This window comes from Pedobacter nutrimenti (assembly GCF_032678445.1).
GTDB classification, from domain to species: domain Bacteria; phylum Bacteroidota; class Bacteroidia; order Sphingobacteriales; family Sphingobacteriaceae; genus Pedobacter; species Pedobacter nutrimenti_A.
This window is the reverse complement of record NZ_JAVTSQ010000014.1, coordinates 1-57,671: the sequence shown is the minus strand read 5'-3', so window position 1 is coordinate 57,671 and position 57,671 is coordinate 1. Positions and strand designations below refer to the sequence as shown.

At 42.8% G+C, this 57,671-nt stretch carries 52 protein-coding genes and 1 riboswitch (1 of these 53 running past the window's edge); of the genes, 20 read left to right on the top strand and 32 right to left on the bottom strand.

Annotated features, from left to right (window positions below; all coding sequences use genetic code 11):
- Both carB and R2S08_RS23575 read right to left on the bottom strand, forming a co-directional pair.
- Window positions 1-741: the start of a carbamoyl-phosphate synthase large subunit gene (gene carB / locus R2S08_RS23580; RefSeq protein ID WP_316837449.1), read on the bottom strand. The gene continues 2,076 nt to the left of window position 1, outside the view; the window shows 741 of its 2,817 coding nt (coding positions 1-741); the start codon lies at window positions 739-741; its stop codon lies off the left edge, out of view.
- Window positions 742-888: 147 nt separating this feature from the next.
- Complete coding sequence (locus R2S08_RS23575) at window positions 889-1,209, bottom strand: carboxypeptidase regulatory-like domain-containing protein (RefSeq protein ID WP_316837448.1); 321 nt, start codon at window positions 1,207-1,209, stop codon at window positions 889-891.
- A gap of 305 nt (window positions 1,210-1,514) precedes the next feature.
- Here R2S08_RS23575 and pnuC point away from each other — a divergent pair, with 305 nt between their 5' ends.
- The 5 genes from pnuC to R2S08_RS23550 all read left to right on the top strand — a co-directional run bounded on the left by pnuC (window position 1,515) and on the right by R2S08_RS23550 (window position 7,330).
- On the top strand, window positions 1,515-2,132 hold the full coding sequence (gene pnuC / locus R2S08_RS23570) for a nicotinamide riboside transporter PnuC (protein ID WP_316837447.1): 618 nt from the start codon (window positions 1,515-1,517) through the stop codon (window positions 2,130-2,132).
- Window positions 2,116-2,643, top strand: a complete 528-nt coding sequence (locus R2S08_RS23565; RefSeq protein ID WP_316837446.1) for an ATP-binding protein — start codon at window positions 2,116-2,118, stop codon at window positions 2,641-2,643. Before pnuC ends, R2S08_RS23565 begins: the two co-directional genes overlap by 17 nt.
- A 14-nt stretch (window positions 2,644-2,657) precedes the next feature.
- Window positions 2,658-2,803, top strand: a riboswitch (TPP riboswitch).
- A 58-nt stretch (window positions 2,804-2,861) separates the two neighbouring features.
- Window positions 2,862-5,321 (top strand): TonB-dependent receptor, encoded by a 2,460-nt coding sequence (locus tag R2S08_RS23560; RefSeq protein ID WP_316837445.1) that lies wholly within the window; start codon window positions 2,862-2,864, stop codon window positions 5,319-5,321.
- 17 nt (window positions 5,322-5,338) lie between these two features.
- Window positions 5,339-5,971, top strand: coding sequence for a thiamine phosphate synthase (locus R2S08_RS23555; RefSeq protein WP_316837444.1), 633 nt, complete (start codon window positions 5,339-5,341; stop codon window positions 5,969-5,971).
- A gap of 69 nt (window positions 5,972-6,040) precedes the next feature.
- The gene (locus tag R2S08_RS23550) at window positions 6,041-7,330 is read left to right on the top strand and encodes an MFS transporter (RefSeq protein WP_316837443.1); all 1,290 of its coding nucleotides are present in this window, start codon (window positions 6,041-6,043) and stop codon (window positions 7,328-7,330) included.
- Here the strand turns inward: R2S08_RS23550 and R2S08_RS23545 are convergent.
- From R2S08_RS23545 to rplM, 8 genes are all read right to left on the bottom strand, one after another.
- Window positions 7,327-9,078, bottom strand: a complete 1,752-nt coding sequence (locus tag R2S08_RS23545; RefSeq protein ID WP_316837442.1) for an ABC transporter ATP-binding protein — start codon at window positions 9,076-9,078, stop codon at window positions 7,327-7,329. The two genes, R2S08_RS23550 and R2S08_RS23545, sit on opposite strands and share 4 nt — an antisense overlap.
- Window positions 9,079-9,202: 124 nt before the next feature.
- A complete protein-coding gene (frr, locus tag R2S08_RS23540) occupies window positions 9,203-9,766 on the bottom strand; it encodes a ribosome recycling factor (protein WP_316837441.1) in 564 nt (187 codons plus the stop codon).
- Between the two features lie 40 nt (window positions 9,767-9,806).
- A complete protein-coding gene (pyrH, locus tag R2S08_RS23535; protein WP_108552462.1) occupies window positions 9,807-10,514 on the bottom strand; it encodes a UMP kinase in 708 nt (235 codons plus the stop codon).
- Between the two features lie 23 nt (window positions 10,515-10,537).
- Entirely contained in the window at window positions 10,538-11,659 is a 1,122-nt protein-coding gene (gene nagA, locus R2S08_RS23530) for an N-acetylglucosamine-6-phosphate deacetylase (protein WP_316837440.1), read from the bottom strand.
- A gap of 89 nt (window positions 11,660-11,748) precedes the next feature.
- Window positions 11,749-12,585, bottom strand: a complete 837-nt coding sequence (gene tsf, locus R2S08_RS23525; protein ID WP_108552454.1) for a translation elongation factor Ts — start codon at window positions 12,583-12,585, stop codon at window positions 11,749-11,751.
- A 102-nt stretch (window positions 12,586-12,687) separates the two neighbouring features.
- Window positions 12,688-13,509, bottom strand: a complete 822-nt coding sequence (gene rpsB / locus R2S08_RS23520; protein WP_108552452.1) for a 30S ribosomal protein S2 — start codon at window positions 13,507-13,509, stop codon at window positions 12,688-12,690.
- A gap of 18 nt (window positions 13,510-13,527) precedes the next feature.
- Window positions 13,528-13,914 (bottom strand): 30S ribosomal protein S9, encoded by a 387-nt coding sequence (gene rpsI / locus R2S08_RS23515; RefSeq protein ID WP_108552450.1) that lies wholly within the window; start codon window positions 13,912-13,914, stop codon window positions 13,528-13,530.
- A 16-nt stretch (window positions 13,915-13,930) separates the two neighbouring features.
- A complete protein-coding gene (gene rplM, locus R2S08_RS23510; RefSeq protein ID WP_108552448.1) occupies window positions 13,931-14,374 on the bottom strand; it encodes a 50S ribosomal protein L13 in 444 nt (147 codons plus the stop codon).
- A 209-nt stretch (window positions 14,375-14,583) separates the two neighbouring features.
- Between rplM and R2S08_RS23505 the strand changes: the two genes are divergently transcribed.
- From R2S08_RS23505 to R2S08_RS23490, 4 genes are all read left to right on the top strand, one after another.
- Entirely contained in the window at window positions 14,584-15,033 is a 450-nt protein-coding gene (locus R2S08_RS23505; RefSeq protein WP_316837439.1) for a DUF6434 domain-containing protein, read from the top strand.
- Window positions 15,034-15,309: 276 nt separating this feature from the next.
- Window positions 15,310-15,516, top strand: coding sequence for a YtxH domain-containing protein (locus R2S08_RS23500; RefSeq protein WP_133783849.1), 207 nt, complete (start codon window positions 15,310-15,312; stop codon window positions 15,514-15,516).
- Between the two features lie 9 nt (window positions 15,517-15,525).
- Window positions 15,526-16,923: an MBL fold metallo-hydrolase gene (locus tag R2S08_RS23495; RefSeq protein WP_316837438.1), complete on the top strand. Its 1,398-nt coding sequence runs from the start codon at window positions 15,526-15,528 to the stop codon at window positions 16,921-16,923.
- A 38-nt stretch (window positions 16,924-16,961) separates the two neighbouring features.
- Window positions 16,962-17,654 carry a class I SAM-dependent methyltransferase gene (locus R2S08_RS23490; protein ID WP_316837437.1) on the top strand — a complete coding sequence of 231 codons (693 nt, stop codon included), beginning with the start codon at window positions 16,962-16,964 and terminating at the stop codon, window positions 17,652-17,654.
- A gap of 70 nt (window positions 17,655-17,724) precedes the next feature.
- Here R2S08_RS23490 and pepT read toward each other — a convergent pair whose 3' ends face one another.
- Window positions 17,725-18,978 (bottom strand): peptidase T, encoded by a 1,254-nt coding sequence (gene pepT / locus R2S08_RS23485; protein WP_316837436.1) that lies wholly within the window; start codon window positions 18,976-18,978, stop codon window positions 17,725-17,727.
- Window positions 18,979-19,067: 89 nt separating this feature from the next.
- Between pepT and R2S08_RS23480 the strand changes: the two genes are divergently transcribed.
- From R2S08_RS23480 to R2S08_RS23470, 3 genes are read left to right on the top strand one after another with little or no spacing between them, the layout of a single operon-like run.
- Window positions 19,068-19,790 (top strand): outer membrane beta-barrel protein, encoded by a 723-nt coding sequence (locus R2S08_RS23480; RefSeq protein ID WP_316837435.1) that lies wholly within the window; start codon window positions 19,068-19,070, stop codon window positions 19,788-19,790.
- Between the two features lie 36 nt (window positions 19,791-19,826).
- The gene (locus tag R2S08_RS23475; protein ID WP_316837434.1) at window positions 19,827-21,530 is read left to right on the top strand and encodes a M14 family metallopeptidase; all 1,704 of its coding nucleotides are present in this window, start codon (window positions 19,827-19,829) and stop codon (window positions 21,528-21,530) included.
- Between the two features lies 1 nt (window position 21,531).
- Window positions 21,532-22,161, top strand: coding sequence for a rhomboid family intramembrane serine protease (locus R2S08_RS23470; protein ID WP_316837433.1), 630 nt, complete (start codon window positions 21,532-21,534; stop codon window positions 22,159-22,161).
- Here the strand turns inward: R2S08_RS23470 and R2S08_RS23465 are convergent.
- Window positions 22,158-23,123, bottom strand: a complete 966-nt coding sequence (locus R2S08_RS23465; RefSeq protein ID WP_316837432.1) for a hypothetical protein — start codon at window positions 23,121-23,123, stop codon at window positions 22,158-22,160. The genes R2S08_RS23470 and R2S08_RS23465 overlap by 4 nt on opposite strands.
- Before the next feature lie 89 nt (window positions 23,124-23,212).
- Between R2S08_RS23465 and R2S08_RS23460 the strand changes: the two genes are divergently transcribed.
- Complete coding sequence (locus R2S08_RS23460) at window positions 23,213-24,247, top strand: dipeptide epimerase (protein WP_316837431.1); 1,035 nt, start codon at window positions 23,213-23,215, stop codon at window positions 24,245-24,247.
- Here the strand turns inward: R2S08_RS23460 and R2S08_RS23455 are convergent.
- Both R2S08_RS23455 and R2S08_RS23450 read right to left on the bottom strand, forming a co-directional pair.
- Window positions 24,222-24,422, bottom strand: coding sequence for a DUF6358 family protein (locus R2S08_RS23455; protein ID WP_316837430.1), 201 nt, complete (start codon window positions 24,420-24,422; stop codon window positions 24,222-24,224). The genes R2S08_RS23460 and R2S08_RS23455 overlap by 26 nt on opposite strands.
- Before the next feature lies 1 nt (window position 24,423).
- Complete coding sequence (locus R2S08_RS23450) at window positions 24,424-24,741, bottom strand: rhodanese-like domain-containing protein (protein ID WP_108552096.1); 318 nt, start codon at window positions 24,739-24,741, stop codon at window positions 24,424-24,426.
- Between the two features lie 152 nt (window positions 24,742-24,893).
- On the opposite strand from R2S08_RS23450, the gene R2S08_RS23445 reads away from it, so the two are divergent.
- Together R2S08_RS23445 and R2S08_RS23440 are read left to right on the top strand one after the other, a co-directional pair.
- The gene (locus R2S08_RS23445) at window positions 24,894-25,982 is read left to right on the top strand and encodes a DUF4407 domain-containing protein (protein WP_316837429.1); all 1,089 of its coding nucleotides are present in this window, start codon (window positions 24,894-24,896) and stop codon (window positions 25,980-25,982) included.
- Between the two features lie 8 nt (window positions 25,983-25,990).
- The gene (locus R2S08_RS23440; RefSeq protein ID WP_316837428.1) at window positions 25,991-27,304 is read left to right on the top strand and encodes a M20/M25/M40 family metallo-hydrolase; all 1,314 of its coding nucleotides are present in this window, start codon (window positions 25,991-25,993) and stop codon (window positions 27,302-27,304) included.
- Window positions 27,305-27,308: 4 nt separating this feature from the next.
- Here the strand turns inward: R2S08_RS23440 and R2S08_RS23435 are convergent, their stop codons facing one another.
- The 7 genes from R2S08_RS23435 to R2S08_RS23405 form a co-directional block, all read right to left on the bottom strand.
- A complete protein-coding gene (locus tag R2S08_RS23435; protein ID WP_133783874.1) occupies window positions 27,309-27,806 on the bottom strand; it encodes a GNAT family N-acetyltransferase in 498 nt (165 codons plus the stop codon).
- Window positions 27,803-28,366 (bottom strand): thiamine pyrophosphokinase, encoded by a 564-nt coding sequence (locus tag R2S08_RS23430; protein WP_316837427.1) that lies wholly within the window; start codon window positions 28,364-28,366, stop codon window positions 27,803-27,805. Before R2S08_RS23430 ends, R2S08_RS23435 begins: the two co-directional genes overlap by 4 nt.
- Window positions 28,367-28,440: 74 nt before the next feature.
- A complete protein-coding gene (locus R2S08_RS23425) occupies window positions 28,441-31,707 on the bottom strand; it encodes a carboxypeptidase regulatory-like domain-containing protein (protein WP_316837426.1) in 3,267 nt (1,088 codons plus the stop codon).
- A 160-nt stretch (window positions 31,708-31,867) separates the two neighbouring features.
- Window positions 31,868-32,716 carry a polysaccharide deacetylase family protein gene (locus R2S08_RS23420; protein ID WP_316837425.1) on the bottom strand — a complete coding sequence of 283 codons (849 nt, stop codon included), beginning with the start codon at window positions 32,714-32,716 and terminating at the stop codon, window positions 31,868-31,870.
- A gap of 44 nt (window positions 32,717-32,760) precedes the next feature.
- Complete coding sequence (locus tag R2S08_RS23415) at window positions 32,761-34,917, bottom strand: peptidase domain-containing ABC transporter (protein ID WP_316837424.1); 2,157 nt, start codon at window positions 34,915-34,917, stop codon at window positions 32,761-32,763.
- A 4-nt stretch (window positions 34,918-34,921) separates the two neighbouring features.
- Entirely contained in the window at window positions 34,922-36,094 is a 1,173-nt protein-coding gene (locus R2S08_RS23410; RefSeq protein WP_316837423.1) for an HlyD family secretion protein, read from the bottom strand.
- 61 nt (window positions 36,095-36,155) lie between these two features.
- Complete coding sequence (locus R2S08_RS23405) at window positions 36,156-36,362, bottom strand: hypothetical protein (RefSeq protein WP_133783901.1); 207 nt, start codon at window positions 36,360-36,362, stop codon at window positions 36,156-36,158.
- A gap of 451 nt (window positions 36,363-36,813) precedes the next feature.
- On the opposite strand from R2S08_RS23405, the gene R2S08_RS23400 reads away from it, so the two are divergent.
- Together R2S08_RS23400 and R2S08_RS23395 are read left to right on the top strand one after the other, a co-directional pair.
- Window positions 36,814-37,854 carry an NAD(P)-dependent alcohol dehydrogenase gene (locus R2S08_RS23400; protein ID WP_316837422.1) on the top strand — a complete coding sequence of 347 codons (1,041 nt, stop codon included), beginning with the start codon at window positions 36,814-36,816 and terminating at the stop codon, window positions 37,852-37,854.
- A 179-nt stretch (window positions 37,855-38,033) separates the two neighbouring features.
- Window positions 38,034-38,264 carry a hypothetical protein gene (locus tag R2S08_RS23395; protein ID WP_316837421.1) on the top strand — a complete coding sequence of 77 codons (231 nt, stop codon included), beginning with the start codon at window positions 38,034-38,036 and terminating at the stop codon, window positions 38,262-38,264.
- A gap of 9 nt (window positions 38,265-38,273) precedes the next feature.
- Here R2S08_RS23395 and R2S08_RS23390 read toward each other — a convergent pair whose 3' ends face one another.
- The 4 genes from R2S08_RS23390 to R2S08_RS23375 all read right to left on the bottom strand — a co-directional run bounded on the left by R2S08_RS23390 (window position 38,274) and on the right by R2S08_RS23375 (window position 42,335).
- On the bottom strand, window positions 38,274-40,043 hold the full coding sequence (locus tag R2S08_RS23390; protein WP_316837420.1) for a cytochrome c peroxidase: 1,770 nt from the start codon (window positions 40,041-40,043) through the stop codon (window positions 38,274-38,276).
- Window positions 40,027-41,343, bottom strand: coding sequence for an acid phosphatase (acpA, locus tag R2S08_RS23385; protein ID WP_316837419.1), 1,317 nt, complete (start codon window positions 41,341-41,343; stop codon window positions 40,027-40,029). The genes R2S08_RS23390 and acpA overlap by 17 nt, the downstream gene beginning before the upstream one ends.
- 95 nt (window positions 41,344-41,438) lie before the next feature.
- A complete protein-coding gene (locus R2S08_RS23380) occupies window positions 41,439-41,771 on the bottom strand; it encodes a hypothetical protein (protein ID WP_316837418.1) in 333 nt (110 codons plus the stop codon).
- 99 nt (window positions 41,772-41,870) lie between these two features.
- Window positions 41,871-42,335 (bottom strand): hypothetical protein, encoded by a 465-nt coding sequence (locus R2S08_RS23375; protein WP_316837417.1) that lies wholly within the window; start codon window positions 42,333-42,335, stop codon window positions 41,871-41,873.
- 217 nt (window positions 42,336-42,552) lie between these two features.
- On the opposite strand from R2S08_RS23375, the gene R2S08_RS23370 reads away from it, so the two are divergent.
- Window positions 42,553-43,986 carry an AAA family ATPase gene (locus R2S08_RS23370; protein ID WP_316837416.1) on the top strand — a complete coding sequence of 478 codons (1,434 nt, stop codon included), beginning with the start codon at window positions 42,553-42,555 and terminating at the stop codon, window positions 43,984-43,986.
- Between the two features lie 51 nt (window positions 43,987-44,037).
- Here the strand turns inward: R2S08_RS23370 and R2S08_RS23365 are convergent, their stop codons facing one another.
- The 4 genes from R2S08_RS23365 to R2S08_RS23350 all read right to left on the bottom strand — a co-directional run bounded on the left by R2S08_RS23365 (window position 44,038) and on the right by R2S08_RS23350 (window position 50,161).
- Window positions 44,038-44,862 (bottom strand): hypothetical protein, encoded by an 825-nt coding sequence (locus R2S08_RS23365; RefSeq protein ID WP_316837415.1) that lies wholly within the window; start codon window positions 44,860-44,862, stop codon window positions 44,038-44,040.
- 10 nt (window positions 44,863-44,872) lie between these two features.
- Complete coding sequence (locus R2S08_RS23360; RefSeq protein ID WP_316837414.1) at window positions 44,873-48,172, bottom strand: TonB-dependent receptor; 3,300 nt, start codon at window positions 48,170-48,172, stop codon at window positions 44,873-44,875.
- 213 nt (window positions 48,173-48,385) lie between these two features.
- Window positions 48,386-49,396 (bottom strand): FecR family protein, encoded by a 1,011-nt coding sequence (locus R2S08_RS23355; protein WP_316837413.1) that lies wholly within the window; start codon window positions 49,394-49,396, stop codon window positions 48,386-48,388.
- Between the two features lie 177 nt (window positions 49,397-49,573).
- Complete coding sequence (locus R2S08_RS23350) at window positions 49,574-50,161, bottom strand: RNA polymerase sigma factor (protein WP_316837412.1); 588 nt, start codon at window positions 50,159-50,161, stop codon at window positions 49,574-49,576.
- A gap of 334 nt (window positions 50,162-50,495) precedes the next feature.
- Here R2S08_RS23350 and R2S08_RS23345 point away from each other — a divergent pair, with 334 nt between their 5' ends.
- Both R2S08_RS23345 and R2S08_RS23340 read left to right on the top strand, forming a co-directional pair.
- Window positions 50,496-53,891 (top strand): SusC/RagA family TonB-linked outer membrane protein, encoded by a 3,396-nt coding sequence (locus R2S08_RS23345; protein ID WP_316837411.1) that lies wholly within the window; start codon window positions 50,496-50,498, stop codon window positions 53,889-53,891.
- Between the two features lie 46 nt (window positions 53,892-53,937).
- Entirely contained in the window at window positions 53,938-55,632 is a 1,695-nt protein-coding gene (locus tag R2S08_RS23340) for a SusD/RagB family nutrient-binding outer membrane lipoprotein (RefSeq protein WP_316837410.1), read from the top strand.
- A 287-nt stretch (window positions 55,633-55,919) separates the two neighbouring features.
- Here R2S08_RS23340 and R2S08_RS23335 read toward each other — a convergent pair whose 3' ends face one another.
- The 3 genes from R2S08_RS23335 to R2S08_RS23325 all read right to left on the bottom strand — a co-directional run bounded on the left by R2S08_RS23335 (window position 55,920) and on the right by R2S08_RS23325 (window position 57,413).
- Entirely contained in the window at window positions 55,920-56,762 is an 843-nt protein-coding gene (locus tag R2S08_RS23335; RefSeq protein WP_316837409.1) for a HipA domain-containing protein, read from the bottom strand.
- Window positions 56,763-56,853: 91 nt separating this feature from the next.
- A complete protein-coding gene (locus tag R2S08_RS23330) occupies window positions 56,854-57,189 on the bottom strand; it encodes a HipA N-terminal domain-containing protein (protein WP_316837408.1) in 336 nt (111 codons plus the stop codon).
- A complete protein-coding gene (locus tag R2S08_RS23325) occupies window positions 57,186-57,413 on the bottom strand; it encodes a helix-turn-helix domain-containing protein (RefSeq protein WP_316837407.1) in 228 nt (75 codons plus the stop codon). The genes R2S08_RS23330 and R2S08_RS23325 overlap by 4 nt, the downstream gene beginning before the upstream one ends.
- Window positions 57,414-57,671: the final 258 nt, after the last annotated feature.

Genomic DNA, 57,671 nt, shown 5'->3' with positions numbered 1-57,671 from the left:
AGAATCTCCGGTATGGATCCCCATTGGATCGAAATTTTCAATCGAGCAAATGATGATCACATTGTCATTACTATCCCTAAGCAGTTCCAACTCATACTCTTTCCAACCCAGAACAGCCTGTTCAACCAGTACTTCATGTGTTGGCGAAGCTTCTAAACCACGTTTCAATGCAGCGTCGAATTCTTCTTTTTTATGTACGAAACCACCACCCGATCCACCTAAAGTATAGGACGGACGAATAACCAATGGATAACCGATCTCTTGTGCGGCTTCTTTACCTTCCAGAAAGGAATTGGCAATTTTTGAGGGAGCAACGCCAACGCCTATATCAACCATAAGCTGTCTGAAGGCTTCTCTGTTTTCTGTTTTTTCTATAGCGGCCACATCAACCCCTATAACTTTAACACCGTGTTTTTCCCAAACGCCGCGTTCTTCAGCTTCTTTACAAAGGTTCAGTGCAGTTTGCCCTCCCATGGTTGGCAATACAGCATCAATCTTTTGTTCTATCAGAATCTCTTCTATAGAATCTACTGTTAAAGGACGCAGGTAAACATGGTCTGCAATAACCTTATCGGTCATAATCGTAGCCGGATTGGAGTTTATAATAGAAACTTCAATTCCTTCTTCTTTTAATGAAAGGGCTGCTTGGGATCCTGAATAGTCAAATTCACAGGCTTGGCCAATAATAATTGGTCCGGATCCGATAATCAATACTGAACGTATGGAGGTGTCTCTTGGCATATTGGCTTTAAAATTTTGCGCTCGAGATTTTCTGTGCTACAAGAAAGATCCCGACTGTTCTGTCGGGATGCAAAGATACACTTTTAGGTACTATAACGTATAGGTTTTTTCAAAAAAAGCTGTGAGGCAAAACAGGCCCCCTGCAGGTTAATATCGCAGCAGCTGAATCTGCCCTACATCAGTTGTAGCGCTGTCTATCACAGGTACCTCGGCAATCGTGAAATCTTTATAAGGCATCTGTGTTTTGACGAGCAACTTATACGTGCCGGCCTTTATATTGTCAACCTTAAAATTTCCGGCCTGTGGCTGGATCTTTAAGGTATCTGTTCCCAGAATAAGGAGCACCTGTTGTATCCCTTCTGCCGGGCTGATCTTTCCCTGCACACCGCCTTTTCTGATCAGTGTAAAAGAAAACAACAGGCTCAGCAGGATCAAAGCTACAGGTGTTACAAATTTCATAGACTTCATGGCGCAAGTATTTAAGCTAAAGATGAACATTACACTCCATATAGCAAATAAAAACAAAAATTGTTTTAGTCCAGGAACAAGAAGTCATCAAAGCGTCACGAAATAACCCGACTGTAAAATCTGGGTACTAGACCGGAACAATTGCCGTTTTCCTTGTAGTTGTTTGCAAAAACAGCACAAAAACATCCTCAGCAATATATTGCAAAGAGGGTATTCTTCATAAATAGTTTGTTTGGTTTATTATCCGGCCGGGAAGGATTCCCTGCCGGATTTTTTTTACGGTCCGGGTTAGCTACATTTGGCCCATGCTTCTTTTAGACATTCCCTTTCTTCAATCTCTGATCAGTCAGTTTCAGCAAACCAGCCTGCTGGAATGGGTAGGGACCATCAGCGGATTTATCTGCATTTACCTTGCTGCAAAAGAGAACATCTGGAACTGGCCGGTTTCCATCATCAGCGTGCTGGCCTACAGTATTGTTTTTTATGAAAGCAAACTCTATGGCGATACGGTATTGCAGTTTTATTTTCTTTCCACTGCTTTTTATGGCTGGTATTATTGGCTTAAGAAGAAAACCGCGAAAGAGAAACCCGTAACAAGCATCGGCGGAAAACAATGGCTGTATATTATAGGAGGAGTTCTTGTCCTGACCGTACTGCTGGGCCTTTTCCTCAGTAAATACACCGATACCGATGTTCCTTACATTGACGGCTTTTGTACGGCCATGAGTTTCGTTGCCCAATTACTCATGACCAGAAAAATCCTTCAAAACTGGCTATTGTGGATCGTTGTGGATATTTGCTATGTACCCTTATACATCCATAAACACCTCTCTCTTACAGCAATTCTCTATTTTGTATTAATTATCCTGGCCATTATTGGCTATTTAGACTGGAGGAAGACCTACCGTGAGCAAATCAATTAAAAAAATCGCTGTTGTCGGTCCGGAAAGCACCGGAAAATCGACCATCACCCAACAACTCGCCAGGCATTATCAGACCGCCTGGGTTGCAGAATACGCCCGCTACTATTGTGCCGCACTAACAGAACCCTGTACCCTTCAGGACGAGATCAATATGTTCCATGGTCAGGTAGCCCTGGAAGAATCTGTTCTGGCCACTGCCGAAAAAGATTTCATTTTTTGTGATACTACTTTTCTCACGGTTAAGATCTGGAGCGATGAAATGATGGGAGAGACGCCGCAGATTGTATTAGATGCACTCCCGCAGCGTCCTTATGATCTGTACCTGCTCATGGACATTGACCTGCCCTGGCAGGAAGACCCGCTGAGAGATTTTCCGCACCTCCGCGAGCACTTTATGCAGATCTGGCACAAAGAACTTCAGGCGCTGAATGCCAACTATACCGTCATCAGTGGTGTGAAAGACCGCTTCGAAAATGCATTGAAAGCAGTTGATCACTTCCTTTTAAAATAAATTCAATACCTTTGCCTTATCAAAAGGGGGTGCCTTGTTTTGTAAAAAACATAAAAACGGGCTGAGATCATACCCATTACATCTGTAAGCAACCAAAAACGTTGAGATGTATGCACCTGATCCGGATAATGCCGGCGTAGGGATTGGAGTTATGGAGTTTAACTAAACTGTGGGTACCCCTGCTCACAGAAGGTTTAACTAAAAAGGAATAAAAAAAATTGAAAAAATTACTGATCGCAGCTATTGCTGTGCTGCTGTTCCCTGTATTTGTAAAGGCACAATTCTCTATTTCAGGAAGAGTATCAGAATCTGGCAAACAAGCCCTTCCGGGCGCAAGTATCCGGTTAAAGGGTCAAAGCCTTGGCGCAACCACCAATCAGGACGGTGCTTATCAGATCCAGAATCTAAAACCAGGAAAATACACCCTGATCGTCAGTTTTATTGGTTACAACAGCACAGAACGCAGCGTTAATCTGACAGCAGATCTCCGCGCAGATTTTACACTCAGCCCATCCGCTTATCTTGCCGATGAAGTGATTGTAAGCGCTACCCGTGCCAATGAAAAATCGGCCACAACGTATAAAAATATCAGCAAGGAATACATCAAAGAAAACAACTTTGGACAAGACCTTCCCTTTATCCTGAACAATACACCCGGTGTAGTGGTCACTTCAGATGCCGGTGCTGGCGTAGGTTATACCGGTATAAGAATCCGGGGTAGTGATGCCACCAGGGTCAACGTTACCCTCAATGGTATCCCGTACAACGACAGCGAGAGCCAGGGCACTTTTTGGGTAAACATGCCCGATTTTGCTTCTTCGGTAGAGAACATCCAGATTCAGCGTGGTGTAGGTACTTCTACCAATGGAGCCGGGGCTTTCGGTGGAAGTTTAAATGTACAGACTTCGGCACCGTCTGCGCAACCTTATGCCGAATTAAACAATACTTACGGCTCCTTCAATACCCTGAAAAACACGGTTAAGGTGGGAACGGGTTTAATCGACAATAAATTCAGCTTCGATGGCCGTTTGTCCAGAATCAGTTCCGACGGTTTTATTGACCGCGCGGCCTCTACCTTAAAATCTTATTTTCTTTCTGGCGCGTATCAGGGCAAAAAGGATCTGCTCCGTTTAAATGTTTTCTCCGGATCTGAAAAAACCTATCAAGCCTGGAACGGAATCCCAGAATCCAGACTGAACGGCGATGTGGAAGGCATGAACGCTTATGCAGATAGAAATTTTCTTCTTCCGGCCGACCGGGAGAACCTCTTAAATTCTGGCAGCAGGACTTATAATTCTTTCACTTATAAAGACCAGACCGACAATTACTGGCAGAGCCACTACCAGCTGTTGTATGCCAGACAGATCACCGATCAGTTGTCCTTTAACGGTGCTTTGCACTACACCGACGGAAAGGGCTATTATGAAGAATATAAAACAGCCCAGAAATTTGCAAATTATGGTCTGGACAGCGTTAACGCAGATGGAAAATGGCAGAAAAAAACAGACCTGATCCGCAGGAGATGGCTGGACAATAATTTCTATGGGGTTACTTATAATTTCAACTATCGTCCGCAATCCAATTTGAACTTTACCCTTGGCGGAGCTTATAATAAATACGACGGAAAGCACTTCGGAGAAATCATCTGGGCACAATATGCTTCCAATGGCAAATACGGCGACCACTATTACGACAACACCGGCAATAAAACTGATTTTAACATTTATGGAAAAGCCGTATACAGCCCGGTAGAAAAACTAAGCCTGTTTGCCGACCTGCAGTTCCGCAGATTGGACTATAAGATCCTGGGCACAGAAAAGGACCTGAATGCGCTCAACATTAAGGATCAGCTGAACTTCTTTAACCCAAAACTTGGTGCCACCTATTTTATTGACACGAAGAGCAATATTTATGCTTCCTTCAGTGTAGCCAATAAAGAGCCCAACCGGGATGACTATGTAAACGCACCGGCAGATGCCTTTCCAAAGCCAGAACGCCTGTATGATGTGGAAGCAGGTTACCGCATTAAGACCGAACGTTTCAATGCTGGGCTGAATGTGTATGGAATGTTCTATAAAGACCAGCTGGTGCTTACCGGCGCGCTGAATGACGTGGGAGAAGCCCTGCGCCAGAATGTGTCCAAAAGCTACAGATTGGGTGTTGAACTCGACGCATCCTATATCCTGAGCAAACAATTTATACTGAATGCCAATGCGGCCCTCAGTAAGAACAAGATCAAAAACTACCTGGATTATCTGTATGAATACAATGATGACGGAGACATCACCAAAACCGTGACCACCAATTACGCCGCTCCAGATATCTCTTTCTCTCCGGCAGCTGTTCTCTTTGCAGAACTGACCTACAAACCTGTTGCAGGTCTGGCCTTTGGCTTCCAAAACAAATACGTCAGCAAACAATATATGGACAATACACAGAATGAATCCAGGAAACTAAAGGGTTATTTTGTAAGCAACCTGCGTGCTGGCTACGATTTTAAGGCTTTCGGTATTAAAAATATCAACCTCGGCTTGTTGGTAAATAATATCTTTGATAAAAAATATGAGAGCAATGGCTATACCTACAGCTCCATGTACCAGGGAGAAACCACTACAGAAAACTTTTATTTTCCGCAGGCTGGTACCAACCTGTTACTTTCTCTAAATTTGAAGTTTTAATAACAGCATTCCACAACGTGAAGAAATATATAGAAAAACTACAGTTCATTACCCATGATATCCCAGCTTTAAGCCATGTACAGCAAGCACAACTGGCCTGTGAAGCCGGTGCCAAATGGATTCAATACAGATGCCTGACCAAAAAGGACGAAGAACTGCTGGAAGACATTGAACAAATTGCCACGATCTGCGACGACTGGGGAGCTACCCTGATCGTCACAGATCATATCCACCTGAAAGGCAAAGCCGATATCCAGGGTTTTCATATGGAAGACATGGAGGCTAATTTCATCGAACTGCGCAAGCAGCTGGGCGAAGAATATACCATAGGCGGTTCCTCCAACACCATCGAAGGTTTGATCCGTCTGTATAAAGAGGGCGTAGATTACGCCGGCTTTGGTCCTTTCCAGATCACCACCACCAAACCCAACAACGCCGCACTTCTGGGTGTAGAGGGTTATGCAAAAGCGATTGCCGTACTCAACAACCTGGACCTGGAACTCTCTGTTCTGGCCGTTGGCGGTGTAAGGCTGGAGGATGTGGATGCCCTGATGCAGACCGGCATTTTCGGTATCGCCGCTTCAGCAGCCATTAATCAGGCAGAAGATCTGCAGGAAGCCTATAAAGCCTTCTATCATAAAGTCATGTAGCGGAAATTTTATAAACAAATGATAGTTCTTTAATTTCAGGAGAACTACATTTGTTCAAAATATTTCCCCTTGAAAGACTTTGCCATCATCGACAAGCAGGACCCCTACGCGGCCCTGCGCTTCAAAGAATTCCGCTCCTATATGGGCATGCGTTTCTTTTTTACGTTTGCCTATCAGATGCAGGCCGTCATCATCGGCTTCCACATCTACCACCTCACCAAAGATCCGCTCGCGCTGGGACTGATTGGTCTTTGTGAAGCCGTCCCTTCTATTGGAATTGCTCTATACGGCGGATATATAGCCGATAAATCTGAAAAAAGAGCTTTGCTGCTGAAGATCTTTATCGGGGTATTTCTATGCTCCCTGGTCATGACCATTGTTACCTTGCAGCAAATGCACACCTATGTACCTGTCAAATACATTGTTCCGGTGATGTATCTCATGGTCTTCGGAATTGGTATCGCCAGGGGCTTCTACAGCCCGGCAGCCTTTTCCATCATGGGCCAGGTTGTACCTAAAGAACTCTACCCGAATTCCAGTACCTGGAACAGCTCTGCCTATATGACCGCTTCTATCGTAGGCCCGGCGGTTGGAGGATTGATCTATGCTTTCTTTGGGATAACGGTTACCTATTGCGTTATTCTTTTCTTTATTCTGATCGCCCTGGGCTGTATTGCCTTTCTTAAAAAACACCCGCCAAGATATATCCCTAAAGAAAGCATCATGAAAAGCCTCACCGAAGGTGTGCAATTTGTATTTAAAAGCAAAATGATGCTTGGAGCGATGAGTCTTGATCTCTTCTCTGTCTTTTTTGGCGGCGCGGTAGCCCTGCTTCCAGTCTTCGCCAATGATATTTTAAAAGTAGGTTCCGAAGGCCTTGGCTTTATGCGGGCTTCTGCCTCTGCCGGAGCCGTCCTCACCATGTTTGTGATGACACGCATCTCCCCAATGAGAAAACCCTGGAGAAACCTGCTCATTGCTGTGGTTGGCTTTGGCACCAGCATCATCTGTTACGGCCTGTCCAAGAACTTCTACCTGACTCTGATGTTCCTCTTCGCAGAAGGATCCTTTGACAGTGTCAGCGTACTGATCCGCTCTACCATCATGCAATTACTTACCCCTGATGAAATGCGCGGACGGGTCTCTGCAGTAAACAGTATGTTCATTGGCTCTTCCAACGAGATCGGGGCCTTCGAATCCGGTCTTACGGCAAAACTCATGCGAACTGTCCCTGCAGTGGTTTTTGGAGGTTGTATGACCATCCTAGTGGCCGGAATTACCTACTCCAAGACCAAAAGCCTGCTGGGCTTAACTCTCGATGACATCAGTGGCAGCAAAACAGAGCCTGCAGCGGTCTAAGCGTGCTCTACACGTTCACCTACCTGCTGGCGCCACATGGCAAAATACAGCCCTTTTTCGTCTAAAAGGTCTTCGTGTTTGCCTTGTTCGATAATATGGCCTTTTTCCAGCACAAAGATCCTATCGGCATGGCGGATTGTAGACAAGCGATGCGCAATCAAGATGGTCATATGACTGGTTTGTTCAGAAATCTCCCTGATGGTACCGGTAATTTCTTCTTCTGTTAAAGAATCCAGAGAAGAAGTCGCTTCGTCGAACACCAGGATATCCGGTTGGCGAAGTAAGGCCCGGGCAATAGACAGACGTTGTTTTTCGCCTCCTGATACTTTCACCCCACCTTCACCAATTACGGTATCCAGACCTTTATCGGCCCTGGCCAGCAGGTTATGACAAGCCGCCTGGTGCAATACCCGCATGCACTCTTCATCCGTAGCCAGGGGACGTACAAACTGCAGGTTCTCGCGGATGGTACCCGAGAACAACTGTGTATCCTGTGTCACAAAACCGATCTTTTCCCTCAACTGGTCCAGATCAATATCTTTACCGGAAATTTCATTATAAAAAACCTCTCCTTCCATAGGCTGGTATAAGCCCACCAGCAATTTCACCAGGGTTGTTTTTCCTGAACCCGAAGGCCCGACAAAGGCAATGGTTTCTCCGTTCCGGGTCTTGAAACTAATATTATTCAAGGCATTCGCTCTTCCTGTCAGGTGTTTAAAATTAACATTTGCGAAAGAAAGCCTGGTGATCTTATCCAGTTTCACCGGATTTTCCGGTTTCACATCTATTGGCGTACTTAATATTCTTTTAAAATTACCCAGAGACACTTCAGCCTCCCTCCAGGACAGGATCACGTTACCCAATTCCTGAAGTGGTCCAAAAAGGAAAAAAGAATAGAATAAGAAAGAGAAATATTGTCCTGGTGAAATGGTGTTCTCAAAGATCAGGATCAACAAGACCACCACCATGGTACTCCGCACCAGGTTAACCGTTGTGCCCTGCACAAAACTCATACTTCTTACAAACTTCACTTTCTTGAGCTCCAGGCCCAGAATTTTATAGGTTGTCTTGTTCAGTCTTTCAATTTCCTGATTGGCCAGCCCTAAACTTTTCACCAGTTCTATATTCCTCAAAGATTCAGTTGTAGAACCGGCAAGCGCAGTCGTCTCTGCAACAATGGTCTTCTGTATGGTTTTTATTTTCCGGCTCAGAAACCAACTCACAAAACTGATGATCGGAATAGCAGAAAAATAAATCAGGGTCACTTTATAGCTTACTGCAACAGAGTAAACAATAACAAAGACCATTCCGATCAAGCTCACAAACAGGATACTGATAAAAGAGGTAATGAACTTCTCGCTGTCCAGACGTACTTTTTGCAGGATGCCTAGTGTTTCTCCGCTTCTCTGGTCTTCAAAAACCTGGTAAGGCAATTCAAGAGAATGTTTCAAGCCATCTGCATACATTCTGGCCCCTACTTTCTGCACAATGATACTGGTAAAATAATCCTGGAAGTTCTTGGCAATCCTCGACACCATGGCCGCACCAATACTCAATCCAACCAAACCCAATACTCCCCAAACAAATTCATTTCTGGAAAGGATATCCTTTTTTTCTATAAACCGGTCTACGATCCTTCCGGTGATATAAGGATCAAGCAAAGAAAAACCTATATTAATGGAAGCCAGGACGAGTGCAAGCACAACAACCCATTGGTGCCGTTTTAGATACTGAATCAATAATTTCATTTTGTTTGCAAATAGTTTTCAAATACACAATTGGTATAACTATTTGGGCTTCAAAAATAAAGAAAGGGAATATAGCTTCCACTATATTCCCTTTTAATTACAACAATATTATAATTCGTCGGCTTTAAACCGTCATGATGTCTTTCTCTTTCACCTCTGCGTGTTTATCCACTTTAATGATGTATGCATCGGTAATTTTCTGAACTTCGCCTTCACCTGTCTTAATTTCATCATCAGAAACAGCTTCTCCTTTTAATTTTTTGATCTTTTCGTTCGCATCTTTACGGATGTTGCGGATCGCAATCTTTCCTCTCTCTGCCTCTTCTTTGACTTTTTTAACCAGTTCCTTTCTGCGCTCTTCTGTAAGCGGCGGAACAACCAAACGGATAATAATACCGTCATTCTGAGGGTTGATTCCGATATTGGCTTCTAAAATGGCTCGCTCTATAGGTGTTAACAATGTTTTTTCCCAAGGCTGGACGAGTAAAGTACGTGCATCCGGCGTATTGATACTGGCCACCTGGCTCAATGGTGTCGGGTTACCATAGTAATCTACCATGATACCTTCCAGCATACCTGCAGAAGCTTTTCCAGCACGAATTTTGGTCAGCTCAGACTCGCAATGTGCAATAGCTTTGTCCATTGTAGCCTGGGCGTCTTGTAATTGTTTCTTTATGAGGTCATTCATAATTTGTGTTGTTTGTGCAAAAATATAAAAAAATCTAAAATCAGCCTTTTACGAGTGTTCCTATCTCCTCACCCTTAGCAATTTTCATAAAATTGCCCGGCTTATTCATATCAAAAACGATAATTGGAAGTTCATTTTCTTCACAAAGTGTAAATGCAGTCATATCCATTACATTTAATCCTTTGGCATAAACCTCTCTAAAAGAAATTTTATCGAAACGTGTTGCAGTAGGGTCTTTTTCCGGATCCGCTGTATAGATTCCATCTACACGGGTACCTTTTAAAACCACATCCGCTTTGATCTCAATTGCCCTTAAAGCAGCAGCAGAGTCTGTCGTAAAATAAGGATTACCTGTACCTGCACCGAAAATAACCACACGTCCTTTTTCAAGGTGCCTAACAGCTCTTCTGCGGATAAATGGTTCACAAATCTGTTCCATTTTGATCGCCGTAAGCAACCTGGTTTTCAGACCAACTTTTTCCAAAGCATCCTGAAGCGCCATACTGTTGATCACAGTAGCCAGCATACCCATATAATCTGCCTGTGCACGGTCCATTCCTGATTTCTCAGCACTCAAACCCCTGAAGATATTCCCTCCTCCAATCACGATGGCCACCTCAAGCCCCTGAGCATGCACCGCTTTGATATCCTCTGCGTATTGTCTAACGCGCTCATTGTCAATTCCGTATTGCTTATCGCCCATCAGCGATTCGCCACTTAATTTTAATAGGATCCTTTTATATTTCATGAGTCCAAAAATAGCTATTTGTTTTAATTATTGGGGATCAAATATTCATGTCCTCCAACAAAAACCTTTTGCAGGTTTAAATTATCATCCAGGAGCAACAGATCAGCCGTTTTACCAGGTGCAATTGTTCCTAGAGAACCTTCCAGTCCCATGAGTTTTGCCGGGTATGCAGAAGCCATATCCAGCGCATGGTTCAATGGTATCCCGCAAAATTTCACGCAATTTCTTACCGCATCCAGCATGGTAATACTGGACCCGGATAAAGTACCATCCGGAGTAATATATTTATCTCCGTTAAGCTGGTGCTGATACGGTCCGATATCACACGGTGTTACCGCATCTGTAATCAGGAACAGTCGCTCTTTCATTACCTGATAACTCATTTTCACCATCTCGAAGTCCACATGGTTACCATCGGCGATAATGCTTGCCATTGCGGTTGGGTGACTGAATACCGCAACAGGCAGATTTGGGTTCCTATGATGAATAGATGGCATGGCATTGAACAAATGAGTAGTTGTTTTAAATCCTTTGTTATAAGCTGCCGTAGCTTGTTCAAAATTGGCATCACTATGTCCCAGAGATAAGACCACCCCTTCGTCCAGCAAATATTGGATCACTTCGTCATCTTGAAGTTCGGCCGCCATGGTCATAAATTTAACCGTGCCATCGGCATAGTCCATCAACCTCTTTACTGTCTCCAGAGTCGCCTTGTGCATATAAGCTTCAAGATGTGCCCCTCTGCGCTTAGGGTTCAGGAACGGGCCTTCCAAATGCAGCCCCATAAATCCTTTTGCTTCGTTCCTATACACTTTTGCAGCATCTATCGCCTCATAAAACACCTCCATTGTATTGGTTGCAAGGCATGCCAGAAAATGCGTAGTACCTTTGCTCATCAGATCGTTATCCATCTGTCTTAAAGTATCAACAGTTGGATAAGCAGAGAACAAATTGCCTCCGCTACCATAAATCTGCAGTTCAATAAAAGCAGGTGCCAGGTAATTACCCTTTACGTCAATAACCGTATATCCATCCGGGATTCCACCTGTAGTTATAGCCTTTATCTTACCCTCTTCAATTAGAACATTTTGAGTATGGGTCAAGTGGCCATTAGTAAAGAGTTTTACGTTCGTTATTGCGATCATAGGTCAGGAATTAGTAGGAAACCGGGGCAAATATAAGGCAAAAAAAAATCCCTCACAGGGAGGGATTTTTTTATCAAATAAAATTTTGATTAAGAACCTAATTGTACACGTTTGAATGAAGTAACAGTTAGATCTTTTGAAGTATCGTTTAAGAATTTACGAACATCTTTAGAAGAATCTTTAACAAATTCCTGGTTCAATAAAGTACTGTCTTTGTAGAACTTGTTCAATTTACCAGCAGCAATTTTTTCAACCATTTCTTCTGGTTTACCTTCAGCACGGATTTGCTCTTTAGCAATTTCAGTTTCGCGCTCAATAGTAGTTGAATCTACGTCTGCTTTATCTAAAGCAACCGGGTTCATTGCAGCAATTTGCATAGCTACATCTTTACCAGCTTCTTCAACACCATCAACATTTTGGTTTAAAGCAACCAATACACCTAAACGGTAGTTACCGTGGATATAAGGAACAACTTTTTCACCTGTAACAGTTTCGAATTTAGAGATACCAATTTTCTCACCAATTTTACCAGTGTTTTCTACAATGATATCTGAAACTTTCTGACCATCTACTTCAAGAGCTAATAACTCTTCTAAAGAAGCTGGGTTTTTCTCAATAGCCAAATCAGCAAATTTGTTACCCAAAGCAACGAAATCAGCATTTTTAGCTACGAAGTCAGTTTCGCAGTTCAATTCTACAACAACACCACGTTTACCGTCTGCTGTAGCTTTAGCGATAACAACACCTTCGTTAGAATCACGATCCTGACGGCTGGCTGCTACCTTAGCACCTTTTTTACGTAAGTAATCAACGGCTGCTTCAAAATCGCCGTTTGCTTCTGTTAATGCTTTTTTGCAATCCATCATACCGGCACCGGTTTGTTGGCGTAATTTGTTTACATCTGCAGCAGTAATTTGTACTGACATTTTTGTTTCCTTTTTAAGTTTTATTTAAAAAAATAAGGGTTGTATATTGATTGTTGTAAGTAAAACCCGCAACGCACAACATACAACCCAAAATTATATTATCTACGCTTCGCTGGTTCCTTCTTCAGACTCAGCACTCACTTTTTTTCTTCTTTCGCCAGGTGCAGCAGTTTCCGGAGCATCAGCAGCAGCTTTAGCAGCTACAGCTTCTTTTTCAGCTTCATCATCTTTCTCACGCTTGCGTTCGTCTAAACCTTCTTCAATCGCTTTGATGATAACATCCGTGATTAAAGAGATAGATTTAGTTGCATCATCATTCGCCGGAATAGGGAAATCGATGTTCGAAGGATCAGAGTTTGTATCCACCATTGCAAATGTTGGAATGTTTAATTTCAACGCTTCGCTCACAGCGATATGCTCTTTTTTAACGTCAATTAAAAAGATAGCAGCTGGTAAACGGTTAAGATCCGCGATACCACCTAATAAGCTTTCCAATTTGATACGCTCACGCTGAATCATTAAACGCTCTTTCTTAGAAAGGATCGAATAAGTACCGTCTTTAGTCATTTTATCGATGTTAGACATCTTTTTGATAGACTTACGTACGGTAGCAAAGTTAGTTAACATACCACCTAACCAACGCTCAGTTACGAAAGGCATGTTTACTTTTTTTGCTTGCTCAGCAACGATTTCTTTAGCTTGTTTCTTAGTTGCTACAAATAAGATCTTACGACCTGATTTTACGATTTGTTTAATCGCAGAAGCAGCTTCTTCAGTTTTAGTTAAAGTTTTATTTAAATCTATAATGTGGATACCATTGCGCTCCATGAAAATGTAAGGCGCCATTTTTGGGTTCCATTTACGGGTAAGGTGACCAAAGTGTACACCTGCATCCAATAAGTCTTGATATGTTGTTCTTGCCATTGTGTTGTCTCCTTACGATTAACGTTTACTGAATTGGAATTTCTTACGTGCTTTCTTACGTCCTGGTTTCTTACGCTCAACCATACGCATATCACGGGTCATTAACCCTTTAGCGCGTAATGCTGGTTTTTTCTCAGCATCTAATTCAACAATAGCTTTAGCAATAGCTAAACGAACAGCCTCTGCCTGGCCTTTAACACCTCCACCCGCTACGTTTACAGTAATATCATATTGACCAACTGTTTCAGAAACTTCTAAAGATTGGTTAACGATATATTGTAAAGGTAATGTTGGGAAATATACTTTGTGATCTTTACCATTTACGGTAATAGTGCCGTTGCCTTCTTTTAAATAGATACGTGCAACAGCAGTTTTTCTTCTTCCTGAAGTATTAGTAACTGACATTTCTTTCTTCCTTTAATTAAAGTGTAATGGTTTTTGGTGATTGTGCCTGGTGAGGATGCTCAGAACCTGCATAAACAAAAAGGTTGGTGTACAATTTAGCACCCAATTTTGTTTTAGGTAACATACCACGAACAGCTTTCTCGATAACACGTGTAGGGTGTTTCGCCATTAACTCTTTCGGAGAGATGAAACGTTGACCACCTGGATAACCAGTGTAAGAAATGTATTCTTTCTCACTGAATTTGTTTCCGGTCAATTTTACCTTGTCTGCATTAATAACGATAACGTTATCTCCGCAATCTACGTGTGGGGTGTACTCAGGCTTGTTTTTACCACGGATGATCATTGCGATCTTCGATGACAAGCGCCCCAAAATCTCGCCTTCCGCATCAACAACAACCCACTGTTTGTTAACAGTTTTTGCATTGGCCGAGACAGTTTTGTAACTTAACGTATTCACTTGCTTGTATTTAATTTGTTAATAATTATTTATTGCCCCCTAAAATTTAGGGACTGCAAAGATAGATAGAAATCTTTTAATTATCAAATGCTTAGATAAAAAGAAATTACAAAATCTTTTGTTCAGATTTTCCATTTGGCCGTTGATATTCAAAAAGCAAAGATTTAAAAGGCAAAAAACTCGAAGAAACTCCGGTAAAGAATAAAAAAATGATGGCATCTGCTCGAATGCTGGCTGAGCTTAGGCGAGCTGAAAAAGCTCGCAAACCTCAAAGGCATTCTCCCAGACACCGTCATTTTTTTCCTGGATGCATAACCTGTTTGGCGCTTTATAAACCTATCCAAAACCAAATTCCATATTTTATCCTTAGATCCCGACAAAAGCACCATGAACATTTCTGTTCTGTGATTTTTCAATTTCCTGTTTCATTTTTCTTAACTTCATACATGAATAACTTCAATTGGCATTCTGAACCCCTAAACAGCAATACCATCATTACTGCTAATTATAAAAATACGCAAAATGTCAGGCGTTTTTTCCAATCCCATTTTGGCACTAATTTTAAAATGAACCGAGAATTTATGGCTTGGCTGAAGACCAATGCCGGCAAGACACTGGGAGATGCAATAAAGGCGTTTGAAAACAAAAAACTACCGTAACTATACTCTAACAAAATATCTATCCCGCCTACCTCCATTTCCTCTGCACCATACCCGGTCACCACCCTCCTCTGCAATTTGCTAAGGAAAATTCTCGTACGCTGCGGAAAGACCTCAGAGATCTGCGGGCTCCTTCAGCCCGCCTGATATCGTTAGTCTTGAAGCAGCTGTACAGAATTTTCCAAAAATTCACCTCCCTAATTATTATCTTAGACTGTAAAACTAAAAACCGCGTTACTTGTTTAACCTTAAGCGAACGAATTAGAATTTAAAATTATGACAAAAGAAACTAAAATAATTGCAGGCCTGCTGGCAGGAGCTGCACTAGGCGCCGCAGTAGCATTGATCCTTTCTACCGATAAAGGAGACGATTTAAAAGAAAGCGTAACAGATTGGTTCGCTGACCTTATTGATTCCTCAAAAGACAAACTGGCCAATGTAGCCGACTCTGTGAAAGATTCTATCTCTAAAGTACGCGCATAGAATTCCTCAATGAAGATCGCATTTCATGGCGCGGCGAGAGTCGTAACAGGTAGTAAGCATCTTATTACCTTAAGTAACAACACCAAAATCCTATTGGATTGCGGAATGTTCCAAGGCATGGGCGAAGTAACCGACCACTTAAACGGTTACTTCGGCTTTACCCCATCAGAAGTTAATTACATGGTACTTTCCCATGCACACATAGACCATTGCGGCTTACTCCCCAGACTCGTTGCAGAAGGCTTTACCGGCCCGGTGTACTGTACCCCCGCAACCATGGACCTCACCCGGATCCTGTTGATGGATTCAGCAAAAATCCAGATGCAGGATGCAGAATACCTGAACCGCAAGAGAAAAGAAGGTCAACCCATAGAAGAACCCTTGTATACCGAAGACGATGTCGTTAAAGCCCTCGGACAATTTAAAGTGGTGGACTATGACACGGACTTTGAAATCAATTCCCAAATCAGCCTGAGGTTAACAGATGCCGGCCACATTCTTGGCAGTGCCGCCGTACACCTTACCCTGCAGGAGGAGGGAAAAACCACTAAACTCACTTTCAGCGGAGATGTGGGCCGCTATGGCGACCTCTTACTGAAAAGCCCACAGAATTTTGCCCAGGCAGATTATATCGTGATGGAATCCACCTACGGAGATTCACTGCACAAAGACCTTGAGCCCATAGAAAATATGCTCTATGAGATCATCAATCAAACCTGCAACATAAAAAAAGGCAAGGTGATCATTCCAGCCTTCAGCGTAGGCCGTACACAGGAATTGCTATATGCACTCAACAGTCTTGAACTCAAGCATAAACTGCCTGACGTGGCCTACTATGTAGACAGCCCACTTTCTGAAAAAGCCACACAAGTACTGAAAGACCACCCCGAAGTATACAACAATGGCGTTAAAGAAGTCATGAAAGTAGACCATGACGTATTCAGTTTCAAAGGACTCCGCTTTATAGAAACCGTAGAAGAGTCCAAAGCCCTGAACAACGATCCCCGTCCATGTGTCATCATATCCGCATCCGGAATGGCAGAAGGCGGAAGGGTCAGACACCATATCCGCAACAACATCGGCAACCAGAAAAACACGATTCTAATGGTTGGTTACTGCGAACCCAACTCTTTAGGCGGGAAATTATTGGCCGGAAACAAAGTGGTCTATATCTTCCGGGAAGAATACCAGGTCATCGCTGAAGTCAGGTCCATCCGTTCCATGAGTGCACACGGAGATTATGAGGATTTACTTCATTTCCTGGGCGGTCAGGATCCAGCCAAGGTTAAACAATTGTTTCTGGTACATGGGGAATACCCGGTACAGCAACACTTTGCGCAGCGGCTCAATGACCACGGATTCAAACAAGTCCTGATCCCGCAGCTGCACCAGGAGATAGAACTCTGATCCGCTCCGAATTTATAGATCATTAGTATCTTTGCCCAATGGACATTTTTGGAGAAGCACTGCAAGATCAGTTTATAAAAGGAACAACAGAGACCCTCTGGCTCCACAATTCTTATGATGCCCCGGAAGAAATGCCGGTAGATATTTTTTTCCGGGGACCTGAAGAGATGCCGGAAATCGAACTGAAAGCCTTAGCGTTGTGCAGGGGCACGGTACTCGATGCAGGCGCTGGCGCTGGCAGTCATGCCCTGTGGCTCCAGCAGCAAAAGATAGAAGTCACTGCACTCGACATCTCAGAAAAAGCAACCGCCATTATGAAACAACGGGGGGTGAAACAGGTACTCCGGCAAGACCTCTTCTCCCTGAAAGGGCAGCAATTCGACACCCTGCTCCTGCTCATGAATGGTATTGGACTCACCGGAAGTATTGCCGGTTTACAGGATTTCCTGCAATGGTCTAAATCCCTGCTGAAAAAAGACGGGCAATTGCTGTTTGACAGCTCAGATATTGCCTATCTCTATCAGGATATAGACTTTCCACAGAACAAATATTATGGAGAAGTAGCCTATCAATACGAATACAAACAACAAAAAGGCAACTGGTTCAACTGGCTATATGTGGATCAGGCGATGTTGTTGAAACTGGCCAAAGAAGCGGGATGGCATTGCGAAATTGTACTGGAAGATGAGTATGACCAGTACCTTGCCCGGCTCCGGCCAATCACCGGGTAGCTGTGAAGCAATATAAAAAAAGGGTGACCCTGGTATAGGATCACCCTTTATATCTTAATAAGATAGGTGCTTATGCGCGTTCTTCCCAGATCGCAGCAATATTAATGATCGTTTGCACTGCTTTTTCCATATCCTGTACAGAAACCCATTCCTGCTTGCCATGAAAAGCATGCTCGCCTGCAAAAATATTTGGACAAGGCAAGCCCATCAATGATAAACGGGAACCATCTGTTCCTCCCCTGATGCTTTGTTTCTTCGGTTCAACCCCCGCTCTTTCAATGGCCAATGTACCGTATTCAATAACCTGAGGATACTGATCCAGTACACTTTTCATATTGCGGTATTGTGCTTTGATCGTTAAATCAAAAGTAGAATTTGGATAAGATTTAAGCACATCTTCTGCTACCAACCTCAGTGTTTCTCCATGCTGGGCAAGCAGGGCATCGTCAAAATCACGAAGGATAAAACTAGCCTGAGCTTGCTCTACATTTCCATGAATGGTTCCCGGATGAATAAAGCCTTCTTTATTGCTGGTGGCTTCCGGCGTTAAACGATCTTTCGGTAATGCATCAATAATCGCACAAAGGATTTTGATGGCACTTTCCATTTTTCCTTTGGCAAAACCCGGATGAGAGCTCACTCCATTAACGGTTAATACCGCTCCGTCTGCAGAAAAAGTCTCATCTTCTATAGAACCCAGGGTTTCTCCGTCAATGGTATAAGCGAAATCTGCACCCAGTTTTTTCAGATCAGCCTTATCTACACCACGTCCAATCTCCTCATCAGGTGTAAACAAAATTTTAATGGTTCCATGCTTAATATCCGGGTTGGCCACCAGGAAAGCCGCAGCTTCCATGATCTCCGCCACACCAGCTTTATTGTCTGCACCCAGCAGTGTTGTACCGCTGGCCGTAATAATATCATTTCCGATCTGGTTCTTCAGATCCTTGTGTTCCTTTAACTTCAGAATAATGGTTTCATCATCCGGTAAAACCAGATCCTGCCCCTGATAATTCCGGTGGATGATCGGTTTTACATTTAACCCACTGCAATCCGGTGAGGTATCCATATGTGAACAAAAACAGATTACTGGCACCTTTTTGTCGGTATTGGAAGGGATTGTAGCATATACATAACCATGTTCGTCCAGATGTGCATCTTCAAGGCCTGCCGCCAATAACTCTTCTACCAATACACGGCCCAGGTTTTTCTGTTTTTCCGTTGAGGGCGTGGTGGTCGAATCTGGATCAGACTGCGTATCTATTTGCACATACTTCTTAAAGCGTTCTGCCAGTGATTCTGTTTTATTTTGATATTTTAGCATAATTTTAAAGAATAAAGTCTGTTTAAGCTTATTAGATATAAACAGGTTCCAAAGGTAAAGAAAGATTACACTAACTTAAAAGGCATCCCTTGAAAACAATATTTACAGTTATATTCCTTTCGCTCTCCCTAAGTCTATTTGCACAATCCAATTTTTATAAAATTAGCGTTGGGGGCGGAGCTGGAATTACCCAGTCTTTTGCCGATCTTAGAAAGCATGATTTCGGACTGGCAGGCTATGTAACCGCAGATTATATGTTTACGCCTTTCGTCAGTCTGGGCCTGGAAGCGCAGGCAGGGCAGATCAATGGCGGCGACAAACAAACTGATCCCAATCACCGTCAGTTCATTAATACCTATAAATCTGTTACCGCCAATGGAAAACTCTATCTGGGCGCGCTGACAGACTACGAACACAACGAATTTCTAAGTGCCATCAAGGGGCTATATGCCGGCGCCGGACTGGGTCTGATCCAGAATAAAGTAAGCAATGTCCGGATCAAACCCTACCAGGATGGAACCACCGACGCCAACTCTTATGTATTTCCGGGCGAGAACCAAAGTAAGGAAATCACAGTTCCTTTAAACCTGGGGATCAATTTCTACCTGGCCGACCAGAATGGGGCCTATCGCTATGTGTTAAATTTCAACTACCAGGCCAATATTACTCTTGGAGAAGGCCTGGACGGTTATGACGACTCGACTGTCCGCCTGGTCAATGGAAGGCCGGATATATACACTTATTTTAGCATTGGGATCCGGTATAACCTTGGCCCCCTCGGACTGTCTCAAAAAACCTTTCGCCGCTATTAAATGAGAATCCTGATCTTATCTATTATTCTATTCAGTATGATGAAAGCTTCCGCTCAGCAAACGCCTTTCGAACTTAGCCATAAGCAAGAAACAGCTACCTATCCACAGGTCATTGAACATTATGAAAAACTGGCCGCAACTTACCCCCAGGCCAAACTGTTTACCTATGGCACAACGGATTTTGGAAAGCCCCTGCATTTGCTGGTTTTATCCAGAGATAAAATCTTTGATCCGGCCCTGATCCGGAAGAACAACAAAAGGATTTTTCTAATCAATAATGGCATCCACCCCGGGGAACCTGAAGGTGTAGATGCCTGCATGATGCTGGCCAGAGACCTGCTTAAAAACGACAGAATCCCAGAAAATACAGTAATCTGTATAATTCCTTTATACAATATAGACGGAAGCTATAACCGGACCAGCACTTCCAGAGCCAATCAAAACGGACCTGTAGCCTATGGTTTCCGGGGCAACAGCAGGAACTATGACCTGAACCGGGATTTCATTAAAACCGACTCCAAAAACTCCGCCGCTTTTCAACAAATATTTAACCTCTGGCAACCGGAAATCTTTGTCGATACACATACCAGCAACGGCGCAGACTACCAGTACACCATGACCCTCATCCCAACACAAAAGGATAAGCTGAATCCTATACTTTCTGCCTACCTGACCGGCCGTATGCTCCCTGCATTGTATACGCAAATGGCGCAAAAGGGATTTGAGCTAATACCTTATGTCAATTCTGTGGAAGAAACGCCTGATGCCGGCATTGAAGGCTTTCTGGAAACACCCCGCTTTTCTACAGGTTATACCACACTACACAATACCATTGGCTTTATGCCGGAGACGCACATGCTCAAGAGTTACGACAAACGGGTAGAATCGACCTATAAACTTCTGGAAACGTATATAAACGTAGTGGTAAAGGATGCGGAGCAAATTGGAAACAACAAGAAGAAAGCAGACCTTGCCGTTGCCACACAAAAAGAATTTACCCTGACCTGGAAGCTGGATAAAGAAAAATATGAGGAGCTCCCCTTTAAAGGATACGAGGCCGCCTATAAACCCAGCCAGGTCAGCGGAGCACCAAGGCTTTATTATGACCGCAATAAACCTTATACCCGCAGCATCAAAGAATGGAACCATTTCCTGCCCGATGTGCGGGTCCAAAAACCTGTGGCTTATCTCATTCCAAAAGCCTGGACTAAAGTGATAGAGCTCCTTAAACTAAACAACGTGGTACTAAAAGAACTCCGGGAGGATGCCGTTCTGCCAGTTGAATCTTATTATATTGCCGATTTCAAAACCGTTGGCCATCCTTTTGAAGGCCACTACCTGCATTCCAATGTACAACTGGATACCCGGCAACAACAGCTGGCGTTTTACAAAGGCGACTATATCGTTTACGTCAATCAGCCCCAGAACCGCTATATTGTTGAAACCCTGGAACCGCAGGCTACAGACTCCTTCTTCAACTGGAATTTCTTTGATTCCGTACTTGGACAGAAAGAACATTATTCGGCCTATGTTTTTGAGGATACCGCAGCAGAACTCCTGGAAAAGGATCCGGAATTAAAGGCAAAACTGGACAAAGAAAAACTTAAATATCCTGATCCCGCAGCAAAAGGAGATGCTCTGCTTGAATTTGTCTATAAAAATTCTGATTATTACGAAAAAACACATTTGCGATACCCTATTGCAAGACTACAAAACGATATTTCCATTAGCTTAAAATAACATGATAGAATATTTAAACCATACACCGGTTGCCTCCATTATTTTTGTGTTCACCCTGGTGACCAGCATCTACGCTTTTAACGATCATATTCTCTTTGGTAAATTCATGCTGCATCCCTACAGTGTATACAGGAGAAGCAAGATTTATACTTTGATCACCAGCGGGCTGATCCACTCCAACTGGATGCACCTGATTTTCAACATGTTTACCTTTTTCTTCTTTGCCTTTAAACTGGAAGCCACCATTGGCCACTGGCAATTTGCGCTGGTGTATTTCCTTGGCCTGGTGCTCAGCGACCTTCCTTCTGTCATTAAACACAAAGATGATTTCTGGTACAACAGCCTTGGGGCCTCAGGTGCCATCAGCGCGGTCCTGTTCAGCTATATCCTTTATTACCCTCTGGATACCCTGATGATCTTTCCCTTGCCTATTCCGATCTGGGCTTTTTTATTCGGTATCCTTTACCTGATCTATTGCTGGTATATGTCCAGAAACTCCAGAGACAATATTAACCATGACGCCCACCTGTTCGGTGCCATCACGGGTGTTATTGTAACCATTATCCTGGAACCAGCCATTATCCCGCATTTCATTGCAGCCTTAACCGGCGCCGGATCGGCCTTTCGTTAAACCTCAGGTAAAAAGGGTGGATGGAAATAACTTACCGGTGCGGTGGGGTCTTTGATGATCTCAAATAAAGTCAGGTTCCATGGCTTCCAGAAGTTTTCCAACACCTGACCATAAGTCTTGTGCTGCCATACGTCGAAAAGTGGTTTATTCAAAGTGCCTTTCAAAGGCATGGCATCAATATAGATTGTGCCCTCCACTGGCATCACCCCATATTCCGGCAAGCGGTTGAACAGAAAGGCCGAATAAAAGAAACGTGCGCAAAGCTCTTCGTATTGTTGCTCTGACAAAGCTTTACCCGCGATAGAATCCAGGATTTCCTGGTGAAATTTCTTATTGGTTCCATTATCCTGCAAACAGGCAATGATACCAAAATCCTTCAGTTTCAAAGAAAAAGTGAGGGTATTGATCTCATCGCGAAAGCTAAAATAATGATCCGTTTGTTCCAGTGGCACCACCACGATAGACCATGGGGTAAAATCTTCAAAAACCACATCCAGGTAAATGCTCTGGATCATGGTGTTCAGGTTGCCAAATTTATGCATCAAGCCCTGCGACATGTTCAATCCATCACCACTGAGTTGTTGCAAACGGATGGCCGCATTCATTTCGATATAGATCAGACCGTACATAAACTTGCCAATCCACTGGAAAAGCTCCCTTTCTTCCAGTTGGGATACCCCCTGGTAACCTTTGGCAAAAGCAGCAGCTACCTTTTCTTCCAGGGGCTGTATGAAATGCTCCAGTACCTCGGTATTGCAAGGTACCTTCAAGGCATTATAAGACCGCACACTTTCATCAAGCAACTTGATCTGCTCCTCTCCGGTGTAATTGGCGACCTGTAAAAGCCAGGCCGGCAAAATATTTACTTCTTGTATGGGCGAATTAAAAGTATCACCGCTCAAAAAGCAGTTTTTATACTTAAAATCAAAGTTTTTAAAGGGCTGGTATACTGAACTGTTCATAAGAAAGCGCAATATTAGGCATATTATTTTTACATTCGTTAAACAGCTCATTTTTTAACCTTGATATTACCAAACGACTAAAAAAACCTATGCAGGCCTCTTATATCTCCTATCATCTTGACCTTAAACATCCCTTTGCCATTGCTAAATTTTCGAGGACCAGCACCCCGCTGCTGCTACTCCGGCTCAGGTATGAACAGGAAGAAGGTTATGGTGAAGCTTCAATGGTCCCTTATATGGGGGAGAGCTACGAGTCTGCAACAGCATTCCTGGCCAAAGTAGATTGGAGCTGCCTTCCTTACCCTTTTAATTTTCCAGAGATCATTGCTTACCTGGACAGCCTTGCAGCAGGGCACCCCGCCATTAAAGCCGCAATAGACATTGCCCTGAACGACCTGAACGGGAAATTACAACAAAAACCCTGCTACCAGATTTACGGGGCAGATCCGCAGAAAATGCCGGTCACTTCTTATACCATCGGCATTGACAGCCCTGAAGTGATCCGGGAAAAGGTAGCTGACGCTGCAGGATTTAAGGTGCTTAAGGTTAAACTGGGCCGGGACAATGACAAAGAATTAATCAGCACGGTCAGAAGCCTCACTAATCTGCCCTTGTATGTTGATGCCAACCAGGGCTGGGACAACCGCAAAAAAGCCATAGACATGATCTACTGGCTCCATGACCAGGGTGTTGTACTTATTGAACAACCCATGAATAAAGCCGACACAGAAGGCAATGCCTGGCTGACCGGCAGAAGCCCGATACCCATCCTGGCCGATGAAGCGGCGCAGCGTCTGGCCGATCTGGAGCAAATCAGAGGAGCTTACCATGGCATCAATATTAAACTAATGAAAAGTGCCGGAATGTATGAGGCTCATCAAATGATCCTCAAAGCCAGAAGTTACGGGATGAAAATTCTGATCGGCTGTATGAGTGAGACTTCCTGCGCTTCTCTTGCTGCCGCTGCACTGGCCCCTTTATGCGACTGGGCAGATCTGGATGGGCCCTGGCTCACCAAGAACAATCCCTTTACCGTCCCGGAATTACAGGAAGGAAAATATCAGTTAAATGATCTTCCAGGCCTGGGCCTGGAAGGAATTAAGACTGATTTGTTCGATTCTTGATCTCCTGACGAAACTCCTTGGTCAGTTTGATCTTCAAATAGAAAAAAAATATGGTTGTGGCGATGAACAATCCGCCCGCCGGGTAATTGTGGTTCTGAAAACCCCATTTTATTCCCAGTACAGACACAATGATCCCTATAGTATAGAAGACATTTAATGCAATTTTCTTCTTCATACTAGTATACTGGCATGTTCGGATCAAAAGCTTCCTGCCAGGCCAGAATACCGCCTTTTAGGTTGTACAGATTGGTAAAACCATGTAATTGTTCCAGTTGCATAACCGCAGCAGCACTTCTTTTACCACTTCTGCATTGGATAATTACAGGCTTATCTGTAGCCACTCTGTCTACTTCGATCAGCAATCCGCCAAGAGGAATATTTTCTCCGTTCAGGTTAGAGGTTTCATATTCAAAAGTCTCTCTGACATCGATCAGTTGAAAATCTTCCTTATTGTCTATTTTCTGTTTAAGTTCTTGTACAGTAACTTCCTTCATTGTATTCAATTTTTCTCAAAGATAATCATTTAAAATAAATGAGATCCGCCCTCCGGAAAATGTGACAATTTCAAAATATTTTAGAAATTGCGCTGTAACAACTCTGTGTGGCAAGCGTTTAATAGTAAGTCTTTACTAATTTTGACCTCATCATGAATTCGATCAGCCGTTTCTTCTGGTTTTGCTCCGGCGTGCATATTGGTACCCTGGAGAAACACCCTACAGAACACAACAAATATATCGGCATAGGAGCCACTATTTTTTTTACAGGTCTGTTTGCGGCACTCTCTGGTGGTTATGCCATGTATTTTGTATTCAAAGGTGATACCGCGGCGGTATTGTTCGCTTTATTCTTTGGACTGCTCTGGGGGCTGGCTATTTTTAATATGGACCGGTATATCGTTTCTTCCATTGACAAGAATGCTTCCTCTGCCAAACAGATGCTGCAGGCCACACCAAGAATCCTGCTGGCCATTATGATCGGGATGGTGATTTCCCGTCCGCTGGAACTGAAAATCTTTGATAAAGAAATTAAAGAGCGCCTCAAAGTGAGCTATATGAACAACCAACGTTCCAAGATTGATACCCTCAACGGCTCCTTTGATAAAAAATACAAGATTGAACTCGGCAAGCTCAAGGAAGCCAAAGCGCAACGGGATTCTCTGGAAAGCGGCATCAAAGCCGACCGTCAGAAACTCAACTTTGAGATCTTTGGAAACAAGACCACGGAAACCTCGGGTGTGATGGGCTATGGACCTTATGCCAAACGTAAAGAAGCAGAATTGAAACAAAGAGAACAGAATCTGGATACCCTAAGTGCAGATGTACGAAAGCTGGAACAGTTTGTAGATGACCGGAAACAGTTTGACGGCCTCATGACTGAGAAATTGTATACGGGAAAAGAACTGGACAGCCTGACCAATATCGCCGGTTTTGCAGACAGAAACTGGGCTCTAGGTCAGCTCAGCTTTAATCCCAACGGCACCAGGGACCTCAACACCTCTCTTGCAGTTACTTTTATTGGATTACTTTTCATTTTCTTTGAATGTTTACCGGTATTTGTAAAAATGATGAGCGCACGCGGGTCCTATGATCATGCTATAGCCAATCTGGAGGAAGTACAGATGCACAGTTCGGATAAAGACAAGGAATTTGAAACAGAAGTAACCGATCAGGTACAGGAAACCAGAATTTCTACCGAAATTGAGCGGCGTAAACAACGGATAAGAACACAAGAATAAAAAACACTATGAGGAGACGACTACTGTATTTCTTTATCGCTTTCTGTATCACCGGCTCTGCCGCTGCTCAGAACATAGATAAGATCATTACCAAAAATTATGTGGATGGACTGATTAAAACCCTCAGCAGCGACGATATGCAGGGCAGAGGTACTTTTACCCCAGGCATCGATAAAGCCGCTACTTTCATTGAAGGGGAATTTAAAAAGATTGGCCTGCAGCCACTAACAGGAGCAAACGGGTACAGACAAACCTTTTACAAATACCAGCTTAAACCCTCTTTAACCGAAGTTTCTGTTGATGGTAAGACCATCGAACCAGAAAAAGTATTGGTTGTGGGAAATCATGCCGAGGCGCTGCAGTTTGACAACACCAACAGCGATGGCTGGATCAAAATGGATCCGGAAAAACCCTTTATGGATCAATACCGTGCCATTATCCGCAACAAAAAGAAACAACTGGTATTGGTTGACGTAAAATTTGTAGATGTTTTTAAACGCATTAAAGCCTACCTGGAATCAGGAAGTGTTCTGGATGAAAAAGACCTCAAAGAAAGCAGCTCCGCCCTGGTATTTGTTCTCGATCAGGATACTGTAGCCAATAATTTTAAGGTAAACTTAAAAAACAGCGTCAATAAAATGCCCCTGTTTAACGTTGCGGGCATGATCCCGGGAAAATCAAAAGCCAAAGAACTGGTGATCTTTTCAGGGCACTATGACCACTTAGGTATTTTACCTGCGGTGGATCAGGACAGCATTGCAAATGGGGCAGATGATGATGCCTCAGGCACTACAGCGATGATTGCCCTCGCCAAATATTATAAAAAGCTACACAACAATGAACGCACACTGATCTTTGTGGCTTTTACAGCAGAAGAAATTGGTGGTTTTGGTGCACGTTATTTTTCACAGCAATTAAATCCCGATGAAGTGGTGGCCATGTTCAATATTGAAATGATTGGAAAAGAAAGCAAATTTGGTAAGAACTCGGCCTTCATTACCGGTTTCGACAAATCTGATTTTGGAAAGATCCTTCAGAAAAACCTGGCAGGATCACCCTTTACCTTTCACCCGGATCCCTATCCGCAGCAAAATCTGTTCTATAGAAGCGATAATGCGACGCTGGCGGCTTTAGGAGTTCCTGCCCATACCATTAGTACAGACCAGATTGATACCGATAAACTTTACCATACCGTAAAAGATGAGTATTCAAGCCTGGATACAGAAAACATCCTGATGACCATCAAGGCCATTGCAAAAAGCGCCCTATCTATTGTAAAGGGAACGGATACCCCTACCCGAATCCCTAAATTACAACCATAAAGACTTAGGAAATATCCATTTCCATCACATAATCATTCATGAAGAAACCGTTGCCGATATCCAGGTCAACGGTTTCTTTAATTTGGAAACCTGCCCGCTCGTAAAAATCCTTTGCGTTATTTTCACGGTTTACATTCAGTTGCAGTTTTTTTCCACCGGCTTCCCGGATGGCATTTACAATTTCATTGATTAAAAATTTCCCTACGCCTTTGCCATGTGCCTCAGGAAGCACATACAATTTGTGCAGTTTATAGACTTTATTGTCGTGGTCTGTAATAGAATAACCTGCAAAACCCATATCTTTTTTCCCAATCTCTGCAATCAGGAAGACATGTCCCTGCATCATCTGTTCCAGCAGCACTCCATCATTATACATATTCTTCAGCATATAATCTACCTGTTCCTGGCCGATAATAGGTACATAGGTAGGCCCCCATGTAATTGCTGCAATTTCCCGGATCAGGGGAATATCCTGTTCTTTAGCTTTTCTTAAAAGGATCATAATTTTTCACTGATGATTAAATATTCGGTATCGAAAATAAATTCGACAAATCCATCGTGCAGCACCTGAAAGGTTTCATCTTCATCTTGCTTTAAATTAGTGGTTTCAAAATAAGACAGCACTTCGATCAAAAAGATACTTCCAGCCGGCTTCCAAACCTTAAAACCACTCTTAATGGCATAGGCTTTTTGGGTAGAGGTAAACAGAACGATATTGATCAGCGGCACATAGTATAGCAGATCCTTAAGCTTATTCTCCGCAGCAATGATGTTCACCGCAGGATACTTTTCAGAGATCAGGTAATTCAGCGCTGTATTAAAATCATCTCCAGGCCCCATAATGGTCCGGGTATGCTCCTGTGAAAAAGTACCATCTATTCCGTTCAGGACCAGATCTACTTTCAGGCCCAGACTGATGATTTTCTCATATTCGCTGGCATTAACGATCAGCGTCGGGCTCCATTCCAGCAGCTGTCCAAGATACTCGGTATCAAAATCTCCCAGCTGATGAATATACAAGGCTGGCTCTTGTTTTTCCTTTACGATGTGATGTGACGACATGGAGCGAATGTAATAAAAAAAGGGGGATGCTGTTCAACATCCCCCCCCGAATTTCATAGCTATAGATTTTGCTGTTAATTGAATTTGTATTTAACCCCAATCTGCATTCTCCATCTTGCAGTTTCGTCAATACTATTGGAGAATGTATTCACCAATGGCGTTGCACTGCCAGCATTCAGGTAAGGGAAAGAGAAAGTAGGCTGGCCATTTGCATCCAGACCTTTAAAATTCAGCAATCCATTCGCTCTGTTGGCAAACTTAGGTACACCCCAGGTCTTATTGATCATATTTCCAAAGTTGAAAATGTCAAAGGTAAATTGCAGGGAATTTTTCTTGCCGCCCAGGTTTCCAAACAAATCTTGCGCAATACGGATGTCCAGCGTTCCAACCATGGTTCCAACCAGCCCATTCCTTTCGGCATACTGCCCTCTTCTCTTGTTCAGATAAGGATCCTGATTGATATAACTGTCCAGTTGCGACCACAATTGATCTGCTGTACGGGTATCTGCTGCAGACTCTGCCACCAGTTTAATTTGTGATTTGTCTTTTGGTACATAGATCAGATCATTTCCGCTCAAACCGTCATTGTTCAGGTCGTTTCCGTAGGTATAAGAATAGCGCAATCCATCCTGTAACTGGTAAAACAAAGATACCGTTGTTCCAAGATGGTTAATGTATTCTTTCCGGTAAGCCAAAGAGGCAATAAACCTGTTTTTAACCATATAGGTAGAATAAGACATTTCATCTGTATTCGGATTTCCGGCAACAGAACGGTCCCTCCACATGGATTGTGCAATAGTACCGCCATCATTTACAGAACGGGAATCGGTATAGGTATAACCTGCGGTCGCAAAGAAACCGCCTTTAAATTCTTTGGACAATGTACCTGTTAAAGACAAACTATGGCCTTTATTGGTATTGGTCATTACAATCGCATCAGAGATGTTCGGATTGGACGGTGTTGGCGTAGCTGATCCATAAATCCGGGAACCGGTATACCTTGGTCTGTTATCTGCACCAGCAAGCAGTTTATAATCTGATGTATTCAAATTTACGTTACGGAAGTAAACAGAATTGATGTCTTTAGAATACAAAGCCTCCAGTGTTCCGGTGATTCCACCAGGTAGTTTCTGGTCAACAGCAAGATTGGAACGCCATACCTGCATAAATTTGAAGTTGGATTGAGTAACCGCTAAATTATATGCTGTATTGTTTGCTGCTGTAGCATGGTTTACATTTCTGTAAGCATCTACATTTGGTGTAAAAGGGCGGTTTACCGGATTAGAAATAGATTCCGATCCAAACTGCGTACCATTGTTGCTGGCCTGATTAGAGATCCATACCAGCGGCGGACGACCTGTAAACAATCCGGTACCACCCCTTACCTGGGTTATACCTTCGTTATTTACATTCCAGTTAAAGCCTAATCTTGGCGACCATAAGACCGCAGATTTAGGATATTTGCTCACATCAATCTTCTCTCCGTCTGCAAAGGTCAGTTTTTCTACATTTTCATTGCGCATCGCCGAACCAGAAGATATATTGGTCAGGTCTGCACGCAAACCAGCTGTCAACTTAAACTGATCACTTACAGCATAGGCATCCTGTATATACAAACCATACATATTGGAGTTAATGGTACCAAAAGGAAAAGAACCATCTGGCATTACCGAATACTGGATCTGATATTTTGTGGCATTAGAAACCCCATTCATTGCACTATTATAAAAGTCGGCCAGACTGTTAAAGGTATAAGTACCATAATAATTCGGTGCAAAACCATTAGACGTTCTGTAGCCCTCATAATTAGCCCCTAAAGTAATCTCATGACGACCTGCATAGATATTAAAGTTATCCGTTACCTGGTACACTTTCGTTTTTAAAATGTTGAAAGCCGTAAATGGCTCCATTCCAAAAGCCGTGTAAGAACCCCCGTCAGCATTCATGATGTCTACCAAAGGAAAAGGTTTGTTACCTTTTGATTCCCTGAAGTCATTCATGTTGTTAAAGCCAACAGTTAACTGATTGGACATTTTATTATTGAACCGGGTCCTGAATTCCAGGTTCACGTTGTCCATATTGTTGTTAATTCCGTAACCAGCAGATTGAAAAGGTAATCCGGTTTGAGAAGGCTGACGCAGACTTTTCGGCGCCCCGCTATTACTTGGCAAAATATCCTTAAATGACCTGAAATAGAAATATTTTAAGCTCAGGGTATTCTTGTCGTCAATGTTGTAATCTAATTTTGCAGAAAGCTTATTGCTTCTGGTTTTCAGCGGATAATTCTCATATGGTCCCGGATCGTATCCCAGACCTTGTAAAAAAGTACTCAGTTTATCAAGATCTTCTGCTTTAGCCTGAGAAACGTTTGGCCCTGTACTTCCATTACGTGAAGCTACAAAGCTGGTACCCGGATCTGATCTTCTTTCCAGCTCACCACTTAAGAAAAAGAAGAGCTTGTTTTTGATGATCGGGCCACCTAAAGTAAAGCCATAACCTTTCAGGCTAAAATTATTCACCGGTGTTTTTAGCCCCGCATAGTTTTGCTCGCTCACCAGGTCCTGATTTCTATAATAACTGTTTAAAGTTCCCTGAAATTCATTGGTTCCAGAACGCGTTACAGCGTTGATAGCCGCACCGGTAAAGCCGCTCTGACGGATATCATAAGGTGCAATATTTACACTGATCTCTTCAAAAGCGTCCATATTGATAGGCTGGGAACCCGTTTGGCTACCAATAGTACCCTGCAAGCCAAAGGCATTGTTAAACAAAGCACCATCTATGGTGAAGTTATTGCCCACATTGCTTCTGCCCGCAAAGCTCGGACTTCCAAACTGTACAGAAAACTGAGGCGTTAGTTTTACAAAATCTGTAAAACTGCGGTTCAGTGTCGGCAGGTTTTGAATTGCCGCACGGGAAATGTTCTGCGATGCACCGGTACGTCCGGAATTGAATACTTTTCCCTGAACTCCGGAAATGGAAACTTCGTTCAGCGTGTTGCTGTCTTCATTAATTTTAAAATTCAGTGTAGAGTTTTGCCCCAAGGCCAGCTTTTCTACCCTTTCAGATTGGGTTTTAAACCCAACAAAGGAAACTGAAACCGTATAAGGCCCGCCAATCCGCATACTTGGCAGGTTATAACGTCCGTCAGCACGGGTAGTTGTGCTGTATTTTGAACCCGAAGGTTCATGAATGGCAATCACCGTTGCACCGGGGATAGGCCCTTTTGCATCTGCGACTGTACCGTTTAAAGAAGCGGTTGTTTCATTCTGAGCAAAGGCCAGAGATCCACTCAGCAATACCATACAGCTGCTTAGAAATAAGAATAGAAGTTTTTTCATCCGATAGTTTTTATTGTTATTTGTGATAAAACTTCGTGCTTCATCACAATTTTTTTACAAAACTATCGAATCGCTATTGCTGAATTCCATGTTCTACGTTAACTAATTGTTAACATTTCTGGCTTTATAAACCAAAACAACTTTAACTTAACAAACAAGCTTATTTCTTGTTAAAACTTTTCTGAATGCTGTTGTATAGGTTTCTGGCAGAATAGGTTCCCGGATCTATGATTCGCCTGATGGTGTATAAAGGATAGGTTTCATCCCGTTTCGTGGATAGAATAAAAGCGGCTTTAAAACCATGTTCTTTTAATTTATGCAACAGCGAAGCTTTAAAAAGGCCATAAGGATAAGCGAAATATTCGACCTTTTTACCGGTCAGTTTTTCCAGGGTTTTAGTGGGCTCGTCAATCTGGATCTTCCAGTCTTCATCCGTAAACTGGGTAAAGTTCTTATGGTTCCAGGTATGACTGGCAATCACATGACCATCATCAGAAAGTTCTTTAATCTGTGCTTTACTCATGTAGCGGGGTCTTCCTATAGAAACCGTCATAATAAAAAACACCCCCTTAAAACCATATTTTTTCAATTCCGAAGCACCTGTGGTATACTGGTCCAGGTCTGTATCATCAAAGCTGATCATGATCGGCTTTGACGGCAAGGCTGTTCCATAATTTAAATAATCATAGAGCTGATCGGGTAAAATGGTATGGTAACCACTGTCCGCCAGCATTTTCATATGCTCCTTAAAATGAGCCGGAGGGATAATATCATCATGAGCCCTTTTAGAATCTGAAGCCTTCCAGTCCCGGATCTGGTGATAACACAGTACAGGTACTTCTTTCCTGCTCAAAACGGTTTTTGCATCGGCGGGTACGCGCTTGACAGTTGTATCTTTTTTAGTTTCTGCATTCGCCTCTTTCTGTTCTGCCCGGGCAGAAGATTGTCTTGTACCCTGGCCACATGCCGAAAGCAACAAGGGAAAAAGCAGACATAGGTATGGTTTCATGCGACAAAAGTAATAAACAATCTCTATTTCTTCTATTGCTCCAATTACACTTCTTCCGGCATTTGAAGTTTCCACAAATGTCCATAATGAGAATTGGGTTTATGCCTCAATTCCTGGTGATTTCCTTGTTCTATAACCACGCCTTTATCCAACACGATGATCTTATCTGCATTATTCAGCGTACTCAGACGATGCGCAATTACAATGACCGTTTTGTGCCTCGCCTTTAAAATATCAATCATTCTCTGTACATATTTTTCTGATGCAGAGTCCAGGGAAGAAGTCGCTTCATCCAGGATCAGCACTTCCGGGTCCCGGTATAAAGCTCTTGCAATAGCAATACGCTGTCTCTGGCCTCCGGATAAGGAAGCTCCGTTTTCCCCAAGGTAGGTTTGAAATCCCCTGGGCAGCGATTCTATAAATCCAATCAGTCCAAGTTGTGTAGAAATGTCTATGATCTTCTGCATATCCGGCTCATAATCGCCAATGGCAATATTATCTATCACATTACCGGCAAACAGGTCAATCTGCTGCGGCACCACTGACACGAGGCGGCGGAGTGAGGAATTGTTGATATATTTCAGGTCATACTTTCCGATCCGTATGTTTCCGCTTTGTATCGGATAAATGTTCTGCAGTAAGGACATCAGGGTTGATTTTCCTGAGCCACTCTCTCCTATAATGGCCGTAAACCTTCCTTTTGGGATCTTTAAATTCAGATCTTCAAAAACAGCAACCCTGGTACCGTAACGAAAGGAAACATGTTCAAAATGTATATCGCCTATTTTATCCGGGGTCAGTTCAATCTGGTTTTCCTCTTTTTCCAGTTCCAGATCCATAATTTCAAAAAGCCGGTCGGCAGCAATCACCGCATCCTGCACCGTTTTGTTCATCCCGATCAGGGAAGAAACAGGCCCGGTAAAATAACCAATCAAGGTATAAAAAGACAATAGCTCTCCTGGAGTAATGGTGCTGTCAATCACATAACCTGCGCCTACCCAGAGCAGAATGATGGTGAGCAAACGTGAGGTCAGTTCGGAAGATGTCCCTGCGAATACAGAATTCATATTCGATTTAAAACCATCTTTCAGCAGTTTGACAAAATGGGTTTCTGTTTTCTCATTGGCAAAAGACTCCAGGCCAAACCTTTTTATCGTTCCCACTGCATTCAGACTTTCCACCAGCTGAGATTCCAGTTCAGCAGAATCTTCCATTAGCTTTCTTTGTGCTTTTTTGTTGAGTTTGTCCGTCACATAGTAAATGAGCAGGTACAAGGGAATCACCGCAAGCATGAGCAGGGCCAGCTTCCAGTAATAGGTAAACATCATGGCAAAGGAGAAAAACACAATGAATATATTCACCAGGAAATTGATGCTTACATCGTTTAAAAAGGTCCTGATCTTTACCGCATCATTGATCCTGGAAATGATCTCCCCCACCCGCATGGTATCAAAGAACTGTTGCGGAAGCCTTAAAAGGTGCTTATAATAGCCCAGGATGAGCTTAGCATCGATCATCTGCCCGGTCTTAAGGGTAAACACCGTTTTTGCCGTTCCAATAAAAAGCTGGATCACCAGGATGATCACCATAGCCATACTCATCAGGTTCAGCAAGTTCCGGTTCCCGTCTACCATCACAAAATCGACCAGTTTCTGTACAAAAACAGAGGTAGAAAGCCCTAAAACCGTATAAACAATGGCACCAAACAGGGCTTGAATCAAAATCGACTTATGTGGGCGGATCAAGTTCCAGAAACGCCCATATACCGAAGCTTTTTCATTGCCGGTTTCAAAGTCATCCGAAGGCAGCAACAACACCAGGGCCCCTGTCCATTCTTTTTTAAACTCCTCATGGCTCTTCCTGTACATCTGCCCGTCGATAGGATCCATGACTTCGACCACTTTATTGGTGACTTTATAGATCACCACATAATGTTCCAGAATTTCCTTAACGATAAGATGTGCTACTGCTGGTTTTGGGATTTTAAACAAGCTGTCGAAAGAACCTTTCACCCCTTTCGCTTCAAAGCCTAACTTTTGAGCCGCCTCTACCATTCCCAGCACATTGGTTCCCTTCTTGTCCGTTCCGGCAAACTGCCTGATCCTGGCCACAGGAAGGTCTAATTTATAATGGGATGCAATGGAAGCCAGGCAGGCTGCACCGCAATCTGTAATGTCCCTTTGTTTTACTTTGATGCTCATAGCCTTATTTCCTTCCGTTTACATTGGGGTTTACCCAATCATCTACCTTATCATACAGCAACTGGTACAGACTACGGCTGGTTACCGTAAACCTCGCCGTAAAATTCATTCCCTTCTTTAAAAAACCTTTATACCCATTTTTTAAGGTCAGATGATCCTGATCCAGGATACATTTCACTTTAAATACCGATTGATTGCCATTAAGGATCACAATATCATCAGAGATATCCACGACCCTTCCTGCCGCAGAACCCCATTGGTTATAATTGTAAGCATCAATCTGGAACCTCACTTCCTGACCTTTTTTAATCAGCCCTATATCCGAAGGTTTGATATAACAGTAAGCCATTACACTGGCATCAGGAGATACTTCTCCGATCTTTTGATTGGCAAACACATAGGCTCCGTTTTGCAAGCCCTGCAGGTTTTGCACAGATCCGGTTACCGGTGCCCGAAGTACATATTGTTTTTTCTGTTCGCTCAGTTCCGCTTCCTGACCAGACAGCTGACGAAGTTCGTTTCTAAATCCGTTGGCTTCCGTTTGCCACTGCGTTCTGTATTTTGTGCGGACCATGAGATAGGCGGATTCTGCCTGTTCCATTTCGAACTTATATTTTTCATATTCAGCTACCGTGAGCACCTTATTCTGGTAAAGCTTATTGTAGCGGGCAAAAGTACTCTCCGCTTGTCTTTTAGTCACATCTGCATTTTCCAACTCTTGTGCAAATTGTTGCCAGGAAGCACTGTATTGCCCGGTCTGCAGGCTTGGTGGATTGAATTTACTTTGTTTTTTGTAGTTCAGCAGGATATTGATATCCTGTATAAACTGATGGAGTTGGCCGGCCCTGTTTTGCACCAGTACAGTTTGTTGTTTGGGCAAACCCGCATCAATGACCAGGAGTGTATCCCCCTGGTTAAGCTTTTTATTGTCTGCCAGCCTGTATTGGATCAGCCGGCCATTAACAGGTATCAGAAGTTCTGTTTTTTCCAGAGAGGATTGTAATACACCATTGCCTTTTACACTGATTGGCGTTTTAATAAAGGGCAATGCTGCAAAAGTCCCCAGGACAACCAGGACGGTAACCTGATAAATAAGTTGGCTGGACCTGCTGATCTGCGAACGGTAAACAATGGAAGTTGAGGATATTGTTTCCGCAGAGTGTGAAGATAGCGCCATAGTCGTATATTAAAATAACCCTTGTTCCTGATTCGGAACAAGGGTTATCATTCGGTTTTTCTTACAAACCCCAAACAAATTTTGCAACATTAACTAATGTTTTGTTCAAGAATGTAGATAAGTCAGCAGTAACAGCATTTACTGTTCCAGCAACAGAACTTAAAAGACCATCAAGGATGCCGCCTAAAAGACCACCACCATTAACTTTTGTCATTTCAGCTGTGTTCATTTCCTGAACACCAAGATTTTTTAATTCTAAATTTTTCATCGGATTCTAATTTTGTTTTAAACGGTCATGAAGCGATCATGTGCTACCAACAATTTATTCCAATTGGCTTCCACAGTGTTGCACATGATGGTTTCATAATAGGGATTTTTAAAAATTTAAGTTCCTTACTCTTTTAAAGGCTTTTCAGGTTAACGCCCAGGTTGGCCAAACGCTAAGCGAATATAATGTAGAATGCCTAAAGACAGAAAAAGCAAGCCCTGGCAAGGGTTTACATGAGTCAGCGCAAAAAACTATAAAAGCGGTTTTTTGGGGTTAAAACGGCTATTTTAAACCTCAGGCACCGCCTTTATTCAGTTTATTCATTTTGACGCAGACAGGGAATAGTCTAATTATTAATGTTTGAAATTTGTAAGTATTCCTTTGAATGTTTTAACTGCCAATTAACTTGCAAGCTTTACATTTGTTAGGTACAATAACAAAGATCTTAACCATGATACAAGCAAAAGGATATGCTGCACAAGATGCACAAACAGATTTAGCACCCTGGAATTTTGAACGCCGGGAGGTAGGACCTCATGATGTCCAGATTGAAATATTATACTGTGGTGTTTGCCACTCAGATCTCCACCAGATTAAGAACGATTGGTTTCCAGGCCTGTTTCCAATGGTACCTGGCCATGAAATCGTTGGCCGGATCGTTAAAGTAGGTGATCATGTTAAAAAATTCAAAGAAGGTGCGCTTGCAGGTGTGGGCTGTATGGTGGATTCCTGCCAGGTTTGCGAAAACTGTAAGGACGGACTGGAACAATACTGTCTGGAAGGCAGCACCCAAACCTATAACAACAAAGACAGATCTGGTGTACCTACCTATGGTGGTTATTCCAATTCCATCGTCGTTCGCGAAGAATTTGTATTACAGGTTTCAGAAAAATTATCCCTGGCCGCTACTGCACCATTGCTTTGCGCAGGAATTACCACCTATTCTCCCCTGCGTCACTGGAAAGTTGGGAAAGGCCATAAGCTGGCTGTGTTAGGCCTGGGCGGTTTAGGACATATGGGCGTTAAATTTGGGGTTGCATTTGGTGCCGAAGTTACTGTACTCAGTACTTCCCCATCCAAAGAGGAGGCAGCCAAAGCCCTTGGTGCGCATCACTTTGTCGTGACCTCAGATCCCGCACAACTGGAAGCCGTAAAAGGTTCATTTGATTTTATCCTGGATACCGTATCAGCTGTACATGATATGGACCTTTATCTTTCCCTGTTAAAGACCAATGGAACACATATCTGTGTTGGCGTTCCCTCCGAAGCTTATGCCATCCAACCCTTCTCCCTGTTAGGCGGCCGTAAAAGCGTAGCCGGATCAGGAATCGGAGGTATTGCCGAAACTCAGGAAATGCTTGATTTCTGTGCAGAACACGATATTGTTTCCGACATAGAGTTGATTGACATCAAAGACATTTCCAATGCTTACGAAAGAATGCTGAAAGGTGATGTACGTTACCGGTTCGTAATTGACATGGCTACACTTTAATCAGACAGCTGATCCTCAGTAAATAAATTAACAGCAGCTTTATCGGAAAACTCCCTTTGTTAAGCTGCTGTTAATTTATACACATACTCCCTGTTTCTTATTAAAAAGATAACATTATCCAACACAGGAGTTAAAACAAATTGTTTTGTTTTGCCACAAAGACGGATAATCATTTTAATATGAATAAGACAGATATCAAGATCAGTTCAGACCTTCAAAAATTCATCCATAAGTTCGAGCCTAGTAAATTTAAACTATTGGCCAAAGGAATTGAAATCAGAGGCATCAATGACCTCCACAGGAACATCAGTCAGGCAAAAGCACTCATCGAAAGTATGAAGCTAAATCTAACGGTATCCCACAATGCCGAGATGGTTTCCTACGGTGGGTTCGAGGTCAATAATATTTAGTGATAAATATTACCGGCTATCCAGACTCCTGATAAAATCGATCAATTCGGTTTTTTCTTTTTTGCTCAGGTGCAATGGTCCGGCATCCAGGGTCTGGTTAGGGACTTTAATTCCGGCTCCTGTACCACCACCTTTATCATAGAAATCCACCACTTCTTCCATGGTACGGAATACACCGTTATGCATATATGGCGCCGTCCTGGCAGCGTTGCGCACCGTCGTGGTCTTAAAGGCGTATTTATTGAAATCTTCTGGCTGGATACCATAGAGGCCCGGGTCAGCATCAATATGCTTAGCCTTTCTCTTTTGAGGAACGCCGATCACTTCTGCTTCCATCTGCATGTAGCGCGGTGGCAAAGAACCATTGAACAGCGGCAGGTAATGGCAGGTCCCACAGCGCGCCTTGCCCATAAAAAGATTAAAACCTGCCAGTTCGCTTTTTTTCATGGCCTGTTGATCTCCCTGCATATACGCATCAAAACGACTGTTCAGCGCAGTCAAACTTCGCACATAAGCGGCCAGTGCATTCATGACTTCAAAAGTATCAATGGCCATGCGGCCCTTTTGTGGATAGGCAAGGCTGAACAGCTTCCGGTAGTCTTCGTCCTGCCATAGTTTACTGGCCGAGACCTGTACATCACCATGCATTTCATCCGGATTTTGTACCACTTCCCGCGCCTGATCTTCCAGCGAAGGTGCACGCATGTCATAAAATTGCCCCGGTTGTAAAGCTGCATTGATCAATGTCGGGGTATTCCGGGCGATTCTTTTTTGACCGGTAATATCCAGGTTTTTGACCAGACCATCTGTAAAAGCCAGTTCAGGCTTATGGCAGGAAGCACAGCTGCGCTTGCCATTACCTGAAAGGACGGGATCAAAGAATAATTTCTTCCCTAAAACAATCTTTTCGGCCGTTACGGAATCTCCGGGTTCGACAGTATAAGCATTATGGTTAAAGGCGTTTGTATCGAATAAGGTTTCAGCATCCTGGTTGAGCAGGCGGTTATAGCGAACATCCGGTAATTTTAACCGGGTTTTTAATCGCTGCAGTGCCCTGCTCAGCGGGTTGGCATAACGAATCATAAAAGCGGCCCGGTCAAAACGATCAAAGCTTACCGGGCCTTGCAGATAACGGATGGCCGGGTCAAATTCCGGTATATCATCATAATAAGCCGTCACTGCCTGCAAACTCTGCATAGCTGCAGCCGACTCGGCAAAGCAATTTTTAGACAAAGGATCGTCAAAATCATTAAGACCAAGTGTCTCCACCCGGAAAACTTCCAGCTTTAAGGCATCAAGAATCTGCCAGTCCTGCAGATCTGCCCGCTGAAAGTATTCCCTGAATTCCGCTGCATGGATTGCCAGACGATCCAATAAACCTTTCAGTTCCTTCTTGTTGTTTAAAGAAAGCTCAGGAAAGAGCTGTTGTTCAATAACTTGTAGCCCGTCAGGCTGGACCACCAATCCGCTGAGTTCTGTTTCCGGCACCGGCGGGCCGTTCACCTGCCTTGCAGTAAGTGGGTCGAAGTATTCCGTGGCCCACTCCAACCGCTTATAAGCCAAACGCACTTCGCGAAAACGCTTTTGCAGCAGCTGGCCATGTGCAACATCCATTTTTGTAGCCTGCAGCAACCGGACCGCAAACACCAGGCTGTCTGCCTGACGGATTAATTGTTGTTTGACCTGACTTACAGGCCTATCCGGCTGTCGAAGAGAGAGCAGGGTAACAGCCGCCATTGCCAGAAAAACCAGAGCAATAACTCTAGAAATCGAAGGCATGGCTTAGCGGGTCGGCATTTTTATCACGGTCATTGAGCGGCTTCAAACCCCATCTTTTTTCAATAAAAGCCAGAATGCTTACTGTTTCATAAATGCTATGGTCCACATAGCCTTTCTTTGCAAAAGGAGAAAAGATCAGGGCCGGTATACGAGTTCCTGGCCCCCATTTGTCAATCACAGGCGGAGCAACGTGGTCCCAGAAACCACCGTTCTCGTCATAGGTCAGAATAATAACCGCGTCCTTACCATTAGGGCCATTCAAGACCGCATTGATCAGTTCCACAGCATGACTTTCCCCACCGGTCACCGTCGATTCACCCGGATGTTCGTTCTCCAGACCAATGGGTTTCACAAAAGAAACGGCTGGCAGTGTACCCTTTTTCGCCGCTTCCAAAAACTCAGTCTCATCCCTCAGATGTTCCTTCCTGCCCGGTGTGCCTGCTGCATAACGGGCGAAATAAGCAAAAGGCTGGTGATGGTAAGTAAATGAGGGGGCTGGTTTACCTGCAATAACATCGTTCCATCCGCCTGAATACCATGCCCAGGAAATTCCCTTGTCAGACAAACGGTCACCTATATTGGGTCCGGTCTGGTTCGGTACCAGAAAAGCCGGGTTACCATTTTTCGGGTACAGGTTGATGGAATTGATGGTGTTCACTGCATAGCCATCAGGCGTTACTGTACCATCTTTGATGAGTTTGCCTTGAGCATCTACCTGCGCCTTGATGCTTGCAGGTGCATTAGGGAACATCGGTGTGGCAGCAGCAACCAGCCACTGATGGTTCAGAAAAGATCCCCCGAAAACGCTGTGGAAGAAATGGTCACACACCGTATATTTCCTCGCAAGATCATATAGTGGCAAATCCTTGGTCCGATAATACCCCATGGCGAAACCCCTGGTAAAGTTATAATGAGCAAACTTATTCATTTTCCCACCATTAATCTGCAATTGCTCCTGGTAAAAACGGTGGGTAACATCAGGACTAACCTGGTCAGCAGCTATATATTGATCGATGTTAAAAAAGGTATTGGGCAGATTGGTTGGAAAAGCACTGCTGCGCGGAATAGGAGGCAGTGAACTATAAGGCTGATTTTCAGCATCCAACTGGATAATATTTTCTTGCTTAGCCTGCGCTAAACCGTCTGCACCAGGAAATTGCCCGTACAGGTTGTCAAAGCTGTGGTTCTCCATGTAGATGACCACAACATGTTTCACTTTATTCAATTGCGCAAACGCAGGTACAGCTGTCAGACCAAAAGCGGTCAATAAAAGAAATGGGGTTTTGAGGATTGCTCTCATAAAATACCGAACAAATTTAAATCTAAGTCAATTATTTATTAGTAATGTATAGTTGCACTAAAATCGTTTTTAGTGCTGCAGACAAAGACATGAGTTCAGGGTGCGCCTGGCTGAAAGCAATGATACAGTCCATACCGAATCAATGGAACAGAATAGATCCTCCCCATTGGATAGAGGGCATTAAACAAGACCTTGACCAGATAGACAGGTGTCTTTTGCGTAAAGACCTTGACAACAGCCACTTCTGCATGTTGTGTATGGTAATCATCCTTTTTTTTGATCAACCGCTGAGACAGGTTCCAGCCCTGAGCAGAATTGGCTTTACCACCAGAAACGCTGGACAACTGATAGGCCAGACAAGGGCGCAACAGGAACATAAACACCCCAAGGGTGAAAATATAAATGCCGATTCTCTTTTTGCAATTCATTAATGACGAGATAAACCTACAGTTTATTGTTAGATTTTCCTAGTCTCTGGTTTATAAAACCCGTTCTGAATGTGGAATTAAAGCTTCATCAATGACGCCTTAATCCGGTAGCATGCGGTTAAAAGTCATTGTTGCAGGCGTAGGTGCATCGGCTGGATAACTTGTGTAGTTTAAAGTCAGCTTGTTTCCATTCAATAGATAGGTGGCATTTTCAAAATAACTACCGCTTACAGCTGTCCTTGAAATAATCTTGTCATTATTTTTTCTTATCACAATTTCCTTAAAATTTGTGATCAGCTTATTTCCCTGCGTACTATATGTACCCTGCACATAGGTGACTTGCTGAGCTGCCTGGTCCCAGGACACAAAATGAATACTGTCCTTTGACAATAACAATCCCCTTGGCATGATCGAGGAAACACCAGGATGTACATCCTCTGTCCAGTTACCAATTAATTCGGGAGTGGGAATCGCGACAGGTTTACCCTTTTTACAGGCAGTTGTTAGTATGGTTAAAAATAATATAAAACTGAACAAACTTTTCCAATGTGTAGTGACTTTCATAAGCGTAATTTTTATACTAAAACGATCCCCAGAAGAAATTCGCTACAGCTGCATAAAAATAATTACTGACACATTTATCCACAGCCAAATTAATGTACTTTACCTATATTTTGGCTGTGGATATTTTTTTATCCACAGCCAAAACTCTATATTTAAAACACATTTTGGCTGCGGATAAAATTATTTTCATCGTTAACCATTATTAAAAAGGAGAAAAATGGAATTGCTTATTGGAAGAATCGCTGAGAAAAAAATACTATCGGAGACACTTGTCTCCCCTTCATCAGAACTTTTAGCGGTCTTTGGCAGGCGAAGGGTTGGAAAGACTTTCCTAATCCGCTCAGTCTTCCAGAAACAGCTTATCTTTGAGCTTTCGGGAGTGCATGATGCGAATGCTGCCGAGCAACTGCTCAATTTCAGCAAGGCCATCGCAGCGGCATCAGGGGCCCAAATACCTCCCGCAGTTCCTAAAAACTGGACGGAAGCCTTCTGGCAACTCAGGGAATTTGCATCCCCCATCATTAAGAAGAGAAAGGCCGTCATCTTCTTTGACGAATTCCCCTGGTTAAGTTCACATAAATCAGGCTTTCTTTCCGCATTTGAATATTTCTGGAACCAATGGGGATCACAACAGCCGAATCTGATCGTTGCGATCTGTGGATCTGCAGCCAGTTGGATGATCAAAAAAGTTGTCAACAGCAAAGGAGGCTTGCACAACCGATTGACGCAGAAAATACGCCTTCTACCTTTCACATTACACGAGACAGAACAGTACCTGAAAAGCAATAATATCCATATTGACCGTTACCAGATGTTGACCATTTTTATGGCAATGGGCGGTGTGCCACACTATCTAAAAGAACTCAAAAAAGGGGAGAGTGCTACTCAGGCAATTGACAGGCTTTGCTTCACTAAGGATGGTCTCCTTTCAACAGAATTCTCAAACCTTTACCGCTCTCTTTTCGAAAACGCAGACCGGCACATTTCCGTAATCAAAGCACTTGCAGACAAGCCATCCGGATTGACAAGAAATGAGATCATTGCCACCTGTAACCTACAAAGTGGAGGAACCACTAGTCTATTACTCGAGGAACTTGTGGAATCTGGCTTCATTATGCCCTACCTGCCTTTCCAGAAAAATGCCAATCAGAGCATCTACAAACTCAGTGACGAATACAGCCTTTTCTACCTCAAATTTATCGAACATTCCAGGGCCACCGGTGCAGGGACATGGATCAAAAAATCATCTGCGTCATCATGGAGGAGTTGGAGCGGTTATGCATTTGAAGGAATCTGCCTGAAACATACAGATAACATTAAGCAGGCGCTGGGCATTTCAGGAGTGTTTACTGAAAATTCAGCCTGGCGGCACGCCCCAAGAACCGGAAATGGTGCACAGATCGATTTGTTACTGGACAGACAGGATAATATCATCAGCATATGTGAAATGAAGTTCTCCAATAGTGAATTCGTAATAGATAAGACTTATGCTGCCGAATTACAGCAGAAACTTGATGTATTCCGCCGGGAGAGCAAGACAAAAAAAACATTGTTTCTCTCCATGATCACCACCTATGGTGTTAAAAATAATGTTTATTCTATCGGCTTGGTACAAAACCAGGTCACCATGGACGATTTGTTCCTGCCCTAATATTTAAAAAGGGCAGGCCACAACAGCCTGCCCATAATTGATGAAGAATCCTTAGCGGGGAAACAACTGTACAAGATCATAAAACTCCAGAAAAAAACTTTTCCCATCGACTGGTTTCCTGTTTAGAAACATGCTCTGTACTTTGCCGGCAGAAGCACCAGCATAAGGTAATTCCATATTAATGGTGCTTTGGTCCCTGTTTTTATTGACATAATACACTTTGGTTTTTGAATCCCTGATCACTACAATCGGGTATATATCTGTACCACTTTGTTGCGGTATAACCTCAGGTATTGGAACTTTAAAGTAAGGTGTCCATTTCCCGGGCTGAACGTTTTCAGCTATTGGGAATGTTGTGGTATTTACCACGATTATGGGGTCGGGCTTAGTACTATCATAATAGTACTCAAGTACATCAATATTGATGTCTACCAGATCAGAACCGCCAGAGGGATCCACATAGAAATTCGCTGTATATTCATCTCCCATTGGGTCAGGGTAGCTATACCCCTGATTAAATTTCAATCCATCGAAATAAAAAGGGGATACAATATTTTGCTCATCGTTAATGTTAAATTTTTGGCGGTAGACCATTTCCCCGGTGCTTTTCTTTCTCAGTTCCATATTGACCTCGTCGGTTACAAAAGCCATTTGATTTTGGAAACCTGTGGTTTTTACCGGCCCGTAGTATTCACGCATTTTAACCCCGTCAAAATACTGTTCAAGCGTATCTCCAAGAACAAAGCCGCTTACGCTAAAGTTTTTATGAATAGCTTTTATAGTTGGCATAATATGCGTCCCGTCCTTCTTACAAGCATTAAACAGTAATATAGGCAGAATAGCTGCCAGACAGAGTGTTTTAATTTTTTTGATCATGATTGATAAATTAAAAATTATAGGAAACAGTGAGACTGAACGTACGGCCGGTATAGCGGGTAAAAGTTTCCCGGTCGCCAACCCGTCTGTTCGTCACCGGATCAACATAGCCCTCTTCAAATTTCTCCGAGAAACCAAATTTATACTTGTATTTATCGTTCCATTCCAGGTTTGATTTACCTTCGTTTCCAGGTTTCAGTTCATACGTTGTTGGATCGTTGATGAAATAACGGAAAGGGGCATCCAGCAGGTTGCTTACATTCAACTTGGTTTCTATCTTACCTTTCAAAAATTTATAGCTGATCTGCGCATCCATTTGTGAACGCGGTCTTTCATATTCAACATAAGCAGGCTCTACCCCGGTAATAAATGTTTTGTACCCGGCATGGTTATAGGTTAGGTTTAATCCCAGTTTTTTCCCGATGTATTGTATTCCTGCATTATACAATAATGGAACCTGTCCATACAACGCACGAGGATATTTCAAGTATTTATAATACATCGTATCAACGCCGGCAGGTGTAGTTTCGTACTGTACCTCGCGTGCCCTCACTTCTGATTTTTGAAGGGTAAGGTTACCACTAATGTACACGTCCCGTAGAAAAGGAAGTCCTTCATACACAAAACCTAAACTTTTGCGAAGCTCAAATTCCCAGCCCCTTACTTTTGCCCAGTCAGAGTTCGCGATGGTGATGTAACCCCTGCCATTATTTTCATTGTCTATCCTGTAATACTCTGCCGGTTTATCAAAATACTTATAAAAATAGGCTACCGACAAGAGTTCGCCAGCGCCCGGAAACAGTTCTATCTTGGCGTCGTAATTATCAATAATGGTACTGCTAACACCATTGCTTCTCACAACCGAGCCATAGTTGGGGTTGTAACGCGAAAATCTTGAGTTTTCCATCAGTCCCGGACGAACGGCCGACTTGGCATAGGATGTACGCAGGTTCAAGTCCTTTAAGGGAGAGTAAGTGATATTTGCCGAAGGCAGAAAATACCAATCCTTGTCTTCTGCAAAAAAGATCTTACTATTTTTGTCCGCCAGTTTACTGGCAGAGTTGGTAATCGTATCCAGCTTGAAATATTCGGCCCTGGCGCCCCAAACCACCCTAAGGCCTGGTAGCAATTTATGATCTAACATTACAAATGCACCTTTATTTATGCTTTTAGCTTCAAATTTATTTGAAGTGTAATCTTGCTTAAAATAAAATAAACTGTTTGCAGTGTTCTCCATGCTCATATAATTGCCCCATTCCTGGATAGGAAGCAGCTCTATAGGAACAGTGCCGTTAGGTCCCATTGCTATAGGAAGCACCTCCCAATCATAAAACGCATGCTTTTTTAGGTAATTAACACCAGTTTTAAAGGTATTACTGGTTTTGCCCAGCTTAAAATCATATGCAGCGCTGATCACAGCATCAAGATTATTTTCTTTGTAGATGTATTTATCACGGTGCAATGGACCAGACCCCGGATCACTTATGCTGCCTGGCTGATAGATGTACAGCACCCTGTTTGCTATTTCCCTGGCGGTCATCGAGGCCGAAACCGCATCCTGCTCTACCGATTTTAAGGAGGTCCTGGCTAAGCCCCATTCCACCCTGATCGAATTAAATTGATGGACACCACTTACTTTATTCTGCAACAGATCAGTAAATTTAGGTCTGTCATCTTCCAATATGCTAGCGTATTTCATATCCCCATCATTTTTCGGACTTTCAAAAGACCAGCCGGTATAGCGGTTAAACCTGTTATCAAATATCCTTGTATATAAATTATAGGTATTGATCTGGTGTTTTTCTGTTTTAAAACCACCATTTAACAATAAGCCTAAAGTGGTATTAAAGCCATATATATTCCCGGTATTTACATCTGTAGGATCATCCCCGCGCGCTGGTTCATGTGACCAGTCGCCCCGGCGCATATTGGAAACGTAGTCATTGGTTTGCGTATTCCGGTAACTCAGCGAGGCCACAAAACCAAGGTTGCGTACTTTAGTACTGTCAAGTGAGTATGTCCTGCCCAAACTCAGCTGGTAATTTTGTGATGGCATAGCTGCAAAACGACGTGCGCCTAACCGCTCCGTTCCGCCAATACGTTTGTTCTGTTCACCAACCTGCGCAGCCTTGATCTCATTCTGGCTGTCTGCTTTGGTTGGATCAAACTTACCGATCAGGTTCAACAGACCATCCGGAAAGTGATTTCTTCCCCCATCATCAAAACCTAAATAATCGTATTTACCACGACCATAGCCCAGAAAGTCTTTCCCTGTGGTGCGGCTGTTAAAAGAGGTACCTGCACTCACGGAAAGGAAGTTACTTTCAGGTACAGATTTGGTGGTGATTTGAACCAAACCTCCAGCGAAGCCATAAGGCATATCTGCGGTGATGGACTTGGCCACTACGATGTTTTCAACCAGGTTGGTCGGGATCAGGTTGAACTCAAAATCACGTTCCTGAACATCTGTACTAGGTAAAGTGCTTCCGTTGAGCAGGGATACATTGTAACGCTCAGCAATGCCACGAATGACTACTTTTTTATTTTCGTTTGTAGATACCCCTGTAATACGTTTCAGGGTTTCACCTACGTGCTTATCCGGCGTTGCACTGATCTGCTCTGCAGAAATCCCGTCCGAAAGGTTGGAGGTGTTTTTTTGCTTCGCATATAAACCGGCTACTGATGCCTTTTTATATCCCGACGTAACAACCACTTCTTTTAACCCCTTTGCGTCTGTTTTCAATACGATATCAAGCGGTGTACTTTTGTCTTCAGTGACTACAACACCGGTAACCCGCTGAGTTTGAAAAGAAACGAAACTAAACTGCAGCGTATAGGTGCCCGGCTGCAGTTTTAAGCTATAGTTGCCATCAACAGAAGTCGTCGTAACGCTACCCGTTTCTATTACACGTACAGATGCGCCTGGTAAAGATTCGCCTCTATCATCTACAATTTTACCAGAGATACGCCCCGGTTTTAAGGGGATCGGTTTGGCATCGATGATCACAAAATCCTGCACCAGCCGATAGTTGAGCTTTGTACCCGAAAGTATTTTGCGAAGCGCATCACCTGCAGAAATACTATTGTTGTTCAAGGTTACTTTCTTTACTTCTTTTTGTAACACCTCATCAAAAAAAGAAATACGTATCCCGCTTTTTCGCTGAAGCAGCAGCAAGCTTTCTTGTAGGCTTGCTTCTTTCAGGGATAGATTTACTTTTATCTGATCCAGATTCTGGCCCTTTGCATTTGCTGCAAGCAACATCCCCGCGAAGATGAACTGTATTGCTGATATGATGAATGAACATCGCATAATAAATAGTATATAGGGACGTAGTTGTACTACATTTTGCATATTTTTGAATGTTAGAGTTGTTTTTAATAAAAATTGCTTTAATCAGGCCGCCGACCTTGTCGGTAGCTTTTCGCCGTTAGCAAAGGGTCGTCGAAAACTATATGCTAATGGAGAAACTTAACAGCCGTTCCCTTTGCGGGGAACGGTTTTTTTCTTACAGGGCTTAAATCATCATCCTCCTTTTTTTGCTACAGTAATTATTTTGCCCTTTATTTTGTAGTTCAGGTGCGTGGTATTACATATGATATCCAAGGCATGGTTTAAAGGGTCTGTGCCTTTAACAATCAGAGAAACATGATAATCTTGGATGCGGCTGTCCGCGAAATTGATCTTCACATTATACCAGCGTTCCAGACTCTCTGCGATATCGCCAAGTGAGGTGGCAACAAAGGTCATTGTTCCGTCTTTCCAGTCCCTTACCTGCTCTGCATCGACCGGATGAATTTCCGTCAACCGGGTACGTGGGTTCCAGTTCACCTCCTGGCCAGGTGTAAGCACGGCAAGTGACTGCACAGCATCTCTTCCTGCTATTTTCTGTGCCACACTTACTTTTCCGGTGGCTACTGATACGGTCAGGTGCTTCCCTTCAAAAGCGCTGATCTTAAAGGAGGTTCCCAATACTTTGGTCTGAACAGAACCGGTATGAATAATGAAAGGGTGCGCAGGGTCTTTGGTGATCTCAAAGAAAGCTTCACCCGCCAAAGAAATTTCCCTGTTTCCTGCGCCGAACTTTTCGGGAAATCTAAGGCGGCTTTCTGCGCCAAGATAAACAACCGAACTATCGGGCAATAGGAGCCTCGACCGCTGGCCTTTGGGATTTATTTTTTCAAGCATCGAGATCGTATCCTTCCTTTTTCGGGACATTCTCTCTGCGTTAAAAAAATATAAGCCTATACTGATTATCAGTACACAGGCGGCAGCATATCTCAGCCAGGAACGGCGCCATAAAGGGGAGGCAGGAGGATCAATATATTTTTCATGGAAACGCTTGTTCCAATACTTACTCAGTTCTTCATCGGGTATATCCGCCTCAAAATTTTCAAAATCCTCTTCCAGCAATTCGTCAAGAGCCTGCAGCCACCGTGGCTGCAGCAAAAGCTCTTTTACCAGACGGGTTTCTTCTGCAGTGCATTTCTTCTGCGTATACCTCAGCAGTAATTCCCTGTCTATTGATTCTTCCATAGCTAAAGCATTTATAAGCGCCTCTGTATAGTATACCGTAAGAAACAGGGAAGTTCCCGGTGCGAAAAATCAATTTTTTACAGTCCACAACATAAACTACTGATTATCAATCAAAATAAATTAAAAATCAAACCGCCGGCCAGAAGATGTCCTGCCAGATAGATGGGTGAGTAAATATTAAAAAGTTAACAAAACGATCAGAAAAAGGGTAATATCGGTATGTTTTCTCAGGTAATTCCTCACAAAGGAAATGGATTCGCTTAAGTAACTGTCCACTGTTTTGACTGAAATGTTCAACTCGCAGGCAATCTCTTTGTAGCTCATGCCTTGTTCCTGCCTCATCTTCAGCACGAGTCTTTTCTGAGGGCTCAAATAATCAAGGCTATTCTGATAAATGTTGCTTAATTCAGCCGACAAAAGCCTATCGTCGGCCTTTACCGGACACTCAGGTTCATCACAGATCTCTTCCATGTCGATAAGGGCGATTCGCTTTTTGCGGTAATTGTCGGAAATGGCCGCTTTCAGGATATGAAAAAGAAAGGGGGAAAGGGAAATCTGCTCCTGTTCTAGTTCTTCCCTTTTTTGCCAAACTTTGAGCATAATGTCCATCACCAGTTCCTCTGCCAGCTCCGGGTCATTGGTGTGCCGAAGCGCAAACTGGTTAAGCTTGTAGAAATGGAGTTTGAATAACTGGTCAAAAGCCTGCTCATCTCCATTTTTCCAACTGGAAATCAACTCATACTCGCTTCTCGGCTTTAACAGCATTTTAACCAATTTTTTCAAGCAAAAATACCCAATAGAGGGATAACAACATGTTAAATATATATTAACAAATGGTTGCTTAACAAAGCACCCGCTCAATTTTTCGAAGGGTTACCCTATCAATGGCAGCGCGTTCAGCAAGCTGAATGACAGTCAATATTATCCATTTACGGAGACATTGCGGCATTGGAAATCGACACGATCAAAAGTATTGGATTTTATAAAAAAAACACATCTCATTCGACAAGAAAAATATTTGTTTAAACTTGTTTTTTCCGTAACTTGTATGTAAACCAAGGTGGTTCATATCCTTTTAGTTAACCTAAATTAACCAATTATGAATCTTAAACTATTACTTATTATTTTCTTGTATGCCTTAAGCACCACGAATGTATTTGCACAAGAAAAAAAGACAATCACTGGTATTGTCAGGGATGCGGCTGGCATCCCATTGCCGGGAGTTAGTATCAATGAAAAAGGAAGTACGACGGCTACTTCAACTGACAACTATGGTAAATTTACCATCCGTGTAAATGCAAATGCTACCCTTAAATTTTCCTTTTTGGGGTTTACTTCGCAAGAAATTGCAATTGGCAACAATGCCACAATCAATGTGAAGCTGCTGGAAGACGCCAAAGCCTTGAATGAGGTAGTCGTCACGGCCTTGGGCATTAAAAAGGAAAAAAGGCAATTAGGATATTCTGTTACAGAAATAAAAGGAGATGTCCTGGCCAAGTCAAATGAAATAAATCCAATTAATTCATTGCAGGGAAGAGTAGCTGGGGTGCAGATTGATCAGGGTGCTGGTGGTCTGTTTGGAAATGCAAAGATTGTGATCCGTGGAAACTCTACGCTTGGCAAAAACAACCAACCCATATTTGTAGTTGATGGAGTAATCATGGACAATGATGTGTTCGAAGGTACAGGCAGAGATTTTGGTAATGACCTTAAAGATTTAAATACAGACAATTTTGAAACGGTATCCATTTTAAAGGGATCTGCCGCTGCAGCCTTATATGGTTCAAGAGCTATAAATGGTGTAGTGCTGATTACGACTAAAAAAGGATCATTAAGGAAAGGTATTGGAATTACCCTCAATCATGCGACCAGCATTTCAAATCCTTATTCAGGACCAGACTTTCAAAATGAATTTGGAGGAGGTTCTGTGGGTGCCTTTTTTACAGATAACAGAGATCCAAACTATCAATCTGATAACTGGACAACAAAAGTTTTCCCCATTAACCCTTCTACCGGACTGCCTTATATAGATAAACAAATCGGGAGAGAGTTGGAAAACTGGGGGCCAAGAATGTTGGGACAGGATGTAACCAATTATGATGGAACGCCAACCAAGTACTTACCACAGCCAAATAATTACCTGGATGCCTTTCAAAATGGTGTAGGTAACAATACAAATGTTGCGCTGGAGGGAGGAACAGAAAACTCCACATTCAGATTAACATACAATCATAATGACGCCAAAGGCGTAACCAGAAACAATGACCTTACAAAAAATGCATTTGATCTGAGGGCTACACATAATTTCAATAAAAAGATAAGTGTAGACGCAAGTATTGCTTACACCAATTTTAATGGAAAAAACCCACCAAGATTGGGTGGACTGGATGCATTTGGTTCTTTTAACCTTGGGCACATGTATACCTGGGTATTACCACGTAATTATGATACAAACTATTGGATACAAAAGGATAAATACACTAGTATTTTAGGTGGTGCACCTGATCCGAATAATGCTAATGAGCCTAATGATGCTCCGGAATCTAGATTCTGGTATGCGCTTTATAATAACAATTACACGCAAAATGAACAATTGTTCAGGGGCCGTGCTGCCGTAACCGCGGTATTAACCGACTGGGCAAAATTAGTACTGGAGGGCAATTTTAATAATATTTACACCAGAACTGAAACTTCAGAACTAGGTTTAGGAATCAACTTTACCGGAGGTTCTTATAGCCTTGGCTTTAGTAATAAGCAAAGTAACACTTTAAAGGCCATGTTAATGATGAACAAAGACATCAGCAAAGACCTTACACTTAATGGCTATATCGGTGGGGAATCACAGCGCAACAGAGTTGATTTTGAAAACAGCTCAACCAGTGGCGGACTACTTTATCCAGGAGGATTCTTCATTTCCAACTCCTTTAATCCACCTACTGTTAATGGTGGTGTTTTAAGTAAAAAGAACTATAATTCGATGTATGCCAGTGCAGATTTAGGATATAAGAATATGTTGTTCCTTCAGGCAACATGGCGTGGCGATTGGTCATCAGCACTGACTTATTCAGATGGAAGTGGAAACAATTTTTATAATTATCCGGCAGCCAGTTTATCCTGGGTATTCTCTGAAACATTCAAGACTCTTCCTTCATGGATCAGCTTTGGAAAACTGAGGACCAATATTTCTGCGCTAGGTAATGATACTGCTCCTTTTACACTAAATTCAGGCTTTTTGATCAATGGATTTACGAATGCAAATGGCGGTACAGTGCCAATCTCTACTTACAACAGCAGCACCGTAAATCAGCTTAACCTTAAGCCTGAAAGAAAAATAGCTAAAGAAATAGGTCTGGAAATGCGCTTCCTGAAAAGCAGATTAGGTTTGGATTTAAGTCTTTATCAAGACAATACTAAAAACCAAATCATCAATATAGGAACACCAGTTGAATCAGGCGTTGGGGCTATTCTGATCAATGCAGGTAATATCCAAAATAAAGGTATTGAACTGGCGATTGATGCAATACCGGTAAAAACAAAAAACTTTACCTGGAATACAGCATTAAACTTCTCCAGAAACAGAAATCTAATTGTTGAACTGTATCCTGGAAGAACAGAACTTAATCTTGGTGCCGATATTGCGGAAATAAGTACCTGGGCGGTTGTTGGTAAAGCTTATGGCACCTTGCGTAGTCAAATTAATTCTACCAAATTCCAGGCGAAAGATGGAAGCGGTAACAACATTGATGATCCAAGGAATGGAAAGCCTATCCTATCATGGCGTAGTGATGCCAGAGCTGCATTCCCGGCCAGAAGTAATCAGTTTCAGGATGTAGGTGATATCAATGCTAAGTTCAGAGCGGGATTTGACAACACTTTCACCTATAAGAGCTTCAGTATTAACTTCTTACTTGATGCTAAAATCGGCGGTGATTTTGTAATGGCATCTTACCGTTTCGGTACGCATACCGGTGCTTTGGCCAATACGCTGGAAGGAAGGGATGCAGCAACTGGTGGCATTACCTGGGTGAGTAAATACAACAACGTAAAGTATGACGACGGAATGATTCCTGATGGGGTTTTCCCGACGGGACAAATGATAACACAGCCAAATGGAAGTCAGGTTAATGTAGGTGGCATGACCTTTCAGGAAGCTTATGACAAAGGATTCGTAGAGCCCACACATGCTCCTCAGTTTTATTATCGTTATGGTTCATCTTCTACCGGCGTTTCAGATTACTGGATTAAGGAAAATTCATACATATCATTACGTCAGGTTGGAGTAACCTACAGCTTCCCTAAGAGTATATATGAAAAAATGAGGCTGAATGGCTTGGCCCTTTCAGTTGTCGGACGTGACTTATGGTATATTTATCATACCCTGCCTTTAAATTTCAATCCGGCATCTAACAATTCAAATAACACCGCCTATTCAGGTGAAAATGGATTTTTGCCAATGGTACGGACTATAACATTCTCAGTGAGGGCATCATTCTAAAAGCATTAATGAGAAAGGTTCATTTAAAAAATTAATTATTTAGATCATGAGAAGATTATTATCAATACATATAAAACTCGCAGCAGTTATAACCTGCCTAGTTTGCGTCTCATCTTGTAAAAAGAACTTTGGAGAGATCAATACAAATCCAAATAGTGTTACGGTACCAGATGTAAAATTTTTATTTAGCTATTCAGAGGACAAATTGGCTACGTACCAGGGTACAGAATGGATATGGGAAAGCATGGAACAGCTTTGGCGTTTTACGCAACACATTACCTCCGATCCTTATGAGATATCCAATAATGTGAATAGCAGATACAATGCTTTTTATGAATCCATATTACCCAACCTTTTCGAAATCAGAAGGCAAATAGATATGAAAGCGGATAAGGGTGCTTATCAGAAAATGGCTGCTGTCACTTATATCGTACAGGTAGTGCAAGGAATTAAGGTAACAGATATGAATGGTTCTATTCCTTATACTGAAGCTTTGAAAGGGAGATATGGTGGTAATTACAGTCCTGTATTTGATAACCAGGAAACCCTTTTCAGTACCTGGCTTAAAGAACTGGATGATGCCATAGCTGTATTGGCAAATAATTCATTACCGGCACAACAAAATTTTGGTACTAATGATATTTATTACAAAGGCGATTGGGCAAAATGGGTAATGCTGGCCAATACCTTAAAGCTGCGCATCGCTGCGAGATTAGAAAATCAAAACCAGGCCAAAACAAAGGAAATTTTTCAACAGGTAATGAGTAACGCAATAGGACCTATTAGCGTTGATAATGCGCAATTGTCTTACTCAAGCGTTGATTATTTCGGTCCGGCCGATATTGACTACAGATCTCCCCGTTACGCCACTACTTCAATTATGAGCTTTTTGAAAGCAGCGAATGACCCCAGATTACCTGTGTATTTTGACAAGAATGATTTGCAGGGAGACTTTAGAACTGTTCTTACTCAAAATGGCGCAACCCTCCCTTCTTTTATTAATATCAATGATCCATTGATTATGTACCAAGGCGGCCCAGCCGACTGGACTCTTAATCCTACATTTGCCGCCTACATAAAAAATCCTTTTCAGGTGGGTAACACTACAACAAAGTATTTTCTGATCTCCCGTATTAACCGAAAATTCTTTGCACCTAGATTTGGTGGAAATACCACCGGTGTATTTACAGATGTAATGGTGAGCAATGCTGAATCTTGCCTACTTGTTGCAGAATTTATTCAGAAGGGCTATGCAGGCAGTGTAAATACAAACGGTACGGCCGAAGACTGGTATAAAAAGGGAATTACCTCTTCTATTAAAACCATGAACAGCATCGCAGTGGCAGCAGTATCAACCCCTGCATATAGCACCGGCGATGGAACAACAGAAATCAATGCCTACCTAGCTAATGCCAAGGTGATGTTTAACGGAACTGGTAACCTGGAAAAGATCTATATACAACAATACCTTAACCTGTTCCGCAACCCTACAGAAGCATTTGTTTTTTGCCGTCGAACTGGATATCCCAAAAATAATTCTACCTATTATCCAAGAGAAGCATTTAACGAAATTATCCCACGCCGTTTCTGGACAAATGATCCAGGCGAAGTGAACAGGGCCAACTGGCAAAAAGCATTACAAGACCAGGGTTTTACACCATTGGCACAAGATGTACCAACTTTAAACAGCCAAAGAATCTGGTATGATAAAAACGCTCCTGTTTTTGGAGGAGGTTTATAATAGGTTAAACACATAAAATACGGTCAGTACATAAAGTAAACGGTCAGGCTCTGGAAACAGGGCCTGACCGTTTACTTTATGATAATATCTGGATTGCAAAGCACGTTGATAGTAAATTTATCCAATTTTGCCATATCGCCACTAAAGAAAAGGGGGCTGCCATCAGGTGGCAAATTGCTTTGCATCCTGTGCCTCATGATTCCACGATCCAGTCATCCCTGCGCAGTTTAATTGGCTCTTGTAAATCTCCCGGATTAATAAATGCCCTGTTGATTCACTGAAATTAATTACATGCCGAGTTGTTTGTATCGTGAGGCCATGATAGAAAGATACCTTTCTTTTACATCATCCGGTAAAAAGGATTTTTCGACCCAGTCCACTGCTGTATTCTGATTTTTCTGCAAGCGGTTATAAGCTCGATCCTTTTGCCGGGTTGTTAATTCCAGGCGCTCAGCAAGCTCGTCAAATTGTGGCCGACCAATCTTCCTTTTTTTAGCTCCCAGCGTAAGCGCTAGCTCCTCATTGTCAGTTGGATTGGCCAGTGATACATTTAATAAATCATATGCCGGAGATAAAATCCAGCCTTGCGATGACAGGATCATTGAAAAATTCTTCAGGTGCATATCACTGTTTCCCGATACAAAACAGAAAAGAGCAAGCTCAAAATAATAAAGTCTGTCCAATTGCGTGTTTACAGAATAATCCCCGATTGCTTTACCCACCTTCTCCATTGAGCTCTTGTATTTGTCGAAGGCTTCTAAGATTTGGAACATATCCAGCATATGGATTTTCCCACCCTCTTTGGTGCGGTCGATCCTTTTGGTGATATAGCCAAGCTCACCTGAACCAAGTCTGATGAGCGATGACATTACAACTGGTATCCCGAAGCCTTCAGCTATCCTCATAGTTACATGTTCATTTTCAGGCATATACGGGTAATGTATGAAAGGTGGTTTGAATATATAGTTCCCACCCATTGCACCCACAACAGTAAGTCTGGGTGCATTTCCCTGATCCAAACTTTGGCTAACCAGCGTCAAGGAAAGTTTGGGCTGAACACCGGGGATAGCAATACTGCGCTCTACGACATCTCTTGCAAGCTTATCCATATCTCCAAGTGAATACTCCATTTTTGGGGGAGTTTTCGTTCCAAAGAATTCCAAACTACATTTCTCATGGTAGTCGACTTCGTCCCTCAGCTCGTTGTAACAATATAAACACTTATGATTCATGATCTTGTTCAACAGGTTCAACACTTACCGCTCCAATACAATTCCCGCAACAGGCGAGTACTAAGCCCATGCGGTCATTGGCATTCAGCTTCCAGTTTTTTGTCGCAATATCTAATAGCCATCCTTCAGGAATTAAACCCTCAAAGAAAGGAAAAAGCCTATTGGCTACATATTTTTCTCTTCTTACTGGTAAAGAAAATGTGATCAGCTGATCAGGGTATGCTGCAATGTAATCTGCATTATATTCGAATTCGTACTCCCCTTCATCCGTTTCAGTTAGCACCCCTGCAAGTATATTGTTATATAATACCAAGCCCTTTCTCATGATGCCTCCGTTTCTATTTCCTTTGTGCTAACCGGAGCGAGTATACTTCCGAACATCAGCAAAACCTGATTTACACTGGCCAGGTTCAACGTTTCCTTTCCCTGCTCAATTTTGCGAATGACTGTAAGCGCGACGCCAGCCCGCTCAGCGAATTCCTCCTGAGTTAATCCGGCAAGCTTTCTCTTTTCTTTTACAAACGACGCCAATCCTTTCATTATATGCATTTACATCTATTTATGTAAAAATAGTGAAATTATATGTAAATAGATATAAAATCATACAGATGAGTAGAATTATATGCATATGAATATAAATTCGACCTTTTTCCTATATTGCGTGAGCTGATATGAGCTAATAAGAACGGATAATGAGCCAATAGACGGGGAATAGAAGACCCATTATCTTCAAATTAATTCGCCCCTTTTCTAGCCCCTTGAAGCAACAAAACTCATTGATATTAGGAACAATGCGATTGATATTGT

Excerpts from the sequence above, each read along its gene's own strand:
- R2S08_RS23575 (WP_316837448.1), bottom strand. The coding sequence starts at position 1,209 with ATGAAGTCTATGAAATTTGTAACACCTGTAGCTTTGATCCTGCTGAGC.
- pnuC (WP_316837447.1), top strand. The coding sequence starts at position 1,515 with ATGCTTCTTTTAGACATTCCCTTTCTTCAATCTCTGATCAGTCAGTTT.
- R2S08_RS23545 (WP_316837442.1), bottom strand. The coding sequence starts at position 9,078 with ATGAAATTATTGATTCAGTATCTAAAACGGCACCAATGGGTTGTTGTG.
- frr (WP_316837441.1), bottom strand. The coding sequence starts at position 9,766 with ATGAATGACCTCATAAAGAAACAATTACAAGACGCCCAGGCTACAATG.
- pyrH (WP_108552462.1), bottom strand. The coding sequence starts at position 10,514 with ATGAAATATAAAAGGATCCTATTAAAATTAAGTGGCGAATCGCTGATG.
- nagA (WP_316837440.1), bottom strand. The coding sequence starts at position 11,659 with ATGATCGCAATAACGAACGTAAAACTCTTTACTAATGGCCACTTGACC.
- tsf (WP_108552454.1), bottom strand. The coding sequence starts at position 12,585 with ATGTCAGTACAAATTACTGCTGCAGATGTAAACAAATTACGCCAACAA.
- rpsB (WP_108552452.1), bottom strand. The coding sequence starts at position 13,509 with ATGGCAAGAACAACATATCAAGACTTATTGGATGCAGGTGTACACTTT.
- rpsI (WP_108552450.1), bottom strand. The coding sequence starts at position 13,914 with ATGTCAGTTACTAATACTTCAGGAAGAAGAAAAACTGCTGTTGCACGT.
- R2S08_RS23505 (WP_316837439.1), top strand. The coding sequence starts at position 14,584 with ATGATGGCATCTGCTCGAATGCTGGCTGAGCTTAGGCGAGCTGAAAAA.
- R2S08_RS23500 (WP_133783849.1), top strand. The coding sequence starts at position 15,310 with ATGACAAAAGAAACTAAAATAATTGCAGGCCTGCTGGCAGGAGCTGCA.
- R2S08_RS23495 (WP_316837438.1), top strand. The coding sequence starts at position 15,526 with ATGAAGATCGCATTTCATGGCGCGGCGAGAGTCGTAACAGGTAGTAAG.
- R2S08_RS23490 (WP_316837437.1), top strand. The coding sequence starts at position 16,962 with ATGGACATTTTTGGAGAAGCACTGCAAGATCAGTTTATAAAAGGAACA.
- pepT (WP_316837436.1), bottom strand. The coding sequence starts at position 18,978 with ATGCTAAAATATCAAAATAAAACAGAATCACTGGCAGAACGCTTTAAG.
- R2S08_RS23475 (WP_316837434.1), top strand. The coding sequence starts at position 19,827 with ATGATGAAAGCTTCCGCTCAGCAAACGCCTTTCGAACTTAGCCATAAG.
- R2S08_RS23470 (WP_316837433.1), top strand. The coding sequence starts at position 21,532 with ATGATAGAATATTTAAACCATACACCGGTTGCCTCCATTATTTTTGTG.
- R2S08_RS23465 (WP_316837432.1), bottom strand. The coding sequence starts at position 23,123 with ATGAACAGTTCAGTATACCAGCCCTTTAAAAACTTTGATTTTAAGTAT.
- R2S08_RS23460 (WP_316837431.1), top strand. The coding sequence starts at position 23,213 with ATGCAGGCCTCTTATATCTCCTATCATCTTGACCTTAAACATCCCTTT.
- R2S08_RS23455 (WP_316837430.1), bottom strand. The coding sequence starts at position 24,422 with ATGAAGAAGAAAATTGCATTAAATGTCTTCTATACTATAGGGATCATT.
- R2S08_RS23450 (WP_108552096.1), bottom strand. The coding sequence starts at position 24,741 with ATGAAGGAAGTTACTGTACAAGAACTTAAACAGAAAATAGACAATAAG.
- R2S08_RS23445 (WP_316837429.1), top strand. The coding sequence starts at position 24,894 with ATGAATTCGATCAGCCGTTTCTTCTGGTTTTGCTCCGGCGTGCATATT.
- R2S08_RS23440 (WP_316837428.1), top strand. The coding sequence starts at position 25,991 with ATGAGGAGACGACTACTGTATTTCTTTATCGCTTTCTGTATCACCGGC.
- R2S08_RS23435 (WP_133783874.1), bottom strand. The coding sequence starts at position 27,806 with ATGATCCTTTTAAGAAAAGCTAAAGAACAGGATATTCCCCTGATCCGG.
- R2S08_RS23430 (WP_316837427.1), bottom strand. The coding sequence starts at position 28,366 with ATGTCGTCACATCACATCGTAAAGGAAAAACAAGAGCCAGCCTTGTAT.
- R2S08_RS23425 (WP_316837426.1), bottom strand. The coding sequence starts at position 31,707 with ATGAAAAAACTTCTATTCTTATTTCTAAGCAGCTGTATGGTATTGCTG.
- R2S08_RS23420 (WP_316837425.1), bottom strand. The coding sequence starts at position 32,716 with ATGAAACCATACCTATGTCTGCTTTTTCCCTTGTTGCTTTCGGCATGT.
- R2S08_RS23415 (WP_316837424.1), bottom strand. The coding sequence starts at position 34,917 with ATGAGCATCAAAGTAAAACAAAGGGACATTACAGATTGCGGTGCAGCC.
- R2S08_RS23410 (WP_316837423.1), bottom strand. The coding sequence starts at position 36,094 with ATGGCGCTATCTTCACACTCTGCGGAAACAATATCCTCAACTTCCATT.
- R2S08_RS23405 (WP_133783901.1), bottom strand. The coding sequence starts at position 36,362 with ATGAAAAATTTAGAATTAAAAAATCTTGGTGTTCAGGAAATGAACACA.
- R2S08_RS23400 (WP_316837422.1), top strand. The coding sequence starts at position 36,814 with ATGATACAAGCAAAAGGATATGCTGCACAAGATGCACAAACAGATTTA.
- R2S08_RS23395 (WP_316837421.1), top strand. The coding sequence starts at position 38,034 with ATGAATAAGACAGATATCAAGATCAGTTCAGACCTTCAAAAATTCATC.
- R2S08_RS23390 (WP_316837420.1), bottom strand. The coding sequence starts at position 40,043 with ATGCCTTCGATTTCTAGAGTTATTGCTCTGGTTTTTCTGGCAATGGCG.
- acpA (WP_316837419.1), bottom strand. The coding sequence starts at position 41,343 with ATGAGAGCAATCCTCAAAACCCCATTTCTTTTATTGACCGCTTTTGGT.
- R2S08_RS23380 (WP_316837418.1), bottom strand. The coding sequence starts at position 41,771 with ATGAATTGCAAAAAGAGAATCGGCATTTATATTTTCACCCTTGGGGTG.
- R2S08_RS23375 (WP_316837417.1), bottom strand. The coding sequence starts at position 42,335 with ATGAAAGTCACTACACATTGGAAAAGTTTGTTCAGTTTTATATTATTT.
- R2S08_RS23370 (WP_316837416.1), top strand. The coding sequence starts at position 42,553 with ATGGAATTGCTTATTGGAAGAATCGCTGAGAAAAAAATACTATCGGAG.
- R2S08_RS23365 (WP_316837415.1), bottom strand. The coding sequence starts at position 44,862 with ATGATCAAAAAAATTAAAACACTCTGTCTGGCAGCTATTCTGCCTATA.
- R2S08_RS23360 (WP_316837414.1), bottom strand. The coding sequence starts at position 48,172 with ATGCGATGTTCATTCATCATATCAGCAATACAGTTCATCTTCGCGGGG.
- R2S08_RS23355 (WP_316837413.1), bottom strand. The coding sequence starts at position 49,396 with ATGGAAGAATCAATAGACAGGGAATTACTGCTGAGGTATACGCAGAAG.
- R2S08_RS23350 (WP_316837412.1), bottom strand. The coding sequence starts at position 50,161 with ATGCTGTTAAAGCCGAGAAGCGAGTATGAGTTGATTTCCAGTTGGAAA.
- R2S08_RS23345 (WP_316837411.1), top strand. The coding sequence starts at position 50,496 with ATGAATCTTAAACTATTACTTATTATTTTCTTGTATGCCTTAAGCACC.
- R2S08_RS23340 (WP_316837410.1), top strand. The coding sequence starts at position 53,938 with ATGAGAAGATTATTATCAATACATATAAAACTCGCAGCAGTTATAACC.
- R2S08_RS23335 (WP_316837409.1), bottom strand. The coding sequence starts at position 56,762 with ATGGAGTATTCACTTGGAGATATGGATAAGCTTGCAAGAGATGTCGTA.
- R2S08_RS23330 (WP_316837408.1), bottom strand. The coding sequence starts at position 57,189 with ATGAGAAAGGGCTTGGTATTATATAACAATATACTTGCAGGGGTGCTA.
- R2S08_RS23325 (WP_316837407.1), bottom strand. The coding sequence starts at position 57,413 with ATGCATATAATGAAAGGATTGGCGTCGTTTGTAAAAGAAAAGAGAAAG.